Source organism: Actinomadura sp. NEAU-AAG7, assembly GCF_018603865.1.
Lineage (GTDB): Bacteria > Actinomycetota > Actinomycetes > Streptosporangiales > Streptosporangiaceae > Spirillospora > Spirillospora litoris.
Map to the genome: position 1 here is coordinate 1 of NZ_JAHFZY010000006.1, position 57422 is coordinate 57422.

Genomic DNA, 57422 nt, shown 5'->3' on the forward strand with positions numbered 1-57422 from the left:
GATGGAAGCGCGGTAACGTGTGGAGTCGACCGGTACTAATAGGCCGAGTGGCTTGACCACACAATACGTTCAAGGCATGTCGCTGTGTGGTGTTCGCGTCCCTGTGTGGTTCCCGGAAAACAAACGGGAACCTGTGTGTTGATAAGTGAATGTTTCGAGCCTGGTCTCGGACGATGAGTTTCCCGCGCCCCTGGTTGGTTGGGGTGTTGGGGTTGGTCGTTCGGTGGTTTTGGCGAGAGGGAAACACCCGGTCCCATCCCGAACCCGGAAGTTAAGCCTCTCAGCGCCGATGGTACTGCATGGGGGACTGTGTGGGAGAGTAGGACGCCGCCGGACTCATATTGGTCGAGGGTCGCACCGATTCACGGGGCGGCCCTCGACGCATGTGTTGGACCTGCCGAAGTAGGCTGCAAGTGTCCACGAACCACCTTCAAGAACAGTGACGGACGTGATGAGCGCGGAAGAGGACGGCCGCAGCGACGACAACCGCGAGCGGCGGCGGGACAACGGGGGGCGCAAGCCGCCTGTCCGTCGTGAGGGCAACGCTCGTGGCGGCCCGAGGGGATCTGGGGCGCCGCGTAAGAGCGGTGGGCCTCGCGGGGCCGCGCCGCGCGGTGGTGCGCCGCAGGGGGGCCGTGGCCGTCCCGCCGGCGGGGGCTGGAAGGACCGCGACGCGCGCGGGCCTCGGGACGACCGCCGGTCGGACCGTCCGTTCAAGCGGTCGGACGACCGCCGGAGCGACTCTTCCGGTGATCGTCGTGAGAAGCGTTTCGGTGGTCCGGGCCAGGCCGGTGAGCGTCGCGAAGGGCGCTATGGCGGCCCGCGCGGTGCGCAGGGCGGCGGCGAGCGGCGTGATGCTCGTCCCGGTGGGTTCCGGGGCGGTCAAGGCGGTCCGCGTCGCGACGGACGTCCCGGTGGTCAGGGCGGCGGAGAGCGTTCGGGTGGTTCGCGTCCAGGGCAGGGCGGCGGAGGCGAGCGGCGTGACGGTCGCTTCGGTGGGCCCCGCGCGTCTCAGGGCGGGCAGCGGCGTGACGGACGTCCGGGCGCGCCACGTGGCGGCCAGGGCGGCGCGCAGCGCCGGGACGACCGGTTCGGCGGGCCCCGGGGCGAGGGCGGTCAGGGAGAGCGGCGGTTCCAGGGGCGTGACGAGCGCCGTCCCGGTGGCCGCAAGTTCGACGACAAGCGTGAAGGCCGTCCGGGCGGTCGCAAGTTCGATGACAAGCGCGAGGGCCGTCCCGGTGGCCGGAAGTTCGACGACAAGCGTGAGGGACGTCCGGGCGGACGGAAGTTCGACGGCAAGCGTGACGGGCGTCCCGGGGGCGGGTCGTTCAAGGGGCGCGGCGGCCGGCGGCCGCAGGAGGGCGGACGGTCCTACGGGCCGCCGCGCGACCGGGCAAGGCCGGAGGAGCGTCCGGCGCCCAAGCATGACGATCCGCTGCTGCCGGACGAGGTGACGGGCGACGAGCTCGACGCGGAGGCCCGTGCCGAGCTGCGCACGCTGCCGAAGGATCTGGCCACCAAGGTGGCGCGGCACCTCGTGATGGCGGGGCAGCTGTCCGAGGACGAGCCGGAGAAGGCGTACAAGCACGCTCGGGCGGCGCGGCGGCTCGCGTCCCGGGTCGGGATCGTCCGGGAGGCGGCGGGGCTCGCGGCCTACCGTGCCGAGGAGTGGGGGGAGGCTCTCGCCGAGCTGCGGGCCGCGCGGCGGCTCAGCGCGGGCGACGAGTCCTACCTGCCGGTGATGGCCGACTGCGAACGCGGTCTCGGACGCCCCGAACGCGCGCTGGAGCTGGTCAAGGCCCCGGAGGCGGCGCGCCTTGACCCGATGGGCCGGGTGGAGCTGCGCATCGTCGAGTCGGGTGTGCGGCGCGACCTCGGCCAGTACGACGCGGCCGTGGTGACGTTGCAGATCCCCGAGCTGCGCGACCGGAGGCTGCGTCCCTGGTCGGCGCGGTTGTTCTACGCCTACGCCGACGCGCTGGTGGAGGCCGGGCGGGCCGGCGAGGCGTCCGACTGGTTCGCGCGGTCCGCGGCGGCCGACCGGGACGGCGAGACCGACGCCGCCGAGCGGTACGCGGAGCTGGAGGGCCTCCACATCCTCGACACCGAGGAGGAGGACGAGGAGGCGGAGGCCGCGCGGAGCGAGGAGGGCGGCGCCCCGGATCTGGGGGAGCCCGAGGTCGCGGAGATGGCCGAGGCCGAGGACGCCGTGACCGAGGCGCCCGAGCCCGAGCCCGAGGGCGTGATCGAGGTGGTCGCGGCCACGGCGATCGAGTTCAAGCCCGCCGACCCCGAGATCCTGGACGTTCCGGCGGAGGACGTGCCGGAGGCGCCGGCGGTCTTCCTGGAGCCCGACCACGCGGACGACGAGGAGCGGCCGCCCGCCGACTCCTGACGGGCGGAGCGCACCGCGTCACGCGTGGCGGTTGAGGGCGTGCATGATCCCGGCGACGTTGCTCTCGGTGTTGCTGATGATCTCGTAGCGGGCGGCGAGTTCGGGGTCGGCGTCCTCGCGGGCGAAGGCGTAGCGGTCCTTGGTCCGGTCGACGACCATCGCGACGGCGTGGTCGAGGTCGAGGTCCTGGTCGGCCGCGTCCCGGACGGCGTCCACCCAGATCCGCAGTTCCTCCGCGGATCGTTCCAGCGTGTCGTCCACCTCGGTGACCGGCCCGTAGTGCGCGAACAGCAGCCGCTGCGGGCCGAGCGCGCGGAACCTTTCGAGCGAGGCCAGGGCGGTGTCGAGGTCGAAGTCGGGCGGCGGGGTGGCGGGGCGGACGTCCGCGGTCTCGGGGATGTAGACGCCCGCCGCGTCGCCCACGTACAGGTCGCCGGTCGCGGAGTCGATCAGCCCGACGTGGTGCTTGGCGTGGCCGGGGGAGTAGTGCGACTCCAGCCGCCGCCCGCCGCCGAGGTCGATCACGCCGGTGTCCTGGACGGCGCGGATCCGCGCGGCGTCGGTCGGCTTCAGCTCCCCGAACAGCGTGTCGAGGCTGTCCCCGTAGATCATGCGGGCGCTGGCCATCAGCCGCTCCGGGGACGCGAGGTGCCGGGCGCCCTTCTCGTGGACGACGACCTCGGCGCCGGGGTAGGTCTCGGCGATGTCGCCGACGCCGCCCGCGTGGTCGAGGTGGATGTGGGTGACGACGACGGTGGCGAGGTCGGCGGGGCCGACGCCGAGGTCGGCCAGCGCGCGGCGGACGACCGGCGCGGACCCGGCCGTCCCGGGCTCCACGAGGCATGGCCGGTCGGACAGGATCAGGTATCCGGCGGTGATACCGCTGTGGCCCGCCATCCGGGTGTCGATCTCGTAGACGTCTCCGCCGAGCGGCGTGATCGTGGTCGTGGTGTCGTCCATGCCCCGATCATCGTCCCGGGGACGGCCCGGCGGCCAGCCGTGCCGCTCAGAGCAGGCGGCCGCCGGCGTGCAGGTCGTCGAAGATGAGCCGGTCGACGGGGGAGACGCGGGGGCGGTCGGCGTAGCCGAGCCAGACGACCTCCGCGATCTCGGCGCTGGCCGTGAGCTCGCCCGTGTAGTCGGCGGTGTAGCAGGTCATGCGGACGGTGACCCCCTCGGCGTGGCCGTGCGCCTGCGCCTCCCAGGTGCCGAGGTGCGCGATCGTGTCCGGGACGAGGTCGGCCGTCAGCTCCTCCTTGATCTCGCGGACGAGGGTCTGCGCGTCGGACTCGCCGGGCTCGCGCTTGCCGCCGGGCAGGTAGTAGGCGTCCTTGCCGTGCGAGCGCGTGCTGAGCACCCGCCCGTCCACGAGCCGGATCCAGGCGATCTTGTCGATCAACGGTCGCTCCCGGGGTCGAGGAGGCGCAGGACGAGGCCGGTGCGCGGTTTGGGGCCGAACGAGGTGGACTTGCGCGGGACCCGCTCGCCGCCGCCCGCGACGGCCAGGACGTCCTCGACCCTGAGCGGGTTGAGGATCACCGAGGTGCCGCCGGTGCGGCGGGCGCGGGCGGTCGCGGCGGACGGGTCGTCGTGGACGACCTCGATGGCGTCCTCGTTCGCGGGGATGCGCCACACGCCGCCGATCAGCAGGTGGTCCAGGACGGCGGTGTCGAGCCCCCGCCAGCGCGCGGAGTGGGCGGCGGGCATCGAGCGCGCCAGCGCGGCCGGATGGGGGTCGGTGAGCAGGTGGAACCCCTCGCCGCCGCCGAGCAGGAACGCCGGGCGGGGCGCCGCGGCGAGCGCCTCCAGCGCCGCGCGCTCACCGGCGATGGGTGTGACGTTGAACACCCGCGCGGCCTTCTCGACGGCGACGTCCGGGCGAAGGCCCGGCAGGACGCGGTGGATCGCTCCGAGGTGCGGCGGGTAGCGGGTGGAGTCGACGAGGAGCGCGAGGCCCCGGTCCCAGGGGCCGGGGCCGCTCCCCGCCGCCCGGTGGCGGGCCTGGAGGGCGCGGTAGGTGGCGTAGCGGTGGTGGCCGTCGGCGATCAGCGCCCGCCGGTCGCGCAGGTCGGCGGCCACGCGGGCGTGCAGGGCCGGGTCGGTGATCCGCCAGAGCCGGTGGGTCAGGCCGTCGTCCGAGCGGAACTCCAGCAGCGGGGCCCCGGCGGCGGCGTCGTCGGCGACCCGCGTCGCGTCGCCGCCGCCCTCGTACACCAGGAAGATCGGCTCCAGGTTGGCGCGGGCGGCCGACATCAGCGCCAGCCGGTCGCGGACCGGGCCGGGGAAGACGTTCTCGTGCGGCAGGACGACGCCGTCCGCCTCCGCGCGCAGGCCGAGCGCGCCGATGAGGCCGCGTTGCAGGACTGTCCCGTCCTTCGCGGCCTCGTAGACGTAGAGGGCGGGGAGGGGGTCGAGCGTGAGCGCGCCCTCGTCCAGCCAGCGGCGCAGCAGCACCCCCGCCTCGTCGTAGCTCTCGCCCGTCGCGCGCGGCATGTTCAGCCGGACGATGTTGTGCCCGTCGGACGCCCGCAGCCGCAGCGCCGCCGCGTCGTCGATCAGGTCGTACGGCGGTGTCGTGACGGAGGCCAGGTCACCGACCACCTCGGGGACGAAGCGGACACCTCGGAACGGGGCCAGTTCCAGGCCGCCTCCGGCCCGGGGTCCCGCCGTCCCGAAGATCTGGGCACTGAACTCGTCCGGGGCGAGCCCGGAGGGGAGGTCGTCGTCCACCGTGGGCATGGTAACCACGGACGGGTCCGTGTCCAGCCTCCGGGTACCGTCGAGGTGATCAGAGTCCGAGGGGAGGTCCACGTGAGTGTTCAAGGACCGGGACGGCCGGAGGATTCCCCCGGGGACGGCTCGGGAGATCCGGACGACCGCGACACGCCGGACGGGCAGTCCGCACAGCCCGGCGGCGGCGTCTACGAGTGGTACACGCGGGGCCTGGAGCTGCTCCGCGCGGGCAGCGCGGCGGCGGCGCTGCAACTGCTGGCGCGCGCCGCCGACGCCGAGCCGGAGTCGCACAGCATCCGGGAGGCGCTCGGCCGCGCGCAGTTCGGCGTCCGGGAGTTCGGCGCGGCGGCCGACAGCTTCCGGGAGATCGTCGAGGAGGAGCCCGCCGAGGACTACGCGCGCTTCGGGCTGGGCCTCGCGCTCAGCCGGATGGGCGACTTCGAGGGCGCCGTCCAGCATCTGGCGCTCGCGGTGGCGATGCGCCCCGACAACGAGGACTACGCGAAGGCCCTGCGGCACGCCAGGGCGACCCTCGCGTCCCGCCGCTGACCCCCGCCCCCCTTCACCCCGACCGCAGAGGAGCACGATGAAAGGCTGTGACCGCCCTCTGAGCGAGGCGTACGACGTCGCCCTGCTCGACCTGGACGGCGTCGTCTACGTCGGCCGGCGGCCGGTGCCCGGGGCGGCCGAGTCGCTCGGCAAGGCCCGCGCGGCCGGGCAGCGGCTGGCGTTCGTCACCAACAACGCGTCCCGGACGCCGTCGGCGGTCGCGGCGCTGCTGGCGGACGTCGGCGTCCCCGCGTCCGCGGAGGACGTGGTCACCTCGGCGCAGGCCGCGGCCCGGCTGATCGCCGAGCGGGTGCCGACCGGGTCGAAGGTGCTCGTGGTCGGCGGGACGGGGCTGCGCCAGGCCCTGTACGCGGAGGGTCTGCGGCCGGTGTCGACGGCGTCCGAGCGTCCCGCCGCCGTCGTCCAGGGGTTCGCCCCGGGGATCTCCTACGACCTGATCTCCGAGGGCGCGCAGGCGGTCGGCGGGGGCGCCCTGTTCGTCGGCTCGAACGCCGACCTGACGATCCCGGGCGGCGGCGCGCGGCCGAACCCGGGCAACGGGGCGCTGCTACGCGTGATCACCTCCTCGACCGGGGTCGAGCCGATCATCGCGGGCAAGCCCGAGCGTCCGCTCCACCAGGAGTCGGTGCGGCGGACCGGGGCGCGGCGCCCGCTGGTGGTCGGCGACCGGCTCGACACCGACATCGAGGGCGCCCGCAACGGCGGCGCCGACAGCCTGCTGGTCTTCACCGGCGTCACCGACCACCTTCAGGTGCTGACCGCCCCGCCGGACCGGCGGCCGAGCTTCCTCGCGCCCGACCTGACCGGCCTGCTCGTCGCGCACCCGGAGCCGGTCCGCGACGGCGAGGGGCACCACTGCCGGGGCTGGACGGCGCGCGCGGACGGCGGCGCCATCGGCCTCACCGGGTCCGGCGACCCCTACGACGGCCTTCGCGCGCTGGCGTCCGCCGCCTGGGAGAGCGATGGCCCGCGTCCGGCCGAGGCGCTCACCGCCGCCCTCGACACGCTGGGCCTCGCCTACCACTGACCTGGAGGGACATCGACCGTTCCCCTGGGGGCCACCGGCCGCACCCCTGGCGGTCGCGCGCGCACCCGACCGTGTCCGGCGGGCCGCATCGGCGGACCCGCAGGACACGGAAGGGAGCCGGTCATGAGAGGCATGCGTCGTACCGCCCTGGCGGTGGGCCTCACCGCGCTGACGCTGGGCACGGCAGGACCCGCTCTCGCGGGCGAGGCGCACGGGCGCCCGGGGCACGGGCAGCCCGGCCATGGGCAGCCCGGGCAGGGGCACCATCGGGGCGCGTTCGACCTCCAGGCCCACCGGGGCGGGATCGGCCTGGTGGTCGAGAGCACGCTCCCGGCGTTCGCGAACGCCCTGGAGCTGGGCGTGAGCACGCTGGAGCTGGACGTCCAGATCACCGAGGACGGGCAGGCCGTCGTCACCCACGACCGCCGGGTCAACCCGGCCAAGTGCCAGGACACCGGCCCGGCCACGCCCGGTGACCCCGAGTACCCCTACGCCGGGAAGTACGTCAACACGCTCACGCTGAAGCAGGTGCGGACCCTCGACTGCGGCTCGCGGACGCTGCCGGACTTCCCCGGCCAAAAGGCCGCGCCCGGCGCGCGGATGCCGCTGCTACGCGAGGTGTTCGGGCTCGTCCACCGGTACCGGGCGTCCGGGGTGAAGCTGAACGTCGAGACCAAGGTGGAGGCGGGGGCGCCCAGCGAGACGGCGCCGCGCGAGCAGTTCGTCCGGGTGACGGCGCGCGAGGTCAGGCGCGCCGGCCTGCTGCGGCAGGTGACGATCCAGAGCTTCGACTGGGGCGCGCTGATGCGGATGCGGCGGGTCGAGCCGCGGCTGCCGCTGGTCGCGCTGACCAACTACGACTTCCTCCAGACGGGCCAGCCCGGGAAGTCGCCGTGGCTGGGCGGGATCGACATCGACGACTTCGGCGGCGACCCGCTGCGGGCCGTCCGCTCGTTCGGCGCGTCGGCGTTCTCGCCGGTGCACGGCTTCCCGCAGAACGGCAAGGTCACCGACCCCGGCTACCGCCCCTACGTCACGAAGGCGATGGTCGCCGAGGCGCACCGGCTCGGGCTGAAGGTGGTCCCGTGGACGGTGGACGACGCGCCGACCATGAACAAGCTCATCGACGACGGCGTGGACGGCCTCATCACCGACTACCCCGACCGGCTCCGGACCGTCATGGCCGCGCGCGGGCTCCGGCTGCCGCGCGCCTACCACGCCCGCTGACCGGCGGGCCGCGGGTCACAGCGGCTTGCGGTTCACAGCAGTTTGCGCAGGCGCAGCAGGTCGAACAGGCTCGCCTCGATCTTGAGGCGGCCGGTGGCCCACGCCTTGGCGGGGCTCAGCTCGTCGTCGGCCAGCGCGACCAGGTCGTCGCTGGCCACGGTGAGCCTGACCTGCGCGTCCTGCGGGGCGGGATCGGAGGTGACCGCATCCAGTCCGCCGCGGTGCAGGCGCGTCCGGTAGGCCAGCCCCAGATCGGGGACGCGGCAGCTTATCGTGCGCCCCACCACTTGCGCGGCGCCGCGCTCGGCGTCCACCCCGGCGAGGCGCTCGGCCACACGGCCGAGCGCCGCCCGGCACTCCTCGTCGGTCGCCATGGTCGGGCCGTCCCCCCGTTCGGTCGGCGACGCTGTCGTGAATGGACGGTAGCGTTCTGACCGAGACCGGAGCGACCCGGCGCGTGCGCCGGGGGCCACTGGGAGGTGGAACGTGATGTCCGACGAGGTGCCCGAGCCGCGGGCCGGGGACGCCGGAGACCCCGGCGCGACCGGCGACGCCGGCACGGCGGCGCCCCCGGAGCCGGCCGCGGAGCCGGAGGTCGCGGCGGCGCCGCCGCCCGAGCCCACCGGCGACCCGCGCGTGGACGCCGCGCTGGCCCGGCTCGGCGACCTGCCCGGACGCCCCGTCCCCGAGCACGTCGAGATCTTCGAGGACGTGCACCAGCGGCTCCAGGAGCTGCTCGCCGCCGCCGACCAGGACGACGATTCCGCCCAGCCGGGGCAGCCGCCCCAGCCGCAGCGGCCCGCCTTCCCGAGCGCGCTGCGGCCCCGTCCGGGAGAACCCGTCGCCCCCGGCAACGCGGGAAGCCGCGGATGAGCAGACGGCGGCTCGACGCCGAGCTGGTCCGGCGCGGCCTGGCGCGCTCGCGCGAGCAGGCGACGCAACTGATCGCCGACGGGCGGGTGCGGGTCGGCGGGCAGCGCGCCGGGAAGGCGGCCACGCAGGTCGAGACCGGCGCGGCGATCGTCGTGGACGAGGCCGACACCGGTCCCGGCTACGTCTCGCGCGGCGGCCACAAGCTCGCGGGCGCGCTCGCCGCGTTCGCCGGGCTGGAGGTGGCGGGCCGCCACTGCCTGGACGCGGGCGCCTCGACCGGCGGGTTCACCGACGTGCTGCTGCGCGCGGGCGCCGCGCACGTGGACGCCGTGGACGTCGGGTACGGGCAGATCGCCTGGTCGCTGCGCACCGACGAGCGGGTCACCGTCCTGGAGCGGGTCAACATCCGCGACCTGGAGCCCGGCATGCTCGGCGCGGCGCCGGGCCTCGTCGTCGGCGACCTGTCGTTCATCTCGCTGAAGCTGGTCATCGGACCGGTGCGGCGCTGCGCCGCACCGGACGCCGACTACGCGCTCATGGTGAAGCCGCAGTTCGAGGTCGGCAAGGACCGCGTCGGCGCGGGCGGCGTCGTCCGCGACCCCGAGCTGCGCGCCGAGGCGGTGCGCGGGGTCGCCGCGCACGCGGGCACGCTGGGGCTCGGGGTGCTCGGGGTGACCGCGAGCCCCCTGCCGGGCCCGTCCGGCAACGTGGAGTACTTCCTCTGGCTGCGCGCCGGGGCCCCGCCGCTGGACGAGGGCGACCTCGCGAAGGCGATCGCGGAGGGCCCGCGGTGAACGTCCGGGCACCATCGCCCCTACGGCGGGCGTTGGTCCGGAGGCCGTCCCCGCACCGGGGCGTGCCAGGGAGCGGGTGGAGTGGAGGGTGGCTATGAGTGAGAGGTCGGTGCTGGTCGTCGCGCACACCGGGCGCCGCGAGGCGGTCCGCAGCGCCCAGCTGGTCATCGAGCGGCTCGGCGCCGCCGGGATCTCCGTCCGGGTGCTGGAGGGCGAGGCCGACGACATCGGCTGCGCGGGCGTCGACGTCCGGCCCGGCACGGCCGCCGCCGAGGACGCCGAGGTCGTCATGGTCCTCGGCGGGGACGGGACGCTGCTGCGCGCCGCCGACCTGACCCGCACGTCCGGTACGCCGCTGCTCGGCGTCAACCTCGGGCACGTCGGGTTCCTCGCCGAGGCCGAGCGCGACGACCTCGCCGCGACCGTCGACCGCGTCGTCGACCGCCGCTACGACGTCGAGGAGCGGATGACGGTCGATGTCACCGTCCGCCGCAACGGCTCGGTGATGGGCACGACGTGGGCGCTGAACGAGGCGAGCATCGAGAAGGCCGAGCGGGAGCGGATGCTGGAGGTCGTCGCCGAGATCGACGGCCGCCCGCTGTCGAACTGGGGCTGCGACGGGGTGGTGTGCGCCACACCGACCGGGTCCACCGCGTACGCGTTCTCCGCGGGCGGGCCGGTGGTGTGGCCGGAGGTCGAGGCGATGCTGGTCGTCCCCATCAGCGCGCACTCGCTGTTCGCGCGCCCGCTGGTGGTGTCGCCCCGCTCGCTGGTCGCGGTGGAGGTGCTGGACGGCACGCCCCGCGCCGTCCTGTGGTGCGACGGGCGCCGCACCCTCGAACTGCCGCCGGGCGCGCGGGTCGAGGTCCGCAGGGGCGCGCTGCCGGTGCGGCTCGCGCGGCTGCACCTCACCCCCTTCACCGACCGCCTGGTCACCAAGTTCGGCCTGCCCGTGACGGGGTGGCGGGGGCGGGTCAGGCAGCCCGCGCGGCCCTCGCCCGCCCAGGACGGGGAGGCGCCGGGCGGGCAGAGGGGATAATCTCCACAGGCGCCGATCGGGGATCTGTATTGCGGAGGGTTGTGACGCTGGTGCGTCCGATGGTCGATGAGGTGCGGATCCGGGGCCTCGGCGTGATCGACGAGGCCGTGCTCGATCTGTCGCCGGGGTTCAACGTCGTGACCGGCGAGACCGGCGCGGGCAAGACGATGGTGGTGACGAGCCTCGGGCTGATGTTCGGCGGCCGCGCCGACCCGCAGCGGGTCCGTCCCGGCGCGGGCCGCGCCACCGTCGAGGGCCGGATCGTCGTCGACCCGGGCGGCCGGGTCGTCGAGCGCGTCGAGGAGGCGGGCGGCGAGCTGGACGACGGCGCGCTGATCGTCACCCGCTCGGTGTCGGCGGAGGGGCGCTCGCGGGCGTTCCTCGGCGGCCGGTCCGTCCCGGTGAGCGTGCTGATCAACCTCGCGGACGACCTGGTCGCCGTGCACGGCCAGTCCGACCAGCAGCGGCTGCTGCAGTCGGCCCGGCAGCGCGGCGCCCTCGACCGGTACGCGGGCGGCGCGCTGACCAAGCCCATGCGCGCCTACACCAAGGCCTACCAGCGGCACCGGCAGGTGAGCGCGCTGCTGGAGGAGCTGACCACCCGGGCGCGCGAGCGCGAGCAGGAGGCGGAGCTGCTCCGGTTCGGGCTGGAGGAGATCGAGAAGGTCGAGCCGAAGGAGGGCGAGGACGTCGACCTCGCCGCCGAGGAGGAGCGGCTCGGGCACGCCGACGCGCTGCACGGCGCCGCCGACTCCGCGCACGAGGCGCTGCTCGGCGACCCCGCCGCCGCGTTCGAGGCCGCGAACGTCGTCGGCCTGCTCGGCGCCGCCCGCAACGCGCTGGACGCCGTCCGCGACCACGACCCGGAGCTGGCGGGGCTCGCCGACCGGCTCGCGGAGGCGGGCTACCTGGTCTCCGACGTCGGCACCGACCTCGCCTCCTACGCCGACTCGGTGGACGCCGATCCGGCGCGGCTGGCCGCCGTCCAGGAGCGGCGGGCCGAGCTGACCGCGCTGACCCGCAAGTACGGCGGCCCGGACGCGACGGTCGCGGGCGTGCTGGAGTGGTCGCGGCGCTCGGCGGCGCGGCTCACCGAGCTGGAGGGCGACGACGACCGCATCGAGGAGCTGCGCGCCGAGCACGCCGAGCTGGCCGAGCGGCTCGCCGCCGAGGCGGGCGAGCTGACCGCCGTCCGCACCCGCGCGGCCGAGCGGTTCTCCGGCGCCGTCACCGAGGAGCTGACCGCGCTGGCGATGCCGCACGCGCGGGTCGAGGTCACCGTCAGCCGCTCGCAGGACTACGGCCCGCACGGCCTCGACGAGGTCGAGGTCAGGCTCGCGCCGCACCCCGGGTCGCCGCCGCTGCCGCTGCACAAGGGCGCCTCCGGCGGCGAGCTGTCGCGGGTCATGCTGGCGATCGAGGTCGTGTTCGCGGGCGCCGACCCCGTCCCGACGTTCGTGTTCGACGAGGTGGACGCGGGCGTCGGCGGCAAGGCGGCCGTCGAGATCGGCCGCCGGCTGGCCCGGCTGGCCCGCAACGCGCAGGTGATCGTCGTCACGCACCTGCCGCAGGTCGCCGCGTTCGCCGACCAGCACCTGATGGTCGAGAAGTCCGACGACGGCACCGTCACCAGCAGCGGCGTCACCGCGCTGGACCGCGAGGGCCGCGTCCGGGAGCTGTCGCGGATGCTCGCCGGGCTGGAGGACTCCGAACTCGGCCGCGCCCACGCCGAGGAGCTGCTGGCGATGGCGGCCGAGGAGCGCTGACCGGCCGGATCCGGCGCGCCGATCGCGCTGGTCCGGCGCACCGGCCGTCCGGATCGGGCGCGCTGATCGGGCGAACGGCGCTCGGGGGCGTGAAAACTACAGAGGGTATGCGAACGGACACGCCTGGACGTCCGCCACTGCCGATGTTCACGCCCGCCCTCTGGCAGGATGGTCGGTGATGAAAGACCCGTCTCCCACCACCGAGCGGCGCGTCCGGCTGGCCCAGAAGCTGCCGAGGCGCGTGCTCGCGCTGGGCCGCGCCCGCGACGACGGCCGGACGGGCGTCACCGCCGTCGCCCGCCTCGACCGCCGCACCAAGGACCTCACCAAGCGGCTCCAGCCCGGCGAGGTCGCCGTGATCGACCATGTCGACCTCGACCGCGTCAGCGCCGAGGCGCTGGTGTCGTGCCAGGTCGGCGCCGTGGTGAACGTCGCGCCGAGCATCTCGGGCCGGTACCCGAACCTCGGCCCGCAGATCCTCATCGAGGCCGGCATCCCGCTCGTCGACGACGTCGGCCCGGAGATCTTCACCCGGCTGGCCGAGGGCGACCACGTCCGCGTCGAGGACTGCACCGTCCACCGCGGCGAGGAGGTCGTCGCCAAGGGCACCGCGCAGACCGCCGAGACCGTCGAGACGGCGCTCACCGAGGCCAAGGCGGGCCTCGCCAGCCAGCTTGAGGCGTTCGTCGCCAACACGATGGAGTACGTCAAGCGCGAGCGCGACCTGCTCATCGACGGCGTCGGCGTGCCGGAGGTGAGCACCAAGCTCGCCGGGCGGCACGCGCTGATCGTCGTCCGCGGCTACCACTACCGCGAGGACATCGCGACCCTGCGCCCCTACATCCGGGAGTACCGCCCGGTCCTGATCGGGGTGGACGGCGGCGCCGACGCGCTGCTGGAGGCGGGCTACCGCCCCGACATGATCGTCGGCGACATGGACTCGGTCTCCGACGACGCGCTCACCTGCGGCGCCGAGATCGTCGTGCACGCCTACCGGGACGGCCGTGCGCCGGGCCTGAAGCGGGTGCACGAGCTCGGCACCGAGGCGGTGGTGTTCCCCGCCACCGCGACCAGCGAGGACATCGCGATGCTGCTCGCCGACGACAAGGGCGCCACGCTGATCGTCGCCGTCGGCACCCACGCCAACATGGTCGAGTTCCTCGACAAGGGCCGCGCCGGGATGGCCAGCACGTTCCTCACCCGGCTGCGGGTCGGCAGCAAGCTCGTCGACGCCAAGGGCGTCAGCCGCCTGTACCGCAGCCGCATCTCGACCTGGTCGCTGCTGTTCCTCGTCCTCGGCGCCTTCGTCGCCATCGTCACCGCCGTCGCCATGTCACCGGCGGGGGACGTCATCAGTCCCCTGCTCGCCGACCGCTGGCACGCCTTCGTCTTCTGGCTGACCGGACTCTTCACGTGATCGATTTCCGTTACCACCTCGTCTCCATCGTCGCGATCTTCCTGGCGCTGGCGCTCGGCATCGTGCTGGGCTCCACGACGCTGTCGGACTCGGTCAGCGACACCCTGCGCCAGCAGGCCAACTCGGCGGCGCGGACCGCCCAGCAGGCCCGCCTCGACCAGCGGCGCAGCGAGCGGCAGCTGCGCGGCGAGGAGCAGTTCGCCGCCGGCCTCGCGCCCCAGATCGTCGCGGACCGGCTCAAGGGCCAGTCGCTGGTGCTGGTCGAGACGCCCGGCGCCGGCGACGACAGCATCGAGCAGCTCGGCGAGCTGGCCAAGGCCGCCGGCGCCGCCGTCACCGGCCGCGTCACGATCCAGAAGAAGCTGCTGGACGAGGACCAGCGCGGCACCGTCGACGAGCTCGCCTCCCAGCTCAAGACCGGGGGCGTGGAGTTCCCCGCCGACGCGGGCCCCTACACCAAGGCGGGCGCGGTGCTCGCGAGCGCCCTGGTCACCAGGGACGCCGCCAAGACCGGCCGCGAGGACCCCTCCGGCGGCACCGTGCTCAACAGCTTCAAGCAGGCGGGGTACATCACCACCAGCGGGAAGCCCGGCCAGCACGCGACCGTCGCGGTGATGGTCGCCCCGTCCAACGTCTACGCCTACGACGGCGGGGCCGAGGCCAACAAGGCACTGATCTCGCTGGCCGCCGCACTCGACGCCGCCGATCGCGGTACCGTCGTCGGTGGTCCGGCCACCTCGGCGCAGAAGGGCGGGCTGATCGCCGCGCTGCGCGGGTCCGACACCGATGACTCGGTGTCGACGGTCGACACCGTCGACACCTCCTCCGGGCAGGTCGTGGCGATCCTGGCGCTGCAGAACGAGCTCGGCGGCAAGTCCGGGCGGTACGGGACGGGCGACGGCGCGGGCGGCTACCTGCCCTCGCCCGCGCCCACGGCGGGGAAGAACGGGTGACCTGATGGACCGACGCATCGCCTCCGGCCCGGCACGGGCCGCGCGGCTGGCGGTCGGCGCGGCGCTCGGCGCCGCGGCGGCGCGCGCCGCCTACGCCGCGCTGACGCGCCGCCCCCCCGGCCTCAACGGGCTGCCGGGGGAGCAGGTGTGGGGCCGCACCAACCACCGCGGCGAGCCGGTGACGCTGCTGGAGGGGCCCGCGTTCGTCGCGGGCGCCGTGGCGGGCGGGCTGCTGGTGCCCGGTCCGGGCGGCCGCGCCCGCGCCGCAGCTCTGCTTGCGGGCACCGCGTGCGGGGCCCTCGGCGGCTACGACGACCTCGCCGGGTCCGGCGCGTCCCGCGGCTTCAAGGGGCATCTCGGCGCGCTCGCGCGCGGCGAGGTCACCAGCGGCGCGGTCAAGCTGCTCGGCATCGGCGCGACCGGCGTCGCCGCCGCCGCGCTCGCCGGGTCGCCCGCCCCCTCCCGGACGGGCCGCGCGTTCGACACCGTCGTGAACGGCGCGATCATCGCCGGGTCCGCGAACCTGATGAACCTGTTCGACCTGCGCCCCGGCCGCGCGATCAAGGTCGGTCTGATCACCGGCACGCCGCTGGCGCTGACCGCCTCCGGCTCCGCCGTCGTCGCCGCGCCGCTCGGCGCCGCCGCCGCCCTGCTCGGTGAGGACCTCGCCGAGCGCGCCATGCTCGGCGACACCGGCGCCAACGCGCTCGGGGCGCTGCTCGGCCTCGCCGCCACCCGGCTCGGGCGCGGGCCGCGGCTGGCCGTGCTGGCCGGGCTCGCCGGGCTGAACGCCGCCAGCGAGTACGTCAGCTTCACCAAGGTCATCGCCCGCACCCCGGCGCTGAACCGGCTCGACATGCTCGGCCGCCGCCCCGCCGAACCCGCCGGCTCCGGCTCCGGCTCCGGCGTCGGTGCCTCGGTGCCCGCGCAGGCGCACGCGCCGTCCGAGGGGCCGTCCTCGAACGCGCAGGCCCCGTCCTCCGCGTCGGCGGACGGACCGGCCTAGGCGTCCGAGCAGATCCCCCCGCGACGTCCACCGGCCGTGCCGACCCGTGAACACTCCCGCCTGCGCCGCCTCACCGGCGGCCTCGCAGGCGCGGCCGTCGTCATCGGCGTCATCACGATCCTGAGCAGGCTCGCCGGGTTCGGACGCACCTACGCCTTCTCCCAGACCGTCACCACGTCCTGCCTCAGCCAGGCCTACTTCACCTCGACGCAGTTCCCCAGCATCGTCTACGAGATCGTGGCGGGCGGCGCGCTCACCGCGATGGTCGTGCCGGTGCTCGCCGGGCCCGCCGAGCGCGGCGAGCGCGAGGAGGTCCGCCGGATCGGCTCGGCGCTGCTGACCTGGATCGTCGCGCTGATGGTGCCGCTGTCGGCGCTGATGGCGCTGGGCTCCCGGCCGATCATGGAGCTGCTGGTCGGCGGCGACCTGAAGGGCTGCCGGCGCGGCGAGATCGTCGACGTGGGCGGGACCATGCTCGCGGTCATGGCGCCGCAGATGATCATGTACGGGGTGGCGGTCGTGCTGTACGGGCTGCTCCAGTCGCACCGCCGGTTCGTCGCGCCCGCGCTCGCGCCGCTGGCCTCCAGCCTCGTGGTGATCGGCGCCTACCTGGTGTACGCGCCGCTCGGCGACGGCTACGAGAACGACCTGGCGGGGCTGCCGCGCTCCGCCGAGCTGACCCTGTCGGCCGGGACGGCGCTCGGCGGCGTCGCGATGGCCGTCACCGCCGGGATCGCGGCGTGGCGGCTGCGGCTCGGGCTGCGGCCCACGTTCCGCTTCCCGGACGGGGTGGCGCGGCGCGTGCGGCGGCTCGCGCTCGCGGGCCTGGCGACGGTCGCGGCGCAGCAGCTGTCGGCGCTGCTGGTCGTCAGGCTCAGCTACGAGGGGACGGGCGGCGCCCTCGCCAACTACCAGTACGCCTGGGCGGTCTATCTACTGCCGTGGGCGATCCTGGCGGTGCCGATCGCGACCAGCGCGTTCCCGATGCTGTCGGCGCGGATGAGCGCGGGGGAGCGGGACCGGTTCGACCAGATCACCGCCTCGACCACCCGCGCGGTGATCCTGGTGTCGTGCGCGGGCGCGGCCGTGCTGGCCGCCGTCGCGCTGCCCGTCTCGGCCGTGTTCAACCCGGGCCAGCCGGCCCAGCAGGACGTGCTGTCCCGCGCCGTCCTGGCGTTCGCGCCCGGCCTCCTCGGCTACGGGCTGGTCGCCCATCTCGGGCGGGTCCTGTTCGCCTGCCACCGGGGACGGATGGGCGCGGTCGCCGTCGTCACCGGCTGGCTCGTGGTCATGGCCGCCGACGTCGCGCTGGTCCTCGCCGCCGGACGCCAGTGGGTGGTCGCCGCGCTCGGCGCGGGCAACGCGATCGGCATGACGGTCGCGGGCGTCCTGCTGCTGGGCACGCTCGTCCGCGCCCGGGGGGCGGCGGCGGTGCACGGGGTGCCGCGCGTGCTCGCCGCCGGGCTCGCCGGGGCCGCCGGGGGCGGCGCCGCCGGATACGCGGCCGCCGCCGCGATCGGGACCGGTGGGCAGATCCGCGGCGCCGGCGCGGGCGCCCTCGCCGCCGCGGTCGCCGCCGCGGTCTTCGTCCTCATCGCGTTCGTGATCGACGGCCGGGACCTGCGGGCCGTCCTCAGCCGGAAGGTCACACGGAATGCCTGAACAAGCGAACGGGAACACCGGTGCCGACACCCCGGGCGGGGCCGCCGGCGCCGAGCGCGGGCTGGACGGGATGCGCGTGGCGCTCGTCCTCGGGACCAGCGCGGGCGGGGTCGGGCGGCACGTCCGGTCGGTCGCCGCGCGGCTGGCGGAGCGCGGCGCGCGGGTGCTGGTGTGCGGTCCCGCCTCGACCGAGGAGGCGTTCGGGTTCGCGGGCGGCGGCGTCCGGTTCGCCGAGCTCGATCTGGCCGACCGCCCGCGCCCGGTCAGCGACGCCAGGGCGCTCGCGCGGCTGCGCGGGCTGCTGCGCGGCGCGGACGTCGTGCACGCCCACGGCCTGCGCGCGGGCGCCCTCGCGGTGGGGGCGTGCGCGCGGGTCGCGCCGGGGCCGCTGCGGTTCGCGCGCGGCGGGCCGCCGCTGGTCGTCACGCTGCACAACGCCGTCATCGCGGGCGGCCGGACCGCCGCGATCCACGGCGCGCTCGAACGGGTCGTGGCGCGGGGCGCGACCCTCGTCCTCGGCGTCTCGCCCGACCTGGAGGAGCGGATGCGCGAGCTGCGCGCCCGGTCGGTGGGGCACGCGCTCGTCCCCGCCCCGGCGCCGCGCTCGCAGCCGGGGCCCGCCGCCCGCGCCGACGTCCGCGCCGAACTGGGGGTGGGCGAGCGCCCGCTGGTCGTCACGGTGGGGCGGCTCGCCGAGCAGAAGGGCCTGCCCACGCTGCTGGACGCGGCGCGCGGCTGGTCGGGCCGCACCCCGGTCCCGCTCGTGGTGATCGCCGGGGACGGGCCCCTCGCCGACGACCTGCGCGACCGGGTCGAGGCCGAGGACCTGCCCGTCCGGCTGCTCGGGCGGCGCGGCGACGTCCCGGCGCTGCTCGCCGCCGCCGACGTCGCCGTCGTGCCGAGCGTGTGGGAGGGGCAGCCGCTGATCGTCCAGGAGATCCTGCGCGCCGGGCGGCCGCTCGTCGCCACGCGGGTCGGCGGGATCCCCGGCATGGTCGGCGCCGGGGAGCGCGCCGCGTCCGGGTCCGGGCTGCTGCACGGCCCCGAGAGCGAGGCGGCGCTGCTGGTGCCGCCCGGCGACCCCGAGGTGCTCCAGCGCGCGGTGAGCCGCGTCCTGGACGACCCGGCCCTCGCCCTGCGGCTCGGCTCGGCCGCCGCGCGCCGCGCCGCGCGGCTGCCCACCGAGGACGACGCCGCCCGCCAACTCGCCGACCTGTACCGCGACCTGGTGGCCGCCCGCGCCCGCTGAGGGCGGCGGGTGACCGGACCTTAGACGCCGCGTCCGGCGGTCTGGTTCGCGGCGGATCGGGGAAAGTTCGCCGAACGGGGAACGGCCTGGTGGCGGCACGCGTTGAAGAAGGTGATGGAGGGGAGTATCCCCGCGCGCGGTTCTCGTCAGCACGGCCGGTCCGCACCGGCCCGGGAGCCGCGGCCCGCACGGCGCGGGCGGGAGAGACCTCCGGCGCCCCTACCGTGTCCGCCGGAGGAGTCACGTTGTCCGTCTCACCCTTGGTGTGGGCCCTGACCTTGGCAGGGATCCTCGCCGTCATCGCCGCCGACCTGTTCCTCATCCACCGCAACGACACGCGGGAGTTCACCACCCGGCGCGCCGCGTTCTGGTCGGTCGTCTACCTCGGCCTCGCCGTCGCGTTCGGCGCCGGGGTCTGGCTGTTCTCCGGCGGCGAGTACGCCGCCCAGTACTTCGGCGGGTTCGTCACCGAGAAGAGCCTCAGCGTCGACAACCTGTTCGTGTTCATGGTGATCCTGGCGCGGTTCGCCGTGCCCAAGCACGCCCAGCACACCGTGCTGATGGCGGGCATCGTGATCGCGCTGGTGCTGCGCGGCGCGTTCATCGCGGTCGGCGCGGCCGCGATCGCGACCTTCACCTGGGTGTTCTTCATCTTCGGCGCGTTCCTCATCTGGACGGCCTACGGCCTCGTCCGGGGCGGCGACGAGGACGAGTTCAAGGAGAACGCGCTGCTGCGGTGGGCCAAGCGGATCATCCCGACGTCGCCGGACTACGACGGCAACCGCTTCCTCGTGCGGCGGGGCGGGCGCCGGATGGTGACCCCGCTGCTGATCGTCATGATCGCCATCGGCTCCACCGACGTGATGTTCGCCCTGGACTCGATCCCGGCGATCTTCGGTCTGACCACCGAGCCGTACCTGGTGTTCACCGCCAACGCGTTCGCGCTGATGGGCCTCGTCCAGCTCTACTTCCTGCTCGGCGGGCTCGCGGAACGGCTGGTCTACCTCGGCCACGGGCTGGCGTTCATCCTGGGCTTCATCGGGGTCAAGCTGATCCTGCACGCGATGCACGAGTACGGCGTGGAGTGGGCGCCGGACGTGCCGATCTGGCTGTCCCTCGCGGTGATCGCCGGAACCCTCGTCGCGACCACGGTCGCCAGCCTCGCCGTGGGCGACCGCGCCGCAGCCCGCGCGAAGGACGGGGCGCCGGGCGCGGTGGCGGGCGGGACACGCCCGGAAGTGAAGGCGACGGACCCGAACGCATCCTGAGCGTCCCCACTCGTCTCCACGCGGGCGTCCCTGGCCAGGGGCGCCCGCGGTCCTTTTCCCTAAAGGGATGAGCGCGGCATCGCGGACGCACTGGATCAGAATCCTGTTCTAGAATGGATGTCACCACGGGCTGCGGAGGGGGACGGATGGCCATCGGGCTGACCGAGGAACACGAGGCGCTCGCCGGCGCGGTGCGCGGGTTCGCCGGGCGCCACGTCACGGCGGCGAGCGCCCGGACCGCCCTGGAGGCCGCCGCGGAGACCCGGCCCGCGTTCTGGCCCGCCCTGGCCGAGCAGGGCCTGCTCGGCCTGCACCTGGACGAGGAGCACGGCGGCCAGGGCTACGGTCTGCCGGAGCTGGCCGTGGCCGTTGAGGAGCTGGGCCGCGCGGTCGCGCCTGGACCGTTCCTCCCCACGGTGCTGGCGAGCGCCGCCGTGAACGCCTCCGGCAACGCCAAGGCCCGCGCCGAGCTGCTGCCGGGCCTGGCGGGCGGCGCGCGGACGGGCGCGGTCGCGCTGGAGGGCGGGTTCACCGGCCGCCGCGACGGCGACACGCTGGTCGTCACCGGGACGGCCGGGATCGTGCTCGGCGCCGCGCTCGCCGACGTGCTCGTCCTGCCCATCGCGGCCGAGGGCGGCGAGCGGTGGGTCGCGGTCGAGGCCGCCGACCTGGCGGTGGCGCCGGTCCGGGAGAGCCTGGACCGCGTCCGCCGGGTCGCGTCGGTCGAGGCGTCCGGGGTCCGCGTCCCGGCGGGCCGAGTGCTGGACGGGCTGACCACCGCCCACGTCCGCGACCTGGCCGCCGCGCTGTTCGGCGCGGAGGCCGCCGGGCTCGCGGGCTGGCTCGTCGCCACCGCGGCCGAGCACGCGCGGGTCCGCGTGCAGTTCGGCCGCCCGATCGGGCAGTTCCAGGGCGTCAAGCACAAGGCCGCCCGGATGCTGGTCGAGCTGGAGCAGGCCCGCGCCGCCGCCTGGGACGCCGCCCGCGCGCTGGAGGAGGGCGCGCCCGCCGCCGGGTTCGCCGCCGCCGTGTCCGCCGTCGTCGCCGTCGACGCGGGCGTGCGGACCGCGCGCGACGCCATCCAGATCCTCGGCGGCATCGGCTTCACCTGGGAGCACGACGCGCACCTCTACCTGCGCCGTGCCCTGACGCTGAGGGCGCTCCTCGGCCCCGCCGGGGACTGGGCCGCCACGCTCGCCCGGCTCGCGCTGGAGGGCGGCCGCCGCGAGGTCGTGCTGGAGCTGGACGAGGACGCCGGTCCGCTGCGCGAGGGCATCCGCGCGGGCGTCGCCGAGCTGGCGGCGATCGAGGACGAGGACGCGCGGCACGCCCGCATGGCCGACGAGGGGTGGAGCGTTCCGCACCTGCCGCGGCCGTGGGGACGCGGCGCGGGCCCGGTCGAGCAGGTGCTCATCGAGCAGGAGCTGCGGGCCGCCGGGGTCGCGCCGCCGCGCCTGAAGATCGGCGCGTGGCTGGTGCCCTCGCTCGTCCGGTACGGGACGGGCGAGCAGCAGGAGCGGTTCCTGCGCCCGACGCTGCGCGGCGCGATGGCGTGGTGCCAGCTGTTCTCCGAGCCCGGCGCGGGCTCGGACCTGGCCTCGCTGTCGACGCGCGCCGAGCGGGTCGCGGGCGGCTGGCGGCTCACCGGCCAGAAGGTCTGGACGTCGGTCGCGCGGCGCGCCGACTGGGGGTTCTGCGTCGCCCGCACCGACCCGGACGCGCCCAAGCACGAGGGCATCACCTACTTCCTCGTGGACATGCGCGCCGAGGGCGTCGACGTCCGCCCGCTCCGGGAGCTGACCGGCGAGGCCCTCTTCAACGAGGTGTTCCTCGACGGCGTGTTCGTCCCCGACGACCAGGTCGTCGGGGAGGTCGGCCGGGGCTGGCAGGTCGCCCGCGACACGCTGTCGAACGAGCGGGTCACGCTCTCGACCGGCGGCGGGCTCGGCATGGGCGTCCCCGAGCTGCTGGCCTTCCTCAAGGGCAGGTACCTGGACGCGGTCGCGCTCACCGAGGCCGGCGGGCTCATCGCGCGAGGGCACGCGATCGACCTGCTCGCGCTGCGCGGCACGCTCAAGCGGCTGGGCGGCGTGGGGCCGGGCGCGGAGTCCAGCGTCCGCAAGCTGCTCGGCGTCCAGTTCAACCAGGACGTCGCCGACCACTGCTGGGCGGCGCAGGGCACGGCCGCCGCCACCGAGATGCCGAGGACCGAGAGCGGGCTGCTCGCGCGGGCCATGCTCTTCGGCCGCGCGATGACGATCTACGGCGGGACCACCGAGGTGCAGCTCAACATCATCGGCGAGCGGCTGCTCGGACTGCCCCGCGACCCCGAGCCGGGCGCCTGAGCCCGCCGGGGCCCCGCCGGGGGCCCGGCGGGCCGGTCAGTCGCGGCGGGGCCGGAACATGTAGGTGACGTTGAGTATCACGATCATCGTCAGGACGAACATCAGGGCCGGCAGCCCGCCGTTGACCACCGAGATCGCGCTGAGCGGGATCGCGGCCAGCAGCGAGAGCACCGCGAGCGCCAGGCTGTGGTCCCGCTCGCCGGTCTCCCGGCTCGGCTTCGGGCTCGCGCGGCGCGGTGCGGGGGCCGGTGCCGGGAAGCGGGAGGCGCGGGGCGCCAGCGTCTCCTCGATGCGGTCCACCACCGAGTCGATGAAGGCCTCGTCGTAGTCGGGCCCCAGCTCGCGGCGGGCCGCCATGGCCGCACGCAGGTCGTCGCGGGCCGGGCGCGGAATCGTCATGACTCGGTTATAGGCAACGGCGGCCCCCGGCCGCGTCACCCCCCGGGACGATCCACCGCATACCCCTCAAGGGGTAGCGGTCAGAGGGGCGACGCGGAGCCGTGATCGGGGCTCAGCGCCCGGTGGCGAGGGCGGCCGCCAGGGCGGCGCCCAGCAGCGCGACCACCGCCGAGACGAGCATGGCGACGTTCGTGCCGTGCGCGAGCGCGGACGGGGCGTCGCCCGAGCCGGTGGCGATCGCGCCGACCACCGCGACGCCCACCGACGCGCCGAGGTAGCGGGCGGTGTTGTTGGCGCCCGAGCCCATGCTGGCGCGGTCGGCGGGGACGCTGTCCACCGCCACCCGGGCGAGCATCGCGTTGGCGAGGCCGCTGCCCGCGCCCGACAGGGCCAGCCCGGGGGCGAACCGCCACCAGTGCGCGTCCGGGGTGAGGCCGATCATCGCGAACTCGCCGACCGCGCTGAGCGCCAGCCCGGCGCCGAGCAGCCGCCCGGCGGGCAGCCGGGCGGGCATTCGGCGCGCTTGCAGCGCCGTCACGAACGACAGCCCCGACCAGATCGCCAGCACCAGCGCCGACGCGATCGTGGACAGCCCGAGCACCAGCGTCAGCACGGTCGCGAAGTAGCTCATGACCCCGATCACCGCGAGCCCGGTGACCAGCGCGCCCGAGATCGACAGCAGGAACGCCCGGCGGCGCAGCAGCCCGAGGTCGAGCATCGGCTCGCGGCGCCGCGCCTCGATCGCGGTGAACGCGGCCAGCAGCACGGCCGCCGCCGCGAACAGCGCGAGGACGCCCGGACGCGTCCACCCGACCCGCCCCCAGGTGATCGCCGCGACCAGCGCCGCGATCCCGAGGCTCATCGTGGCGAGGCCCGGCAGGTCGAGGCCGCGCGGGCGGTCCGCCCGCGACTCGGCCAGCGACCGGGCGGCGACGCCCAGCGCCACCGACCCGGCGGCGGCGACCCAGTACCAGGCCCGCCAGTTCCCCGCCGCGGTCAGCCCGGCCGACGCGATCGGGCCGAGCGCGATGCCGAGCCCGAGCATCGCGCCCCAGATCCCGGTGGCGCGGGCTCGGCGCGGGCCCGCCCCGAACGTGGCGGCGATGATGCCGAGCCCGGTCGCCAGCAGCGCGGCGCTCGCCGCGCCCTGCACGATCCGCCCGGCCACGAAGACGGGCGCGGTGGGGGCCACCGCGCAGACGACGCTGGAGACGGCGAGCGCGACGGCGCCGCCGGTGAACACCCGCCGCCGCCCGTGGTCGTCGGCGAGGCTCCCGATGGCCAGCAGCGCCGCCGCGAGGCCGAGGCTGATCGAGCTCATCAGCCAGATCCGGGCCGTCCCGCCCGCGGCCAGGCCGTGCGAGGTCTCGGTCAGCGTCGCCATCGGCGCGGTGTAGTTCATCAGTGCCAGCAGCGTCGCGGCCGCGGGCACGGCCAGCGCGGCGGTGGAGCCCGGAGTGCGCTGCCCGGCGCGAGGGGTCGCCAGAGTCGTCATGCGGTCTCCCGAGAGCGGTTCAGTGATTGAACTCAAGGGCCGACCGTAGCACGATTGAGTTCAGTGAACGAACCCCCGGGGCGGTAGTGTGGCGCACATGGCACTCGGCAAGGACTACGCGGCGCAGGACTGCTCGCTCGCCCGCGCGCTGGAGGTCGTGGGCGAGCGCTGGACCCTGCTGATCGTCCGGGACGCGATCTACGGCGTGCGGCGGTTCAGCGACTTCCTGGCCCGGCTCGACATCCCCCGCGCGGTGCTGTCCGGACGGCTCCAGCTGCTCGTGGAGACCGGCGTCATGGTCAAGGAGGGGCACGACTACGTCCTCACCGACATGGGCAAGGAGCTGTTCCCCGTCGTGCACACGCTCGTCCGGTGGGCCGAGGAGCACCTGTCGGCGGAGACGTACCGCACCTTCGTGCACGCGGAGTGCGGAACCAAGGTCGGGCGCGACGGCGGCTGCCCGTCCTGCGGCCGCACCGTCCCGGTCGAGGACATCGAGATCCACGCCGTCCCCGGTGCGCGCTACCGGGACGACCCGGTCAGCGTCGCGCTGCGCTCTCCGCACCGCCTGCTGGATCCCATCCGCACGTAGCCGCGCTCGGGGCGCCGGGCGCCGTCCGGCGTCACCGCACCCCGGTGAGCGTGGCGCCCTTCAGGGTCGTGTAGAGCGGCGAGCCGGCCAGCCGCGTCCCGTGCTCCTCGCCGATGTAGACGTCGGCGTGGTACTCGCCGCCGTAGCCGGGGCGGAACAGGTCGGTGACCGTCCAGCGCGCCTCGCGGAACCTCCGGCACACCTCGGCCTCGACGGGGCGCCCGCCGCCCTCCCGCCCGCATCCGGTGATCGCGAACCGCCGCCCGCGCGCGAGCACCGACCGGTCGGCGGCGGCCGACGTCCAGGCCCGCAGCGGGCGGCCCGCCGAGTCGCGGGTCGTGTCGTCCAGCCAGAACCCGACGCTGGACGACCAGTTCAGGTACCGGCCCCGCTGCCGCCCCGAGGTGAGGTGCCCGCTGCCCTCCGTCCGGACCACCTTCAGGAAGTCCTCAGGGTAGGAGCCGAGGGGGTCCTTCCCGTGCGAGCAGTGGAACCTCAGGCATCCGCGCACCGCCTTCGCCCTGCCCCGGTACAGGCTCTGCGAGGCCGTGTAGTAGGTGGTGATGCGCCACTTGCCGGGCCGCCCGAGGGGCCGCCCGTCCGGGACGCCCGCCTTCGCCGTCGGCGAGGCGGTGGGAGCGTCGGTGGAGGTGTCGGCGGGCGAGGCGGCGCCGGGCGCGGCGGGGGCCGCCGGGGCCGGGGTGGAGACGGGCGGCGGGACCTCCAGTGCGCCCGACGATCCCTCGGCGCTCTCCCCGCACCCCGCCGACGCCGTGACCAGCAGTAACGCGCACGCCGACACCGCGTAGGGGAGGGCGACCGGTGCCCTGGGCCGCATCGCACCCCTCTCGCTCGCCGTGCGCCGGCTCACAGCGGACCCTATCGCGGCCCGCGGGCCCCGGACGGCCCGATCGCTCAGTGGCCCCGGGCGATCCACTCCTCCAGGTGCGGGGCCTCCGCGCCGATCGTCGTCGCGTCGCCGTGCCCGGTGCGGACGACGGTGCCGGGCGGCAGCGTCAGCAGCCGCTCCCGGATCGAGGTGATGATCGTGGGGAAGTCGGAGAAGGACCGGCCGGTGGCGCCCGGCCCGCCGCTGAACAGGGTGTCGCCGGAGAAGACCGTCCCGAGGGCCGGGGCGTGCAGGCACACCGCGCCCGGACTGTGACCGGGCGTGTGCAGGACGTTCAGCGCGGTCCCCGCGACGGTGACGGCCTGCCCGTCGGAGAGCGCGCCGTCCGGCTCGGTGTCCGGGTGCCGCTGCCTCCACAGCATCAGGTCGTCCGGGTGCAGCAGGACGGGCGCCCCGGTGGCCGCCGCCAGCGCGGGAGCCGCGTCGATGTGGTCGTCGTGGCCGTGTGTGGACACGATCGCCACGAGCCGCCGCCCGCCCAGCGCCGCCGCGATCGCGTCCGGGTCGTGCGCGGCGTCGATGACGACGGCCTCCGCGTCGTCCCCGACGATCCAGACGTTGTTGTCGACCTCCCAGGTGCCGCCGTCCAGCGAGAACGTCCCGGAGGTGACGAGGTGGTCGACGCGCACCCCGCGATCGCCGCCCGCCACAGGACCACCGCCCGCCACAGGACCACCGCCCGTCACAGGACCACCACCGAGCGGAGCACGTCGCCGTGGTGCATCTTCTCGAACGCGGCCTCCACGCCGTCCAGCGCGATGGTCTCGGACACGAACGCGTCGAGGTCGAGCCGCCCCTGGAGGTGGAGGTCGATGAGCATGGGGAAGTCGCGGGAGGGCAGGCAGTCGCCGTACCAGGACGACTTGAGCGACCCGCCCCGCCCGAACACGTCCAGCAGCGGGAGCTCCAGCCTCATCTCCGGGGTGGGGACGCCGACGAGCACGACGGTCCCGGCGAGGTCCCGCGCGTAGAACGCCTGCTCGTAGGTCTCCGGGCGGCCGACCGCGTCGATGGCGACGTCCGCGCCGAACCCGCCGGTGAGCTCCCGCACGGCCTCCACCACGTCGGTGTCCCGCGCGTGGACGGTGTGGGTGGCGCCGAGCTTCCGCGCGGTCGTGAGCTTGCGCTCGTCCAGGTCGACCGCGATGATCCGCGCCGCGCCCGCCAGCCGCGCCCCGAGCACCGCCGCCGAGCCGACGCCGCCGCAGCCGATGACCGCGACCGAGTCGCCGCGCCCGACGCCGCCGGTGTTGATCGCGGCGCCCAGGCCCGCCATGACGCCGCAGCCGAGGAGCCCGGCCACCGCGGGCCGCGCGGCCGGGTCGACCTTGGTGCACTGCCCGGCGGCGACGAGGGTCTTGTCGGCGAACGCGCCGATGCCGAGCGCGGGGGAGAGCTCGGTGCCGTCGTCCAGGGTCATCTTCTGGGCGGCGTTGTGCGTGTCGAAGCAGTACCAGGGGCGCCCGCGCACGCACGCCCGGCACTGCCCGCACACCGCCCGCCAGTTCAGGACGACGAAGTCGCCGGGCGCGACCTCGGTCACGCCGTCGCCGACCGACTCGACGACGCCGGCGGCCTCGTGCCCGAGCAGGAACGGGAACTCGTCGTTGATGCCGCCCTCGCGGTAGTGCAGGTCGGTGTGGCAGACACCGCACGCCTGGACCGCGACGACCGCCTCGCCCGGCCCGGGGTCGGGGACCGTGATCGTCTCGATCCGCACCGGCTCGCCCCGTCCCGGCGCGATGACCCCGCGCACCCGCTGCCCCATGCTGCCGCCTCTCGTCGAAGTCTGGTGCTCCGACCCTATAGAGCGGCGTCCCGGGGATCACGGCACCGCGCACCGCCCGGCCGGCGGGTCAGCCGAAGTGGATGTGCTCCAGCTTGTCGGCGGAGTCGCGGTCCAGGACCACGACCCCGGCGGCGGGACGGAGCGTCCCGCCGCGCGCGCGTTCGACGAGCGGCCCCCAGCGGCGGCGGTGGCGGGCGAACGCGGCGCCGGTCACGACGCGGCCGCGGGCGAACTGCCCGGCGCGGGCCGTCTCGGGATCGACGTCGAGGAGGACGAGGTGGACCTCCGCGCCGCGCAGCCGCGCCAGCCAGGCGAAGCAGTACAGGATGTGCGGCCAGGTGCCGCGCGTGTGGGCGACGGCGCCGCGGCCGCCGACGACCGCGCGGCCGATGCGCCACACGTGCGTCGCGTGGACGATCGGCGTGCGCAGCCGCGGGGGGAGCGGGCCCAGGTAGCGGGCCCACCAGTTGCGGGACTGCCGCGAGTCGATCACCTGGACGCCGCCCGCGGCGACCACCGGGCCGGTCTCGTCGCCGCGCAGCCCGTAGATCCGGTTCAGCAGGGTGCTCTTGCCGGCCCCCGGGAGCCCCGCGACGAGCACCAGCGAGCCGGAGGGAAAGCGCAGGGCGGGCTCCCGGCCCACGTCAGCGGGTTCGTGGATGATCCATCTCCTGAGTCGGCCCCGAGGTCTGCGGAAGTGTGGTTGGACAAACGAACACTTCCGACCGGTTGTTCCTCGGTCCTCCCGGCGACCCGCCGTTCCGGCCGACCGGCCGTGCGCGCTACCGGCGCGCTACCGGCGCGCCTACCAGCCGCGCGAGCGCCACTCGGGCAGCGAGGGGCGCTCGCGGCCGAGCGTGGAGTCCTTGCCGTGGCCCGGGTAGAACCAGGTGGCGTCGGGGAGCCGGTCGAAGACGCGCTCCTCGACGTCCGACAGCAGCCGCTTGAACAGGGTGGGGTCGCCCCAGGTCTTGCCCACGCCGCCGGGGAACAGGCTGTCGCCGGTGAACAGGTGCGGGCTGGCGGCCAGCTCGCCGTCGGCGTCGTACAGCAGGGCGATCGAACCGGGCGTGTGCCCGCGCAGGTGGATGACCTCCAGCGTCGCCCGCCCCACGCGGACGGTGGCGCCGTGCTCGACGGGCTCGGTCACCGGCTCGGGCAGCGCCTCGGCGTCGCGCGGGTGCGCCACCACCGGCGCCCCGGTGGCCCGGGCGACCTCGCTGAGCGCGCCCCAGTGGTCCTGGTGGCGGTGGGTGGTGACGATGCGGGCCAGCGGCCGGTCGCCGAGCAGCTCCAGCAGGCGGGGCGCCTCGTTGGCGGCGTCGACCAGGAGCTGTTCCCCGGTGGCGGCGCAGCGCAGGATGTAGGCGTTGTTGTCGTAGGGGCCCACCGCCACCTTGGTGACGGTCAGACCCGGCAGCTCCCGGACGTCGGGGCGGCCGCCGGCCTCGACCGTGCCCGTGTAGCTCATGCGTCCTCCCGGCGGGTGGTCCGGTCGCCCATCATTCCCCATCGGCCCCCGCGGACACGGGCACCCGGTCCACTCAGTGGAATGCGTCACCAGACGCAGCCGAATCGTGCGCCCGCGGACGGAAGCCGCGCCCTTGCTGGCGCACGATGGTTTGTGGAAGATCGGAAAACATCCGGGAGGACGGTGGCGCTTTGGCAACGGCATTCCGCCCCGGACGGAGCGGGGAGACGCCGGAGGACATCCTCGGGCACGCCTGCGCGCTGGTCCGGCTGTGCGGCCAGGACGCCGCGATCGCCCTCGTGCTGCTCGCCGTGGTCGCGGTCGGGACCGTGACACGGATCGCGGCGGGGGCGCCCGGCGCCGTCGCGCTGGCGCTGCTGCCGGTGCTCGCGGGGGCCTGCGCGGTGTCGGCGGCGTTCGCGGTCCGGTCGCGGCTGACGCTGGTCTCGGTCCTGGAGGAGGTCCGGCGCCGCACCTCCTCGCCCCTCGACCCCGGGCTGCCGTGGGCGCCCCACGGCGCGACCGACGTGCTGGACACGCGGATCCGCGACACGGAGCTGCGCAGGCTGCTGTCGGCGGCGCACCGCTGCGGCGAACTGGCGTGGCAGGCGCTCGCCTGGGCGGTGGCGACCTCGGTGCTGTTCCTGTTCTGGACGCTGGCGGCGGCGATGACGGGCGGCGGGTGAACGGGTGATCGACCACGACGTGCGGCCGGGCAGCTTCTGGGGGCTGCTGTCCGCGACGGACCGGCAGGCGCTGCGGGCGATGGGGCGGCGCACCGACGTCCCGCCGGGCGGGATGCTGTGCCACCAGGGGGTCACCGCCCCCGCCGTCTACGTGGTGTTCAAGTCGGCGCCGCGGGTGGCGAGCAACGCGGTCGCCAAGGAGTTCGTGGACTCCAGCGAGGGCGACGAGTCGATCATCGACCTGTTCGGGTCGGGGGACCTGGTCGGCGTGCTCGGCCCGTGGGGGCACCCGCAGCGCGGCACGGTCGCCGTCCTGGACCATGTCGCGGCGCTGCGCGTGGACCGCCGCAAGTTCCGCAGCCTGCTGGCGGCCAACCCACAGGTCGCCGAGGCGATGATGCACACGGTGTCGGAGGCGGTGACCTACGGCGGGCGGCGGCACGCGGTCCGGGCGGCCGACCATCCGCAGCGGCTCGCCTACCACCTGCTGGAGCTGGCCCACCGGTTCGGGGAGCGCACGTCGCGGGGGACGGAGATCCCGCTGCGGCTCAGCCAGGCCGAGCTGGCCAACTGGGCGGGGATCTCCCGCGAGACGCTGGTGCGCTGGTTTCGGCTGTGGCGCGAGAAGGGGATCCTGGACCGCAGGCCGCGGCCGCTGACCGTCCTGGACACCGAGAAGCTGCGGCGGGCGGCGAGCCCGTGGGGCGACGAGTGGCCGGCCGGCGCGTCCGACCAGACCGTCCGGCCTCAGGCGGTGCCGCCCCCCGCCGAGGAGGCCGAAGAGATCGCGGGGGTGGCGGCCGGGATCGCCGCGCGGGCGCCGGTGCGCCTGGAGGCCCACGGCGAGACATCGGGCGAGACCTCCGGTGGACGCCCGCCGAAGACGCGCCTCCCGGCGGACAACCCGTTCTTCGCCGGGCGCAACGTCAGCCTCGGCAAGCTGGACATGCTCGTCGCGCAGTCGGAGTGGCCGCGCGCGGTGCTCGTGGAGGGGATGGCGGGGGTCGGCAAGACGACGCTGGCGCTGCACTGGGCGCACCGGGCCGTCGACCGGTTCCCCGACGGGATCGTGTTCGCCGACCTGCGGGGGACGACGCGCAGCCCGGTGACCCCTGCTGAGGCGATGGGGCAGGTGCTGCGTGCGGTGGGTGTGCCCGGCCATCAGCTGCCGCGCACCGAGCCGGAGTTGGCGGCGCAGTGCCGGTCGCTGCTGGGTGAGCGGCGGATGCTGCTGATTCTCGACAATGTCGCGCAGCCCGAGCAGATCAGGCCGCTGCTGGCGGCGGTGGCGTCGGGGCTGGTGGTGGTGACGAGCCGGCGGCGGCTGCCGACGCTGCTGGAGGGCGCCGACATCCGGACGCTGGAGTTGCGCGAGATGGTCACGCAGGAGGCCGTCGATCTGATCGCGGGCGTGCTGGGGCCGGGCGACGCGCGGGTCCGGGACGAGGCGCGCGCGATCGAGCGGCTCGCCCGCGAGTGCGGGCACCTGCCGCTGGCGCTCGCCGTCATGGCCGGACGGCTCGCGGAGAACCCGGCGGAGTCCATCACCGAGACCGTCCGGGAGCTGGCCGACCAGGACGGGCAGTCCGTCCCGCCGTACCGGACCGGCGTGCCCGGCGGGGGCCTGCACGCGAGCCACGCCGCCGCCGGGCCCGAGCTGCACAGCGTCCTCAGCCCCACCTTCGACGCCGCCTACCGGGGGTTGCGGCGTGATCAGCGGGAGGCGTTCCGGCGGCTCGGTCTGGTCGCGGGTCCTGATTTCACGCCGTCGGCTCTGGCGGCGTTGCAGGACCGTCCGGTGGAGGAGGCCCGCGAGTGCCTGGAGGGGTTGCGGCAGACCTACCTGATCCAGGACGTGGGGCCGGGCCGGTACCGGATGCACGACCTGCTGCGCGACTTCGCGCGCGAGCGCGGTCTGCGGGAGGACGACGACAACGATCTGCTGGCCGCGCAGCGCCGCCTGCTCGCCGGGTACCTGGCCGAGGCGTGGGCGGCGGGGGAGGCGCTCGGCGGGCGGCGGCGCCCGGCCGTCCACGACGGCCGGGAGGAGGGGACGCGCGGGCCCCGGCCCTCGGAGACCGCGCGGTCGGCGGCGCTGGCCTGGTTCGAGGCCGAGCGCCGCAACCTGGTCGCCGCGGTGCACCAGGCGGCGCGGCTGGGTCTGCACCGCACGTGCTGGGAGCTGGTCGACGCCCTGTTCGACTTCCTGGAGTTCCGCCGCTACAGCGAGGACAACATCGCCGTCCACCAGGCCGGGCTGCACGCCGCCCGCACCGAGGAGGACTGGGCCGCGGCGGCCGTCATGCTCCACAACCTGGCCGTCGCGCACTTCGAGCTGGGGCGCTCGGTCCCCGCGATCGGCTACGGCGAGGACGCCCGCCGCGGCTTCCGCGCCGTCGACCCGCCCGACCGGTACGGGGAGGCCGCCGCGCACGCCACGCTCGCCGACGTCCACGCCGCCCTGGGCCGCTACCTGACGGCGATCCAGCACGCCTACCGGTCCCTCGCGATCCACCGGCAGCTCGGCGACGAGGGCGGCGTCGCCAAGGCCCACGACACGCTCGCCCGCGCCGGGCTCGGCCTGGGCGACTACGAGTCCGCGCTGCGCCACGCGACCGACGCGCTGGACGCGCGGCGCCGCATCGGCGACCGGCCGGGCGTCGCGGAGACGCTGCTGACCCTGGCGCAGGTGCACCGCAAGCGCGGGCACGTCCACGAGGCGGTGCTGCATGCCTTGGAGGCCCTCTACATCCGGCAGGAGCAGGCCGACCGGCACGGCGCCGCCCAGGCCCTGACGGAACTGGCGCGGATGAACGCCTCCCTGGGCCTGCGGGAGATGGCCCAGCGCGACGCCGACCAGGCCCTGCGCGCCTACCGGGCCCTGGGCGCACGCCACGGCGAGGCCCGCGCGCTCACCACGCTCGGCATGCTGATGTGCGACGCCACCCGCTTCGCCGAGGCCTTCACCTACTGCGGCCAGGCGCTGCACCTGCACCGCGACATCAGCGACCGGCACGGCGAGGCCGAGACCCTCGCCCAGATCGGCATCGTCCACTGGCGCCTGGGCCGCTACCGCGAGGCCCGCGAACACCTGCTGCGCGCCCTGGAGATCCGCCGCGAGATCGGCGACCAGCACGGCGAGGCCCACGACCTGGAACACCTCTCGGTCGTCATGCGCCGCCTGGAACGCCCCCAGGAAGCCTTCGTCCTCGGCCTGGAGGCCCTGGACCTGTGGCACAGCCTCGGCGCCCAGACCGGCCTGGCCGGCACCCTGGGCAGCCTCGCCCGCACCTACCTGCGCCTGGACCTGCCCGAAGACGCCGAACGCGCCGCCCGCCAAGCCTTGGCGATCCGCCGCGACACCGGCGACTCCTACGGCATGGGCGTCGGCATGGACACCTTCGCCGCCGTCCTGCGCCGCAGCGGCCGCCCCGAAGAGGCCCTGGAGATGGAGCTGGAAGCACTACGCCTGCTCGGCGAGGTCGGCGACCGCCACAGCGAGGGCACCGCACTGGCCCACCTCGCCGACATCTACCTCGACCTCGGCCGCGCCGACGACGCCTCCGAGACCGGCCGGCACGCCCTCGACCTCGCCACCGAACTCGGCGACAACCGTGAGCAGGCCTACGCGCTGCACACCATGGCCTGCGCGTCCCAGACCCTCGGCAAGCACGCCCTGGCCGTCGAGCACTTCGACGCCGAGATCGCCATCCGCCGCGACATGGACGACCACCGCGGCCAACGCCACGCGCTGGACCTGCTGCGCGCCTCCCACCTCGCCCTCGGCGACCAGCCCGCCGCCGCCGACTGCGCCCGCCGCGCCCGCGCCCTCGACAAGTGGCTGGAGGACACGCCCCTGGACGTGTGAGGGGACCGAGCCGACTGCGAGGCGAGATTGTGACGAAAGACGCAGTCCGGCCGCGTGCCCGCGCGTTCACTGGAGTCGGGGCACCCTGTTCCCGCCCGGATCCGGCCCGGCCCGATCCGGCGAGGAGGCGAGATGGAGACCACCCGGTTCTGGGACGCGCTGCCCGTGCGCGCGCGGGAGGCGCTGCGGCAGGCGGGCGTCACGGCGATGATCAGACCCGGCGCGTTCCTCACCCGCGAGCACACCCGCTCCTCCCAGGTCTTCGTGCTGCGCTCGGGGGCGGTGAAGGTGTGGGTGTCGCGGGACGGCGAGATCGTGATCCTGGACGTCCTCGGCGCCGGTGACGTGGTCGGCGAGCTGGAGGCCGTGGACGGCGGGACCCGGCACGCCAACGTCGAGGCCCTCACGCCCGTCGAGGCGATCGTGCTGCCCGCCGCCCGGTTCCGCGCCGTCCTGGACGCCCACCCCGGCGCGGTGTGGGCGGTCGCCGCCGTCCTGGCCGAGCGGCTCCGCGACGCCAACGACCTGCGCACCGCCCACTTCCCCGACGACCCCGAGCGGCGGCTGGCGAGCCGCCTGCTCCGCCTCGTCGGCCGCTTCGGCACCCCGCTCAAGGAGGAGCGGCCCAACGGCGCCGCCCGCGCGCCCGAGGACGCCTACCAGGTGCAGGTCCCCGTCACCCAGCAGGACCTCGGCCGCTGGTCGGGGATGGGCCGGCGCAAGGTCGCGCAGATCCTCTCCGCCGCCCCCGTCCGGGGCCGCCTCACCGTCGCCCGCAACATGATCGTCGTCCACTCGCTGGACGCCCTGCACACCCTCGCCCGCGAGGACGACTGACACGGCCGCGCGGAGCGGTCAGGACGAGTCGGAGCGGTCAGAACGAGTCGGCGGGGGCGTGCGGCCAGGGCGGCGGCTCGGGCAGCGGGCCGTCGGGGCGCAGCGCGACGCCCACGCCGTCGGAGCGTCCGCTCAGCCAGCCCAGCAGTGCCCGGCCCGACCCGGACGCCTCGGGCCCGCCGGGCGCCCAGCCGAGATCGGCGCTCTCCCCGGAGTCGGTCGCGGTGATCCGGTACCCCGCCAGGCCCGCGCGCTGCGTCTCCGGCAGCGCCGCCATGTCGGTGAGCGTGCTGGTCAGCGCCCACCGGACGTAGGGCTCGGGCCAGTCGGCGGGGCCGTAGCCGGCGGCGAGGTCCACGTGGTGGGCCTCCACCTCGTGCCAGCGGCGCATGACGCCGTACCAGGCGGGGTGGTACCAGCCTTGCAGCGCCCGGACAGGAGCGTTCCACACCTCCTCCGGCAACGTCCGCGCCTGCTCGGCGAAACGCTCCGCCGAGGCCCGCACGTCATCGACCAGCTCGTCCCGCTTGCGCCCGGCGCCCTCGGCCAGCGCCGCGTTGCGCGCCTCCAGGCTCGCGTACTGCGGGATCTCCACGCCCGTCCGCGCCCACTCGAGCAGGTTCCACAGGGAGTCGGCGTTGCGGGCGATGTGCGTCGCGACATGGGCGCGGCTCCATCCCGGCAGCGCGGAAGGCGCGCGCACGTCCTCCTCGCTCAGCGCGGTCAGCGACGCGATGACGCGCTCCGTGCCCAGGTCCAGCTCGCCGATGACGCTCCGCCACTCCATAGGGCCCCCTCGTCCGCAAGAGCCCCCATCCTTTCGCACCCGCCTATGCGGTGCCAGGGCGCGGGGGGTGCTTCAGGACGCCTGCGCCTCCATGATCGCCGCGCGGTCCTGGTACTCGCGCCAGTGGACGACCCGCCCGTCCCTGGCCCGCAGCACCACGACGAACGAGGCGGCCGCGCGCCGCCCCGTCCCGGGCACCGAGGCGACCATCTCGTACTCGGCGACGATCACCTCGGGATCGGCGGTCTCGTGCACCACGACGTTCCGGAACTCCTCGAACGCGACGGGCAGCGCCGCGCGCCCCTCCCGCGCCATCGCCAGGACGCCGGCGCGCCCCTCGACCCGCCGCCGCCCGGACGGCGCGAACGGGCTCTCGACCACGATGTCCTCGGCGCACATCGCCTCGTCCAGGGCGGGCTCGCCGGCGAGGGCGTTGCGCCGGAACCGGTCGAACAGCTCACGCGGACCCTGCTGGGACATGGCCTCTCCTCCGCCGCCACTAAGATGAGTGGAAACTCATGATAGGAAAATAATGAGTCGAGACTCATGTTGTCAACGGCGGGCCGGGCGTCGACGGGCGGCACGGTGACGCCCGAAAGGCCCCTGCGCGCCGACGCCCGGCGCAACCGCGCGCGCATCCTGGCCGCCGCCGAGGAGGTCTTCGCCGAGCGCGGCGCCTCCGCGTCCACCGAGGAGGTCGCCGCCCGCGCGGGCGTGGCGATCGGCACCGTCTTCCGCCACTTCCCGACCAAGCGGGACCTGCTCGCGGCGATCATGAAGGAGCTGCGCGGGCGGCTGGTCGGGAAGGCGGACGCCCTGGCGGCCGAGGGCGACCCGGCCACCGCGTTCTTCGACTACTTCGGCTACCTCGTCGAGAGCTCCGCGCGGATCGGCACCGTCGTCGGCCTGCTCGCCGAGGAGGGCACGGCCATCGAGCCCGGCGCGCAGATCACCGCGCTGACCGGGGCGTTCGGCTCGCTGCTGGACGCGGCGCGCCGCGCCGGGGCGGTCCGCGGCGACGTCCGGCTGGACGAGGTCATGGCCCTGGTCACCGCGACCACGCACGGCGCCCTGGCGGGCGGATGGTCCGATGACCTGCGCCGCCGCACCCTGGCCCGGATCCTGGACGCCCTCCGGCCCGCCGGAAGGTGACGCCGGGGTTACCCGGTGGGTGAGTCGTGTGGCGGGCGGTGTTCGAACACGTGTACGGTGCGAGGGTGCCGTCCGGTCCCGCGAAATGCGGCGGCGTGCATCGCTGTTAACGACTCGGGGGATTCTGTCGGACCCCTTGGCTAGCCTTGAGGCCCCCGTCACCGCTCCCCAGAACCCATCACCCGTGCCCAGAAGAGGAACCGGAAGTACGCCGTGCATGACCGACTCATCGTGCGTGGAGCACGCGAGCACAACCTGAAGGACGTCTCGCTCGACCTGCCGCGGGACTCCATGATCGTGTTCACCGGTCTGTCGGGGTCGGGGAAGTCCAGCCTGGCGTTCGACACGATCTTCGCCGAGGGCCAGCGCCGGTACGTGGAGTCGCTGTCGGCCTACGCCCGGCAGTTCCTCGGCCAGATGGACAAGCCCGACGTCGACTTCATCGAGGGCCTGTCGCCCGCGGTCTCCATCGACCAGAAGTCGACCAGCAAGAACCCCCGGTCCACGGTCGGCACGATCACCGAGGTCTACGACTACCTGCGGCTGCTGTACGCGCGCATCGGGCACCCGCACTGCCCCGAGTGCGGCCGGCCGATCAGCCGCCAGGCGCCGCAGCAGATCGTCGACCGCGTGCTGGAGCTGGAGGAGGGCACCCGCTTCCAGGTGCTCGCGCCGGTGATCCGCGGGCGCAAGGGCGAGTACCTGGAGCTGTTCCGCGAACTCCAGTCCAAGGGCTACTCGCGCGCGCTCGTCGACGGCGCCATGATCCGGCTGGACGAGCCGCCGAAGCTGAAGAAGCAGGAGAAGCACGACATCTCCGTGGTCGTCGACCGCCTCGCGGTGAAGGACTCCGCGCGCCAGCGGCTCGCCGACTCCGTCGAGACCGCGCTCGGCCTCGCGGGCGGCACCATCGTGCTGGACTTCGTCGACCTCGACGAGGGCGACGAGGACCGCACCCGGATGTTCTCCGAGCACCTCTACTGCCCCTACGACGACCTGTCGTTCGAGGAGATGGAACCCCGGTCGTTCTCGTTCAACTCGCCCTACGGCGCCTGCCCCGACTGCACCGGCCTCGGCACGCGCATGGAGGTCGACCCCGAGCTCGTCGTCCCCGACGGGGAGCAGACGCTCGGCGAGGGCGCCATCCAGCCGTGGTCCGGCGGGCACGTGAGCGACTACTTCCTGCGGCTGCTGTCCGCCCTCGGCGACGCGATGGGCTTCGACCTCAACACCCCGTGGGACCGCCTCCCGGCCAAGGCGCGCAAGGCGATCCTGAACGGGCACGAGACCCAGGTCCACGTCAGCTACAAGAACCGGTACGGGCGCACCCGCTCCTACTACACCGCCTACGAGGGCGTGATCCCCTACATCCAGCGGCGGCACGCCGAGTCCGAGAGCGACTCCAGCCGGGAGAAGTTCGAGGGCTACATGCGGGAGATCCCCTGCCCGACCTGCCAGGGGGCCCGGCTGAAGCCGGTCGTCCTCGCGGTCACCATGGGCGGGATGTCGATCGCCGAGGTCGCCTCGATGCCGATCGGCGAGGCCGCCAAGTTCCTGCTCGCGATGGAGCTGAACGAGCGCGAGACCCACATCGCCGAGCGGGTGCTGAAGGAGATCAACGCCCGGCTCGGGTTCCTGCTGGACGTCGGTCTCGACTACCTCACGCTCGACCGCGCCTCGGCGACGCTCGCGGGCGGCGAGGCGCAGCGGATCCGGCTGGCCACCCAGATCGGGTCCGGGCTCGTCGGCGTCCTGTACGTGCTGGACGAGCCGTCCATCGGCCTGCACCAGCGCGACAACCACCGGCTGCTGGAGACCCTGATCCGGCTGCGCGACATGGGCAACACCCTGATCGTCGTCGAGCACGACGAGGACACCATCGCCGCCGCCGACTGGGTCGTCGACATCGGCCCGCGCGCGGGCGAGCACGGCGGCGAGATCGTGGTGTCGGGGACCGTCGACGACCTGCTCGCCTCCGAGGACTCGCTCACCGGCGCCTACCTGTCCAAGCGCCGCGAGATCGCCGTCCCGGAGATCCGCCGCCCCCGGGCGCGCGGCCGCGAGGTCACCGTCAAGGGCGCCCAGCAGAACAACCTCCGCGACGTGGACGTGGCGTTCCCGCTGGGCGTGCTCACCGCCGTCACGGGCGTGTCGGGGTCGGGCAAGTCGACGCTGGTCAACGACATCCTCTACAACTCGCTCGCCAAGCAGCTCAACGGCGCGCGGACGGTCCCGGGCAAGCACCGCCGGGTCAACGGCGTCGACCAGCTCGACAAGGTCGTCCACGTCGACCAGTCGCCGATCGGGCGGACGCCCCGCTCCAACCCGGCGACCTACACCGGCGTGTTCGACCACATCCGCAAGCTGTTCGCGCAGACCACCGAGGCGAAGGTGCGCGGCTACCAGCCGGGCCGGTTCTCCTTCAACGTCAAGGGCGGCCGCTGCGAGAACTGCTCCGGCGACGGCACCATCAAGATCGAGATGAACTTCCTGCCGGACGTCTACGTCCCGTGCGAGGTCTGCCACGGCGCCCGCTACAACCGGGAGACCCTGGAGGTCCACTACAAGGGCAAGACGATCTCCGAGGTGCTCGACATGCCGATCGAGCAGGCCACCGAGTTCTTCGAGCCGATCAACGCGATCCACCGGCACCTGCGGACGCTCAACGACGTCGGGCTCGGCTACGTCCGGCTCGGCCAGCCCGCGCCGACCCTGTCGGGCGGCGAGGCGCAGCGCGTCAAGCTGGCCTCCGAGCTCCAGAAGCGCTCCACCGGCCGGACGATCTACGTGCTGGACGAGCCGACCACCGGCCTGCACTTCGAGGACATCCGCAGGCTCCTCGGCGTGCTGAACGGCCTGGTCGACAAGGGCAACACCGTGATCGTCATCGAGCACAACCTGGACGTGATCAAGACCGCCGACTGGATCATCGACATGGGCCCCGAGGGCGGCTCGCGCGGCGGCACCGTCGTCGCCACCGGCACCCCCGAGGACATCGTGAAGGTCGAGGCCAGCCACACCGGCCAGTTCCTGTCCAAGATCCTCGCCTGACCGTTCGCGCCACCGGCGGGCGCCGGGTCGGGTCCGGACGGCGGGTCGGCGCCCCATGCCGCGACGCGTCGGAGATCATTGGGCTCGGTTCGGATTGAACCCTCGGTGGCGCGCGTCCGTGCTCCCGGTGACAGCAGGCGACCAGAGTGACGGACCGGAGGGCGAACAGGCATGGCACACGACCCCGCAACGACCACGGACACCGGACGTCCGCCGCACGAGTCACCGGCGGCGTCGGCGGACCTCGCGGCGGGCGGCGCGGCGGGCGCGGCGGGCCCGGCCGGGAACTCCCGCCGGGGGCTGCTCCTCGGCGTCGGCCTCGCGGGCGTCGCCGGGCTGGCGGCGGCGTGCGGCGGCTCGGACGACAAGTCCGACGACGAGGGCTCCGAGGGCGGCTCCGGCGGCGGCTCCGGCGGCGGGGCGGGCAAGGCCCTGGCCTCGACGTCGGAGATCCCCGTGGGCGGCGGGAAGGTCTTCAAGGACGAGAAGGTCGTGGTGTGCCAGCCCACCGCGGGCCAGTTCAAGGCGTTCACGGCGGTCTGCCCGCACCGCAGGTGCACGGTCGGGTCGGTGTCGGGCGGCACGATCAACTGCCCCTGCCACGGCAGCAAGTTCAAGATCGCCGACGGCTCGGTCGCGAACCCGCCCGCGCAGGAGCCGCTGAAGGAGAAGACGATCACCGTGCAGGGCGGCAAGGTCATCCTCTCCTGACCGCCGCCCCACCGGCGCGGGCGCCCGCACCCTCGCGGCGCCCGTGCTCAGGGGCGGGCCCCGCGGGGTCCCGCGACGCCCGGCCGCGCGGGCCGCGCGGGCTCGGCGGCGACCGGTGTGTCGGTGGCGGCCACTAGGCTTTTCAGCGTGGCAGATCCGGCGACCTACCGACCCGCTCCGGGCTCCATCCCGGAGTCGCCCGGCGTGTACCGATTCCGTGACGAGCACGGCCGGGTCATCTACGTGGGGAAGGCCAAGAGCCTGCGCTCGCGGCTGAACTCCTACTTCGCCGACTTCTCCTCGCTGCACCCCCGCACCCAGACGATGGTGCGGACGGCGGCCAAGGTCGACTGGACGGTGGTCGGCACCGAGGTCGAGGCGCTCCAGCTGGAGTACTCCTGGATCAAGGAGTTCGACCCCCGGTTCAACGTCCGTTACCGCGACGACAAGTCGTATCCGTATCTCGCGGTCACCCTCAACGAGGAGTTCCCGAGGGTGATGGTGATGCGCGGAGCCAAGAAGAAGGGCGTGCGCTACTTCGGCCCGTACTCCCACGCGTGGGCGATCCGGGAGACGGTCGACCAGCTGCTGCGCGTGTTCCCCGTCCGGACGTGCAGCGCCGGGGTGTTCAAGCGGCAGCACCAGCTCGACCGGCCCTGCCTGCTCGGCTACATCGGCAAGTGCTCGGCGCCGTGCGTGGGCCGCGTCTCGCCCGCCGAGCACCGCATGCTCGCCGAGGACTTCGGCGACTTCATGGCGGGCCACACCGCCCGCTTCATCCGGCGCCTCGAACGCGACATGCGGGAGGCGGCCGCGTCGCAGGAGTACGAGCGCGCCGCCCGGCTCCGCGACGACATCCGCGCGCTGGAGCGCGCCCTGGAGCGGCAGGCGGTCGTCCTCGCCGACTCCACCGACTGCGACATGATCGCCTTCGCCGAGGACGAGCTGGAGGCGGCCGTCCAGGTCTTCTACGTGCGCGGCGGCCGGATCCGCGGCCAGCGCGGCTGGGTCGTCGACAAGGTCGAGGACGTCACCACCGCCGACCTCGTCGAGCACTTCCTGATCCAGGTCTACAGCGAGAGCGACTCGGTGCCGCGCGAGGTCCTCGTCCCCGCGCAGCCGCCTGAGGAGGCCGCGATGACCGAGCTGCTCAGCGAGCAGCGCGGCGGGCCGGTCCGGCTGCGCGTCCCGCAGCGCGGCGACAAGAAGACCCTGCTGGAGACCGTCGCCCGCAACGCGCACGAGGCGCTCAAGCAGCACAAGACCCGCCGCGCGTCCGACCTGACCACCCGCAGCCGCGCGCTCCAGGAGATCCAGGAGGCGCTGGAGCTGGACGACGCCCCGCTGCGCGTCGAGTGCTACGACGTCTCCAACCTCCAGGGCACCAACGTGGTCGCCTCGATGGTCGTGTTCGAGGACGGCCTGGCCCGCAAGAGCGAGTACCGCCGGTTCACGATCAAGGCGGTCGAGGGGCAGGACGACGTCCGCTCGATCCACGAGGTGATCACCCGCCGGTTCCGCCGCTACCTCGCCGAGAGCGAGCGGACCGGCGAGCTGGACAGCCTCGGCGACCCCGACGACGAGGGCGCCCACCAGCCGATCGACCCCGAGACCGGGCGCCCCCGCAAGTTCGCCTACCCGCCGAACCTGGTGATCGTGGACGGCGGCCCGCCGCAGGTCGCCGCCGCGCAGCGTGCCCTGGACGAGCTCGGCGTCGACGACATCGCCGTCTGCGGGATCGCCAAGCGGCTGGAGGAGCTGTGGCTGCCCGGCGACGCCGACCCGGTGATCCTGCCGCGCAACAGCGAGGGCATGTTCCTCGTCCAGCGGATCCGCGACGAGGCGCACCGGTTCGCGATCACCTTCCACCGGCAGCGGCGCTCCAAGGCCATGACCGTGAGCGAACTCGATAACGTTCCGGGTCTGGGCCCTGCGCGCAGGGCGGCGCTGCTGAAACACTTCGGATCGCTGAAGCGTCTGAAGGAGGCCACGCCCGAGCAGGTGGCCGAGGTCCCGGGCATCGGCCCGCGCAGCGCGGAGGGCATCGTCGCCGCGCTGAACGGCGGGCCCGGAGCCGGCGGGGGCGGCACGAGCGGCCGATCCGGCGGCGGCCCGGGCGGGGCCGGCGCGGACGGCGACGGGGAACACAGGGGGAAGCGGCATGACGAGTGAGACGAACGTCCCGGACATCGTGATCGTGACCGGGATGTCGGGGGCGGGCCGGAGCACGGCGGCGAAGTCGCTGGAGGACCTCGACTGGTTCGTGGTCGACAACCTGCCGCCGGGGCTGCTGGCCACGATGGCCGACCTCGGCGGCCGGGTGCGCGACGCGGTGCCCCGCATCGCGGTCGTCGTGGACGTGCGGAGCCGCGCGTTCACCGAGGACCTGCACTCCTCGATCGCCGAGCTGGAGGCGCGCGGCGTCCACCCGCGCGTGGTGTTCCTGGAGGCGGGCGACGCCGACCTGGTGCGCCGGTTCGAGAGCGTCCGCCGCCCGCACCCGCTCCAGGGCGACGGCCGCCTGGTCGAGGGGATCGCCCGCGAGCGCGAGCTGGTCCGCGAGGTCCGCGCCGAGGCCGACCTGGTGATCGACACCAGCGGGCTGAACGTGCACGAGCTGCGCAACAAGATCATCGGTTTCTTCGGCAACGACACCGGCGAGTCCAGCCTGCGCGCGACCGTGGTGTCGTTCGGCTACAAGTACGGCCTGCCCGTCGACGCCGACCTCGTCGTCGACTGCCGCTTCCTGCCGAACCCGCACTGGGTGCCGGAGCTGCGCCCGAAGACCGGCCGCGACGCCGCCGTCCGCGACTACGTGCTGGGCCAGCGCGGCGCCAAGGAGTTCCTGGACGCCTACTCCGAGGTGCTGCGGCTGCTCGCCGACGGCTACGAGCGTGAGGGCAAGCACTACGTGACGCTGGCCGTGGGCTGTACCGGGGGCAAACACCGTAGTGTGGCCATGGCGGAACAGATCACCGCCCGGCTGCGGGACGAGGGCATCGAGGTGCAGGTCGCCCATCGTGACCTCGGCCGCGAGTGAGACCCCCGCCGGGGAGCCCGTCCGGGAACCGGCCCGGGTCGCGGACGGAGAGAGAAACGGCACGGTGAAGCCCCTCGGCCCGAAGGTCGTCGCGCTCGGCGGCGGCCACGGCCTGTACGCCTCGTTGTCGGCGCTGCGCCGCGTCACCGACCGGCTGACCGCGGTGGTCACGGTCGCCGACGACGGCGGCTCCAGCGGACGGCTGCGCCGCGAGCTCGGCGTCCTGCCGCCCGGCGACCTGCGCATGGCGCTGGCCGCGCTGTGCGGCGACGACGAATGGGGCCAGACCTGGCGGGACGTGGTCCAGCACCGCTTCCGCAGCGAGGGCGACCTCCAGGGCCACGCCGTCGGCAACCTGCTGATCGTCGCCCTGTGGGAACTCCTGGGCGGCGCCTCGACCGGAGCGGCCGCCGACCTCCTGCTCGGCGCCCTGCCCGGCGGCGCCGCCGGCGCCCCGTCCGGCACCGCGCCGCAGGGCGCGCCCGGCGGTGCCCCGAACAGCGCTCCGACCAGCGCGCCGACCAGCGCGCACGGCGGCCTGGCGGAGGGGCCGTCCAGCGGTGAGGCGGGCGATTCACCCGGCGGCTCACCCGGGGGCGTGCCCGGCGCCGTGGCGGGCGGCCCGCGCGGCGGCGAGCCCGCCGGCGCCGGGGTGCCAGGGGGGCCCGCCTGGGGGGCGCCCTCCGGGTCCACGGTCGCGGGGCTGGACTGGGTGGGGCGGCTGCTCGGCGCGCACGGCCGGGTGCTGCCGATGGCGGCGGTCCCGATGGACATCGTCGCCGAGGTGCGGGGGGCCGACCCGTCCCGTCCGGACGAGGTGACGCGGGTGAAGGGGCAGGTGGCGTGCGCGAAGACGCCGGGCAGCGTGCTCGGGGTGTCGCTGGTGCCCGCCGACCCGCCCGCCTGCCCCGAGGCGCTCGCCGCCGTCGAGGACGCCGACTGGATCGTGTTCGGGCCCGGTTCGTGGTTCACCAGCGTCCTGCCGCATCTGAAGGTGCCCGCGCTCGCCCGCGCGCTCACCTCCTCCCGCGCCCGCCGCGTCGTCGCCCTGAACCTGGCGCCGCAGCCCGGCGAGACCGACGACTTCTCCCCGCAGGCCCACCTGGAGGTCCTCCAGGCGCACGCGCCCGATCTGAGCGTCGACGTCGTGATCGCCGACGAGGGCGTCGTGGAGGACCCGGGCGCCCTGGAGAAGGCCGTCCGGCGGCTCGGCGGGCGGCTGGTGCTCGCCGGGGTCGCCGCCGACGACGGTTCCCCACGTCATGATCCGGCCCGTCTGGCCCAAGCCTTCGTACAGATATTCAGTGAGTGACGTCCGGTCGGGCCGTCATCGGCGAGACTGCTGGAAGTCAGATAGGGGGAGGGTTCATCTATGGCGATGACCGGTGTGGTCAAGGACGAGCTGAGCCGGCTCACGGTGCTCAAGCCGTGCTGCCGCAAGGCCGAGGTCTCGACGCTGCTGCGGTTCGCGGGGGGTCTGCACCTGGTCAGCGGGCGCATCGTGATCGAGGCCGAGATCGACACCGGGGTGGCGGCGCGGCGGCTGATCAAGGACGTCGCCGAGGTGTTCGGGCACACCTCGGAGGTGGTGGTGCTCGCGCCGAGCGGGCTGCGCAAGGGCAACCGGTACGTGGTCCGGGTGTTCCGCGACGGTGAGTCCCTCGCGCGGCAGACCGGGCTCATCGACAACAACGGGCGGCCCGTCCGGGGCCTGCCCCGGCACGTGGTCGCGGGCGCCGCGTGCGACGCCGAGTCGGCCTGGCGGGGGGCCTTCCTCGCGCACGGGTCGCTCACCGAGCCGGGCCGGTCGATGTCGCTGGAGGTGACCTGCCCCGGCCCGGAGGCGGCGCTGGCGCTGGTCGGCGCCGCCCGCCGGCTGAAGATCCACGCCAAGGCGCGCGAGGTCCGCGGCGTCGACCGGGTCGTCGTCCGCGACGGCGACGCGATCAGCGCGCTGCTCACCCGGCTCGGCGCCCACGACAGCGTGCTGGCGTGGGAGGAGCGGCGGATGCGCCGCGAGGTGCGGGCCACCGCCAACCGGCTCGCCAACTTCGACGACGCCAACCTGCGCCGCTCGGCGCGCGCCGCCGTCGCGGCCGGCGCCCGGGTCGCCCGCGCGCTGGAGATCCTCGGCGACGACGCGCCCGAGCACCTGGTGAACGCCGGACGGCTGCGGCTGGAGCACAAGCAGGCGTCGCTGGAGGAGCTCGGCCAGCTCGCCGACCCGCCGCTCACCAAGGACGCCATCGCCGGCCGGATCAGGCGGCTGCTCGCGATGGCCGACAAGCGGGCCGGTGACCAGGGCATCCCCGGCACCGAGGCGAACCTCACCGCCGACATGCTCGCCCCCTGAGCCGCGCGGCGGCCGCCGGGGTCAGGGGAGCCGGCGCAGCGTCCCGTCCGGGGCGGCCTCGGCGGTGAGCCGGCGGCCGGAGAACCGCGCCTCGACGCGCAGCCCGCCGCCGGGCAGCGCGGCGGTCCGCACCTGCGGGCGCTCCTCGCCGCGGACGGGCGCGATCAGCGTCAGCATCCGCACCTTCAGCCCCTCCGCGGGGAAGGACACCACCGGCGCGGGGAGGGTCTTGCGCGGGGCCGGGACCATCCACCCCTGGGGGGGCTTGAGGCTGCCCCGGGTGATCCGGGCGGGCAGCGGCGCCGTCCCGGGCAGCGGGATCTGCAAAAAGTGCACGCGGACCTTGCCCGCCGCCGCGACCGCGCCCGTCCCGTCCGGGACGGCGGTGAACCCGGCCGGCAGGTGCCAGAGCTGCTCCACGGGGACGGACGCGGCGGACGCGGCGTCGTCCAGCACCAGCAGGGCGTCGGGGTCGGAGGCGGCGAGCACCGAGCGGGACCGGGTCGTCCCGGCGAAGGCGGTGTCGGTGAACCGGAACGTGTCGGCGCCGCGCAGGAACCGGTGCGCGGTCAGCTCCGTCGCGGCCTTCGGGTCGAACTCCGCGCCCCGCACGACGAGCGCGCTGTGCGCGTCGGGCGAGCGCAGCCAGGTGTTCCACTGCGGGTCGCTGTAGCCGATGTGCCCGCTCGGGACGATGATGTCGCGGCCGAGCGCGTGGAAGGTCAGCGCCATGTGGTCGTTCTGGCCGTGCGCGTACCGGCCGGGCCCGAACCGCGCGGTGTAGGACATCTCGTCGGCGAACCTCCGGCCCTGCCTGCCCCACCCGGAGCGTCCCATGACGTATCCGGCCTGGTAGACGCGGGCCCGCTCGCGCGGCGGCGTGCCCTTGGCGCCGCCGGTGGCGACGTACCTGAGCGGGCCGTTCCCCAGCGCGCTGATGTCGGACGCCCTGGCCGCGTAGGACTCGCCGATCTGGAGCTGGTCCCCGGCGGGCGTCGTCTGGAACGCGATGAACTCGTCCATCCTGCGGTGCCGGTCGAGCAGCTCGCGCGGGGCGGGGCGCCCGCACTGGCGCATCACCGCGAACGCCAGCCGCCACCGGCCCCGGTTGTAGACGGAGTAGTGCGTGGACTGCTCGTTGTTGGCGCCCTCCTCGTCGATGGCGGGGCGCGCTCCGCCGGGCGGGGCGAGCATCGAGTCCAGCAGTCGGCGCTGACCGGTGTCGATGAGGTCGGTGCGCCCGATCCCGCAGCCCGCCGTCATCAAGATCATGGACTCGTCGGTGCCGTGGTTCCAGGGGCCGGAGTAGTGCCTCGGGTCGGCGAGCCACTCGGCGTGCCTGGCGATCGCCTCGTCCAGCCAGCGCCCGGACCGGTACCGGCGCAGGCAGACCAGCGTCGCCAGCCGGAACTTGGTGCCCTCGGAGATCGACTCGCGCCGGTGCTCGTCGAAGCGCTCCGGTCCGGCGTTGTCGGCGAGCCAGTCCCGGGCGATCCCGGCGGCGAGGTCCAGGTCGGACGGGTCGCGCGTCCGCTCGTACTCCTTGATCGCGCCGCCGAGCCATTCGAGGGAGTGCAGCCAGAGCTGCCACGTCCGGTCGTTGAAGGGGTCCAGGCCCCAGTCGACGTCGGTGCCGGTGGCGACCCGCGTCGCGGCCGACCCGGGGATCCTGAACCGGCCGGCGCGGACCTCAGCCGCCGGATTCAGCCCGTCCAGGCCGTTGAAGCCGAGGCACTTCGCCCTGCTCCCGCTGCCCGCGTGGGCGCTCACGCCGCCCTCGGGGCCGCCCGGTGAGGCCGGCCCGAACGGCGCCGACCCGGTCGACCCGCTGCACGCCGTGACCAGCGCCGACAGCGCCACCGCCGCCGCGAACCCGCCCGCGGCCCTGCCCGCGGCGGTGCCCCCGGCGCGGCGCGACTTTCCTGAAGATCGTTTGTGCACGGGTCAGAGACACATCACTTCCGGCGGTGGTTGACGGCCGCCGGTGACGGGATGGTGAACGCTGGGCGACGTTACGGAACGTGCGGCGTCCCCTGTCATCCGTACCCCCGTCCGGGTGTCCTAACGGTGTGATGTCCGTTGAAGATCTTGGCCACCGCGAGGCGGTGACCCTGTCCGGTTCCGTGCTGGAGGAGCTGTTCGCGGCCCACTACCCGCGGCTCGTGGGGCTCGCCGGCCTGCTGGGCGCGGACGACCCGGAGGACGTGGCGCAGGAGGCCTTCGCCCGCCTCCAGGGGCGCGGCGGGGCGCTGCGGCGTCCCGAGACCGCCCCCGCCTACCTGCGCGCCACCGTCTGCAACCTGACCCGCAACCGGCGGCGGCACCTGCGCCTGGTCCGGCTCCGGCAGCCCCCGCCGCCCGAGCCGGCCGCCGCCGCCGAGCTGGTGGTGCTCGACCGGGAGGGCCACCGCGAGCTGATCGTCGCGCTGGACGGCCTGTCGCGCAGGCAGCGCGAGGCCCTCGTCCTGCGGTACTGGCTCGACCTCACCGACCAGGAGGTGGCCGAGGCGATGGACGTCTCGGCCGGCTCCGCCAAGACCCACATCAGGCGCGGCATCGCCGCCCTGCAACGCGCCCTGGGAGGTGCACCGGAATGACGGAAGGCGGGAAGAGGGACATCGAGGAGGCGCTGCGGGAGGCGCTGCGCGTCCAGGGCGAGTCGTACTCGGTGAGCCCCGACGCATGGGAGCGCGTGCGAAACCGCGCCGGCCGCGGCGCGGGCGGGAGCCGCCGGGGCGGTAGGCGCCGGCTGGCCGGACCCGTCCTCGCCGCGTCCGCCGTCGCCTGCACGGCCGTCGCCGTCACGCTGGTGCCCTCGCACCTGCCCGGCGGCGGTGGCGGGAGCGGCCGGGACCACCGCGCCGGCCCGCTCGCCCCGGGGAGCGCGAACCCGCCCCCGCGGCTGCCCGCCCAACCGGAGGCCGCCGCGACGCTGGCCGAACTGTGCGCCGGCGCCACCCCTCCGCAGGAGCGGGGGCGGGCGCTGCGGAAGCTCGGCGCGCTGCGTGATCCCGGTAGGCCGAACCGGTGGTTCGTCGTGGCGGAGCAGGCATCGGGGAACATCCAGATCCAGGCCCTGAGCGAGGCCGGGCGCCGGATGACCTGCGTTCCCTACACCCGGGTCGCTCCCCGGGGCTGGAACTCCTTCGTCGGCTACTCCGGCGAACGCGGGGCCGGAGAGGCGTCCTGGGTGGGGTTCGCCAGGGTGCCGGTCGCCTCCTTCGAGGCCGTCTACGACGACGGCACCCGCATGCGGTTCGCGTGCGGAGGCGGCGGCCAGGGCGAGGCCGCCTGCGGCCGGGTCGCGGTGGGCCGCCGCGGAGCCGTGACGATCTTCGCGACCGCGCCGCGCGTGTACCGCCCGCGGCGCGAGGGGGAGCGGGTCACCGGTGTGTTCAACCTTCTGAACTCCGCCGGAAAGGTGGTCGGGCGCTACCAGTTCGCCCGCTGACCCGGCCACGGGCCGGCCCGCCCCTCCGGCGGGGGCGGGCCCGGCCGTGACCGCCCACGTGAGCCGGGCCGCCGCCCCCCGTGACTTCCTTCTCGACCGGTGTCGGGCTACTCGCGGGTCATTGGATAGGGTCGAGAGCACGGGGGAAGGCCCCGGTCCGACGCTGGAGGACGGCCCGGTCACACCGGGTGAGACGACGTATGAGGAGAGCCGTTCCGTGACCATCCGAGTAGGCATCAACGGGTTCGGCCGGATCGGCCGCAACTTCTACCGCGCCGTGAAGGCGAGCGGAGCCGACATCGAGATCGTGGCGGTCAACGACCTGACCGACAACGCCACCCTCGCGCAGCTGCTCAAGTACGACAGCATCCTCGGCCGCTTCCCCGAGGACGTGCACGCCACCGAGGACGAGATCGTCGTCGGCGGCAAGTCGATCAAGGCGTTCGAGGAGCGCGACCCGGCCAACCTCAAGTGGGGCGACGTCGGCGTCGACATCGTGGTGGAGTCCACCGGGTTCTTCACCGACGCCGCCAAGGCCAAGGTGCACGCCGACAACGGCGCCAAGAAGGTGATCATCTCCGCCCCGGCCAAGAACGAGGACCTCACCGTCGTGCTCGGCGTCAACGAGGACCGCTATGACCCGGCCGCGCACACGGTGATCTCCAACGCGTCCTGCACGACCAACTGCCTGGCGCCGCTGGCCAAGGTGCTGCACGACAGCTTCGTCATCGAGAAGGGCCTGATGACGACGATCCACGCCTACACCCAGGACCAGAACCTCCAGGACGCCCCGCACAAGGACCTGCGCCGCGCCCGCGCCGCCGCGATCAACGTCGTGCCCGCCTCCAGCGGCGCCGCCGTCGCCATCGGCCTGGTGCTGCCCGAGCTGAACGGCAAGCTCGACGGCTTCGCGATGCGCGTCCCGGTGCCGACCGGCTCGGCGACCGACCTCACCGCCACCCTGTCCCGCGAGGTCACGGTGGACGAGGTCAACGCCGCGTTCAAGGCCGCCGCCGAGGGCCCGCTCAAGGGCTACCTGACCTACACCGAGGACCCGATCGTCTCCAGCGACATCGTCACCGACCCGTCGTCGTGCATCTACGACTCCGGGCTGACCCGGGTCATCGGCGACCAGGTCAAGGTCGTCGGCTGGTACGACAACGAGTGGGGCTACTCCAACCGCCTCGTCGACCTCGTCAAGCTCGTCGGCTCGCAGCTCTGACCCGCCGCCGGCGCCGTGCCATCTGACCGCGCCGTGGCCGCGCCCCCCCGGGCGGCAGGCCACGGCGCGGCCGTATCCGGAAGGACAACGCATCCCGATGCGCACCATTGACGATCTCGACGTCGCCGGACGGCGGGTGCTCGTCCGCTCGGACCTGAACGTCCCGCTGGAGGACGGCCGGATCACCGACGACGGGCGGATCAGGGCGAGCCTGCCGACGATCGAGGCGCTGCGGGCCAGGGGCGCCAGGGTCGTCGTCTGCGCCCACCTCGGCCGTCCCAAGGGACAGGTGAGGCCCGAGCTGTCGCTGGCGCCCGTCGCGGCCAGGCTCGGCGAGCTGCTCGGCGCGGACGTGGCGTTCGCCGCCGACGTCGCCGGGGAGTCCGCCGCCGCCACCGTCGCCGGCCTCGCCGACGGCGGCGTCGCGCTGCTGGAGAACCTGCGCTTCGAGCCGGGCGAGACCAGCAAGGACGACACCGAGCGCGGCGCGTTCGCCGACCGCCTCGCGGGCCTCGCCGACCTCTACGTCGGTGACGGGTTCGGGGCCGTGCACCGCAAGCACGCCAGTGTCTACGACGTCCCGGCGCGGCTCCCGCACGCCGCCGGCGGGCTGATCGCCACCGAGGTCGGGGTGCTGCGGCGGCTCACCGAGGACGTCGAGCGCCCCTACGCGGTCGTCCTCGGCGGCTCGAAGGTGTCCGACAAGCTCGGCGTGATCGACAACCTGCTCGGCAAGGCCGACCGCATCCTGATCGGCGGCGGGATGGTGTTCACCTTCCTCAAGGCGCAGGGCCACGAGGTCGGCAGGAGCCTGCTGGAGGAGGAGCAGCTCGACACGGTCCGCGAATACCTGCGGCGCGCCGAGGAGACGGGCGTGGAGTTCGTCCTGCCCGTCGACATCGTGGCCGCGACCGCGTTCGCGGCCGACGCCGAGCACGCGGTGGTCCCGGCCGACGCGATCCCCGCCGACCGGCTCGGCCTCGACATCGGCCCCGAGTCCGGCAAGCTGTTCGCGTCCCGCCTCGCCGGCACGCGGACCGTGTTCTGGAACGGCCCCATGGGCGTGTTCGAGATGGAGCCCTACGCGCACGGCACCCGCGCCGTCGCCCAGGGCCTCATCGACTCCGCCGCGGACCCTGGTGGGGGGACGACCCCCCACACCCCCCGGAACGGCGCGTTCACCGTGGTCGGCGGCGGCGACTCCGCCGCCGCCGTCCGGCGCCTCGGCTTCGACGAGGGCGCCTTCTCCCACATCTCGACCGGCGGCGGCGCCAGCCTCGAATACCTCGAAGGCAGGACGCTGCCCGGCCTGCAGGCCCTGGAGGACTGACCGATGGCCCCCGTGACCCCTTCCCGCAAGCCGCTGATGGCCGGCAACTGGAAGATGAACAAGAACCACCTGGACGCGATCCTGCTCGTCCAGAAGATGGCGTTCGCGCTCAAGGAGGCCGACCACGACGCCGTGGACGTCGTCGTGCTCCCGCCGTTCACCGACCTGCGCTCGGTCCAGACGCTGATCGAGGCCGACCGCCTCGCGATCGGGTACGGCGCGCAGGACGTCTCCCAGCACGCCTCCGGCGCCTACACCGGCGAGATCGCCGCGTCGATGCTGGCCAAGCTCGGCTGCTCCTACGTCACCGTCGGGCACTCCGAGCGCCGCCAGTACCACGGCGAGGACGACGCGCTCGTCAACGCCAAGGCCAGGGCCGCCCTCGCCGCCGACATCACGCCGATCGTGTGCGTGGGGGAGGGGCTGGAAGTCCGCAAGGCCGGCGAGCACGTCCCGCACGTCCTGACGCAGGTGGACGGCGCGCTCGACAAGCTCACCGCCGAGCAGGTGCGGCGCAGCGTGATCGCCTACGAGCCCGTCTGGGCGATCGGCACCGGCGAGACCGCCACCCCGAAGGACGCGCAGGAGGTCTGCGGCGCCATCAGGACGCGAATCGCCGAACTCTACGAGGGCGGAGTGGCCGATCAGGCGCGTATCCTGTACGGCGGCTCGGTGAAGGGCGGGAACATCGCCGGGATCATGGCGCAGCCGGACGTCGACGGCGCTTTGGTCGGTGGTGCCAGCCTGGACCCGGGGGAGTTCGTCAAGATCTGCCGGTACCGTGATCTCCCCGTCTGATCAAACTGATCAATTCGGTATCACATGGGGGTTCTTGCCGTACCAGGGGAGACTTCGTCGTACCCTTCGTACCGGACGGGTAAACCGTCCGGCTCGACCCTCCGCCCGCCAGCACCGAACGTGAACACGAGCACGACCGAACGACAGGTAGAACCTGAACCACAGGCAAGGTCCTGAACGACAGACGAGCCCGCTCCCGGCGGGACCGGCCAGAGAAGGCGTTGAAGAACTGTGATCATCGCATCGTCCATCGTGCTCATCGTCACGAGCCTGCTGATGGTGGTCCTCGTCCTGATGCACAAGGGCAAGGGTGGTGGCCTGTCCGACATGTTCGGCGGCGGGATCAACTCGTCCCTGGGCGGGTCGTCGGTCGTGGAGCGCAACCTCGACCGCCTGACCGTCGGCGTCGGTGTGCTCTGGTTCGCCTCGATCGTGGTGCTCGGGCTGCTGTTCAAGCACAAGGGCGTCGGCTGAGCCGCCTGAACCATACGTACGAGCGCCGCGCCGCCCTCGGAGGTCACGGGCGGCATCGGCAGAATGAGCGAGGAGTAGTCCGTGGGTAGTGGCAACGCGATTCGGGGCAGCCGTGTCGGGGCCGGTCCGATGGGAGAGGCGGAGCGCGGCGACGCCGCCCCCCGCGTCTGGGTGACCTTCTACTGCGCCAACCGGCACGAGACCCGCCCCAGTTTCGCGACCGACGTCGCGGTCCCCGAGACCTGGGACTGCCCGCGCTGCGGGTTCCCCGCCGGCCAGGACTCGGAGAACCCGCCTGCGCCGCCGAAGACCGAGCCGTACAAGACGCACCTGGCCTACGTGAAGGAGCGGCGCAGCGACGAGGACGGCGAGGCCATCCTTGAGGAGGCGCTCGCCAAGCTCCGCCAGAAGCGCGCCGCCGTCAAGCGGGCGCTGGAGGCCGCGGGCCGCAGTTGATCCGTGTTCATGAAGTCCCGGCCCACGCCCCTCGCCTGACGGCTCGGGGCGTGACCGTTCCTTCGGCGAGTGCGGCACCGCTTCGCGATCTTCCCGGTGGGGCCCGCCTTCGGCGTCGCCCCACCGGTCGGCCACCGCACTCGCGCGACGGCTGAGGCCGCCGCGGAACGACCCAGGCGCATGGCCCCCTCCCGGGGTCATGCGCTTTCTCATGCCCGCACCTTCTCCGCGCCCCGGGTGGGCCTGCTTCGCCATGGGCGAATAATCTTCGGAGGACGGGGTGCCGGGGCGCGTTCCCCGCGCGGGAGTTCGGCGCCCCCCGACCGGGAGGGATTCTCGATGGACGCGGTGGACCAGGCGATCCTGCGGCGGCTGCAGCGCGACGGGCGCCAGACGAACCGCGAGCTGGCCGAGGCGGTCGGGATCGCCCCCTCGACCGCGCTGGAGCGCACGCGGGCGCTGCGGGCCCGGGGGGTCATCACCGGCTTCCACGCGGTGGCCGACCTGGAGCGGCTCGACCGCAGCGTCCAGGCGCTGATCTCGATCCGGATCCGGCCGCAGTCGCGGGAGGCGATCGAGTCGGCCCGCGACACCATGGCCTCGCTGCCCGAGTCGGTCGGGGTGTACGTGGTGACGGGCAACGAGGACCTGCTGGTGCACGTGGCGGTCCCGAGCACCGCGTACCTGCGCGATTTCGTCCTCGACCGGCTGGCGCGCCGCAAGGAGTTCGTGGACGTCCGCACGACGGTGGTGTTCGAGTACGTCCAGCCCGTCGAGCAGTCCGAACTTCCGCGCTCCGAGCGCCGGGACCGCCGAACGTCCTACAGTTGATCTTCATGCCCGGGTCGCCCGAGCGAACGGATGACGGCCCCGGGGAGGCCGGCCGAAGGAATGGCGGCTAAAGGACCGAGGCGCCGCACGTCCTCCTAGCGTCGAGGGCATGAACCGACGGAACAACTCGTCCGGGGTGCTGCTGGTGCTCGCCGCGGGCGTCCTCTGGGGAACGGTGGGTCCCGCGCAGGTGCTCGCGGAGCCGTCCGCGAGCCCCGTCGCCGTCGGAGGAGCGCGGATCATCACGGGCGGGCTCGTCCTCGCCGCCGTGGTGCTCGCGACGAACCCGCGGTCGTTCCTGACGCTGCGCCGCCCGGCGTGGCCGCCGATCCTCGCCGCCGCGACCGCGACCGGCACCTTCCAGGCGTCGTTCTTCGGCGCGGTCGACCGCACCGGCGCCGCCGTCGCGACCGCCGTCGTGTTCGGGCTGGCGCCCGTCTCGACCGGGCTGTGCGAGCGGCTCGTCCTCGGCACGGGGCTCAGCCGCCGCTGGTGGGCCGGGACGGCCTGCGCCGTCGGCGGCGTCGGCCTGCTGACGGTCCCCGGGTCGTCCGCAGACGCCGATCTGGGAGGCATCGCGCTCGGGCTGGCCGGCGGGACGTGCTTCGGCGTCTACACCGTCTCGGCCAAGACGCTGACCGGGCGGGACGTGGGCATGACCGCGGCGGTCTCGGTCACTTTGCTCGCCGGCGGCTCGGCCCTGCTGCCCTGGACGCTCGCCGGGCTGCCCGCGCTCGCCGACCCCCGCCCGCTGGCCCTGGTCGGCTGGCTCGGGATCGCCACCACCGCCGCCGCGTACATGTTCTTCGTCACCGGCCTCGTCCGGGTGAGCGCCGCGACCGCCGGGACGCTCAGCCTGGCCGAGCCGCTGGTCGCCACCGGCCTCGCGATCGCGGTGCTCGGCGAGCGGATGGCGGCGCCGGTCGCGGCGGGCTCGCTGCTCCTGCTCGGCGGCCTGATCGTCGTCTCCTGGCCCGACCGCGCGCCTCCCGGCGAGGAGCACGGGGAGCCCTCCGGGCGGGACGGGTCCGCCGAGCGCGACGGGATCGGGGCGCGTTGACGGTCTGGGACGGCGGCGGGCCGGCGGCTATGATGGCGCCCACGCGACTGGCGCAGTCAAGGTGGAGACGACCACCGGGGAGCGAAAGCGGTCCGCACACCGCGCGCCTGGGTGTACGGGTCCCCGTTCGTCGGGGCCGTACGACGCGTCCCGGCGTGAGCAGCGCGGAGGCTGTCATGCACGAACCCGCCATCCCCCACCTGCGCGACGGCGATCCGGAGATCGCCGGACTGGTCGAGGCGGAGGCCCGCCGCCAGTTCGAGAAGATCCGGCTGATCGCCTCGGAGAACTACGTCTCGCCCGCCGTGCTGGAGGCCACCGGCTCCGTCCTGACCAACAAGTACTCCGAGGGGTACGCCGGGCGGCGCTACTACGAGGGCCAGCAGAACATCGACCCGGTCGAGCTGCTGGCGATCGACCGGGCGAAGGCGCTGTTCGGCGCCGAGCACGCCAACGTCCAGCCGTACTCGGGCTCGCCCGCCAACCTCGCCGTGTACCTGGCGTTCCTGGAGCCGGGCGACACGGTGATGGGGCTGTCGCTGCCGATGGGCGGCCACCTCACCCACGGGTGGACGGTGTCGGCGACCGGCAAGTGGTTCCGTCCGGTCCGCTACGAGGTCCGCGCCGACACCGGGCGGGTCGACATGGACCAGGTACGCGACCTCGCCCTCCATGAGCGCCCGAAGGTCATCTGGTGCGGCGGCACCGCGATCCCGCGCACGATCGACTTCCCGGCCTTCGCCGAGATCGCGCGCGAGGTCGGCGCGGTGCTGGTCGCCGACGTCGCCCACATCGCCGGGCTGATCGCGGGCGGCGCGCACCCGTCCCCGGTGGGCCACGCCGAGGTGGTCACCACGACCACGCACAAGACCCTGCGCGGCCCGCGCGGCGCGATGATCCTGTCGACCGGCGAGCACGCCAAAGCGATCGACCGGGCCGTCTTCCCCGGATTGCAGGGCGGCCCGCACGACCACACCACCGCCGCGATCGCCGTGGCCCTGAAGGAGGCCGCGGCACCGGAGTTCGCCCGCTACGCCCGGCAGATCGTCGCGAACGCCAGGGCGCTGGCCGCGGCGCTGCTGGAACGCGGCTACGACCTGGTCTCCGGCGGCACCGACAACCACCTCGTCCTGATCGACCTCACGAACAAGGGCGTCCCCGGCAAGCCCGCCGCGCAGGCGCTCGACCGGGCCGGCATCGAGCTGAACTACAACGCCGTCCCGTTCGACCCGCGCACGCCGTTCGACCCGTCCGGGCTGCGGCTCGGCACCGCGGCGATCACCACCCGCGGGCTGACCGAGGAGCGGATGCCGCAGATCGCGGGCTGGATCGACGAGGCCGTCCAGGCCGCCGCCAAGCAGGACGAGGCGGCCCTCGGACGGGTCGCGGGCCAGGTCCGCGACATGCTCGCCGCCCACCCGATGCCCGGCTGGGCGCCCACCCCCTGATCGAGCGGCGGGGCCCCGCCGCTCGATCAGGCGGGGCGCAGGACGGTCAGCATGCGCCACGCGTCGGGGCCGGTGAGGGGAACGGCGTCCTCACCGGCCCCGAAGTCGCCGTACTGGGCCGCGACGGCGAGCCCGCCCGCCAGGCGGACCGCCGCGTCCACCTCGGTGGCCGTCCAGAACCGGTAGGGGACGACGTCGCGGATCACGCGCGGCTCCCGCCCGCCGGACCCGTCGCCGTCGATCGTCATCGTGACCTGGTCGTCGGAGACCTGGGTGATCGGGTCGAGCCGGTCCGAGGGCTCGCCCCAGCGCACGGTGGCGCGGACGCCGCCGCGTTCGACAGTCCAGCCCGTGCTCACGCTCGGCTCGTCGCCGCCGAGCCGGTCGCGCGGGTGCGACATCTCCACCACGTAGAGGCCGTCCGGGGCCAGGTGCGCGGCGACGCGGCGCAGGTGCGCGACGAACGCGTCCAGCGTCATCAGGTGGGACGTGGAGTCCAGCATGGTCACGACCAGGTCGAACCGCCGGCCGAGGTCGAACCGGGTCATGTCGTCCTGGACGACCTCCAGCGCGACCCCGGCGCGCCCGGCCTCGGCGGCGGCGTGGGCGCACATCGCCGGGTTCAGGTCGAGCGCGGTGGCGGTCAGGCCGCGGCGGGCCATCTCGCGGGCGTGCTCGGCGGGCCCGGCGGCCAGCTCCAGCACCGTCCGGACGGGGCCCGCGCCTTCAGGGCGGTGCTCGGCGCACCACGCGAGCAACACCTCCACCTCGGCGGGCACCTCGCGGAACGAGCACGCCAACTCGTACGCCCAGGGATCGTCATAGATGCCGGTCACCGGCCCATCCTGCCAGGGGGGAGAGCCGTTCCGGGGGGCGTGGGGGGCATC

The 57422-nt window shown here is 74.5% G+C and carries 51 protein-coding genes, 1 rRNA gene and 1 riboswitch; of the genes, 37 read left to right on the forward strand and 15 right to left on the reverse strand.

Annotation, left to right across the window (positions count from 1 at the left end):
* The first annotated feature begins 219 nt into the window (after positions 1–219).
* Together rrf and KLI87_RS26340 are read left to right on the forward strand one after the other, a co-directional pair.
* Positions 220–336, forward strand: a 5S ribosomal RNA gene (gene rrf / locus KLI87_RS26335).
* A 1114-nt stretch (positions 337–1450) separates the two neighbouring features.
* Positions 1451–2395 carry a hypothetical protein gene (locus KLI87_RS26340; protein ID WP_308166180.1) on the forward strand — a complete coding sequence of 315 codons (945 nt, stop codon included), beginning with the start codon at positions 1451–1453 and terminating at the stop codon, positions 2393–2395.
* A gap of 18 nt (positions 2396–2413) precedes the next feature.
* Here KLI87_RS26340 and KLI87_RS26345 read toward each other — a convergent pair whose 3' ends face one another.
* Genes KLI87_RS26345 through KLI87_RS26355 form a run of 3 tightly spaced genes read right to left on the reverse strand, consistent with a single transcriptional unit; the run spans position 2414 to position 5134 of the window.
* The gene (locus KLI87_RS26345) at positions 2414–3355 is read right to left on the reverse strand and encodes an MBL fold metallo-hydrolase (protein WP_214619134.1); all 942 of its coding nucleotides are present in this window, start codon (positions 3353–3355) and stop codon (positions 2414–2416) included.
* A gap of 46 nt (positions 3356–3401) precedes the next feature.
* Positions 3402–3794 carry an NUDIX domain-containing protein gene (locus tag KLI87_RS26350; RefSeq protein WP_156216912.1) on the reverse strand — a complete coding sequence of 131 codons (393 nt, stop codon included), beginning with the start codon at positions 3792–3794 and terminating at the stop codon, positions 3402–3404.
* Positions 3791–5134, reverse strand: a complete 1344-nt coding sequence (locus tag KLI87_RS26355; protein WP_214619606.1) for a DUF1015 family protein — start codon at positions 5132–5134, stop codon at positions 3791–3793. Before KLI87_RS26355 ends, KLI87_RS26350 begins: the two co-directional genes overlap by 4 nt.
* Positions 5135–5206: 72 nt before the next feature.
* On the opposite strand from KLI87_RS26355, the gene KLI87_RS40375 reads away from it, so the two are divergent.
* The 3 genes from KLI87_RS40375 to KLI87_RS26370 all read left to right on the forward strand — a co-directional run bounded on the left by KLI87_RS40375 (position 5207) and on the right by KLI87_RS26370 (position 7952).
* Entirely contained in the window at positions 5207–5677 is a 471-nt protein-coding gene (locus KLI87_RS40375; protein ID WP_214619135.1) for a tetratricopeptide repeat protein, read from the forward strand.
* 37 nt (positions 5678–5714) lie between these two features.
* Positions 5715–6725, forward strand: a complete 1011-nt coding sequence (locus tag KLI87_RS26365; RefSeq protein WP_214619136.1) for an HAD-IIA family hydrolase — start codon at positions 5715–5717, stop codon at positions 6723–6725.
* 123 nt (positions 6726–6848) lie between these two features.
* Positions 6849–7952 (forward strand): glycerophosphodiester phosphodiesterase, encoded by a 1104-nt coding sequence (locus tag KLI87_RS26370; protein WP_250904285.1) that lies wholly within the window; start codon positions 6849–6851, stop codon positions 7950–7952.
* A 32-nt stretch (positions 7953–7984) separates the two neighbouring features.
* Here the strand turns inward: KLI87_RS26370 and KLI87_RS26375 are convergent, their stop codons facing one another.
* Positions 7985–8326: an SCP2 sterol-binding domain-containing protein gene (locus KLI87_RS26375; protein ID WP_214619137.1), complete on the reverse strand. Its 342-nt coding sequence runs from the start codon at positions 8324–8326 to the stop codon at positions 7985–7987.
* Between the two features lie 115 nt (positions 8327–8441).
* Between KLI87_RS26375 and KLI87_RS26380 the strand changes: the two genes are divergently transcribed.
* From KLI87_RS26380 to KLI87_RS26430, 11 genes are all read left to right on the forward strand, one after another.
* Positions 8442–8825 (forward strand): hypothetical protein, encoded by a 384-nt coding sequence (locus tag KLI87_RS26380; protein WP_214619138.1) that lies wholly within the window; start codon positions 8442–8444, stop codon positions 8823–8825.
* The gene (locus KLI87_RS26385; protein WP_156216908.1) at positions 8822–9619 is read left to right on the forward strand and encodes a TlyA family RNA methyltransferase; all 798 of its coding nucleotides are present in this window, start codon (positions 8822–8824) and stop codon (positions 9617–9619) included. The genes KLI87_RS26380 and KLI87_RS26385 overlap by 4 nt, the downstream gene beginning before the upstream one ends.
* A gap of 94 nt (positions 9620–9713) precedes the next feature.
* Entirely contained in the window at positions 9714–10658 is a 945-nt protein-coding gene (locus KLI87_RS26390; protein ID WP_156216907.1) for an NAD kinase, read from the forward strand.
* A gap of 59 nt (positions 10659–10717) precedes the next feature.
* Positions 10718–12424, forward strand: coding sequence for a DNA repair protein RecN (gene recN / locus KLI87_RS26395; RefSeq protein WP_156216906.1), 1707 nt, complete (start codon positions 10718–10720; stop codon positions 12422–12424).
* A 178-nt stretch (positions 12425–12602) separates the two neighbouring features.
* A complete protein-coding gene (gene steA, locus KLI87_RS26400) occupies positions 12603–13841 on the forward strand; it encodes a putative cytokinetic ring protein SteA (RefSeq protein ID WP_156216905.1) in 1239 nt (412 codons plus the stop codon).
* Positions 13838–14794: a copper transporter gene (locus KLI87_RS26405; RefSeq protein ID WP_214619139.1), complete on the forward strand. Its 957-nt coding sequence runs from the start codon at positions 13838–13840 to the stop codon at positions 14792–14794. The genes steA and KLI87_RS26405 overlap by 4 nt, the downstream gene beginning before the upstream one ends.
* A gap of 4 nt (positions 14795–14798) precedes the next feature.
* Positions 14799–15800 (forward strand): hypothetical protein, encoded by a 1002-nt coding sequence (locus KLI87_RS26410; RefSeq protein ID WP_250904286.1) that lies wholly within the window; start codon positions 14799–14801, stop codon positions 15798–15800.
* Between the two features lie 36 nt (positions 15801–15836).
* Positions 15837–17462 (forward strand): lipid II flippase MurJ, encoded by a 1626-nt coding sequence (murJ, locus tag KLI87_RS26415; RefSeq protein WP_308166182.1) that lies wholly within the window; start codon positions 15837–15839, stop codon positions 17460–17462.
* Between the two features lie 70 nt (positions 17463–17532).
* Complete coding sequence (locus tag KLI87_RS26420) at positions 17533–18711, forward strand: glycosyltransferase family 4 protein (protein WP_214619616.1); 1179 nt, start codon at positions 17533–17535, stop codon at positions 18709–18711.
* Positions 18712–18956: 245 nt separating this feature from the next.
* Positions 18957–19979 (forward strand): TerC family protein, encoded by a 1023-nt coding sequence (locus KLI87_RS26425; protein ID WP_214619140.1) that lies wholly within the window; start codon positions 18957–18959, stop codon positions 19977–19979.
* 146 nt (positions 19980–20125) lie between these two features.
* A complete protein-coding gene (locus KLI87_RS26430; protein WP_214619141.1) occupies positions 20126–22324 on the forward strand; it encodes an acyl-CoA dehydrogenase in 2199 nt (732 codons plus the stop codon).
* A gap of 36 nt (positions 22325–22360) precedes the next feature.
* Here KLI87_RS26430 and KLI87_RS26435 read toward each other — a convergent pair whose 3' ends face one another.
* Both KLI87_RS26435 and KLI87_RS26440 read right to left on the reverse strand, forming a co-directional pair.
* A complete protein-coding gene (locus tag KLI87_RS26435; RefSeq protein ID WP_214619142.1) occupies positions 22361–22723 on the reverse strand; it encodes a hypothetical protein in 363 nt (120 codons plus the stop codon).
* A 112-nt stretch (positions 22724–22835) separates the two neighbouring features.
* On the reverse strand, positions 22836–24218 hold the full coding sequence (locus KLI87_RS26440) for an MFS transporter (protein WP_156216900.1): 1383 nt from the start codon (positions 24216–24218) through the stop codon (positions 22836–22838).
* 97 nt (positions 24219–24315) lie between these two features.
* Here KLI87_RS26440 and KLI87_RS26445 point away from each other — a divergent pair, with 97 nt between their 5' ends.
* On the forward strand, positions 24316–24810 hold the full coding sequence (locus KLI87_RS26445) for a helix-turn-helix domain-containing protein (protein WP_156216899.1): 495 nt from the start codon (positions 24316–24318) through the stop codon (positions 24808–24810).
* 31 nt (positions 24811–24841) lie between these two features.
* Here KLI87_RS26445 and KLI87_RS26450 read toward each other — a convergent pair whose 3' ends face one another.
* From KLI87_RS26450 to KLI87_RS26470, 5 genes are all read right to left on the reverse strand, one after another.
* A complete protein-coding gene (locus KLI87_RS26450) occupies positions 24842–25648 on the reverse strand; it encodes a hypothetical protein (RefSeq protein ID WP_250904287.1) in 807 nt (268 codons plus the stop codon).
* 77 nt (positions 25649–25725) lie between these two features.
* A complete protein-coding gene (locus KLI87_RS26455; protein ID WP_308166184.1) occupies positions 25726–26370 on the reverse strand; it encodes an MBL fold metallo-hydrolase in 645 nt (214 codons plus the stop codon).
* Positions 26371–26402: 32 nt separating this feature from the next.
* Positions 26403–27488, reverse strand: coding sequence for an S-(hydroxymethyl)mycothiol dehydrogenase (locus KLI87_RS26460; protein ID WP_156216898.1), 1086 nt, complete (start codon positions 27486–27488; stop codon positions 26403–26405).
* Between the two features lie 88 nt (positions 27489–27576).
* Positions 27577–28152 carry an ATP-binding protein gene (locus KLI87_RS26465; protein ID WP_214619143.1) on the reverse strand — a complete coding sequence of 192 codons (576 nt, stop codon included), beginning with the start codon at positions 28150–28152 and terminating at the stop codon, positions 27577–27579.
* A gap of 162 nt (positions 28153–28314) precedes the next feature.
* On the reverse strand, positions 28315–28980 hold the full coding sequence (locus tag KLI87_RS26470) for an MBL fold metallo-hydrolase (RefSeq protein ID WP_214619144.1): 666 nt from the start codon (positions 28978–28980) through the stop codon (positions 28315–28317).
* A 191-nt stretch (positions 28981–29171) separates the two neighbouring features.
* Here KLI87_RS26470 and KLI87_RS26475 point away from each other — a divergent pair, with 191 nt between their 5' ends.
* The 3 genes from KLI87_RS26475 to KLI87_RS26485 all read left to right on the forward strand — a co-directional run bounded on the left by KLI87_RS26475 (position 29172) and on the right by KLI87_RS26485 (position 34371).
* Positions 29172–29666 (forward strand): hypothetical protein, encoded by a 495-nt coding sequence (locus KLI87_RS26475; RefSeq protein WP_214619145.1) that lies wholly within the window; start codon positions 29172–29174, stop codon positions 29664–29666.
* A gap of 4 nt (positions 29667–29670) precedes the next feature.
* Positions 29671–33534: a tetratricopeptide repeat protein gene (locus tag KLI87_RS26480; RefSeq protein WP_214619146.1), complete on the forward strand. Its 3864-nt coding sequence runs from the start codon at positions 29671–29673 to the stop codon at positions 33532–33534.
* Positions 33535–33666: 132 nt separating this feature from the next.
* The gene (locus KLI87_RS26485) at positions 33667–34371 is read left to right on the forward strand and encodes a Crp/Fnr family transcriptional regulator (RefSeq protein ID WP_156216894.1); all 705 of its coding nucleotides are present in this window, start codon (positions 33667–33669) and stop codon (positions 34369–34371) included.
* 37 nt (positions 34372–34408) lie between these two features.
* On the opposite strand, the gene KLI87_RS26490 is transcribed toward KLI87_RS26485, so the two are convergent.
* Positions 34409–35158, reverse strand: coding sequence for a maleylpyruvate isomerase family mycothiol-dependent enzyme (locus KLI87_RS26490; RefSeq protein ID WP_156216893.1), 750 nt, complete (start codon positions 35156–35158; stop codon positions 34409–34411).
* A 72-nt stretch (positions 35159–35230) separates the two neighbouring features.
* Positions 35231–35638, reverse strand: a complete 408-nt coding sequence (locus KLI87_RS26495; RefSeq protein ID WP_214619147.1) for a nuclear transport factor 2 family protein — start codon at positions 35636–35638, stop codon at positions 35231–35233.
* 66 nt (positions 35639–35704) lie between these two features.
* On the opposite strand from KLI87_RS26495, the gene KLI87_RS26500 reads away from it, so the two are divergent.
* From KLI87_RS26500 to whiA, 7 genes are all read left to right on the forward strand, one after another.
* Complete coding sequence (locus KLI87_RS26500; RefSeq protein ID WP_156216891.1) at positions 35705–36310, forward strand: TetR/AcrR family transcriptional regulator; 606 nt, start codon at positions 35705–35707, stop codon at positions 36308–36310.
* A gap of 213 nt (positions 36311–36523) precedes the next feature.
* The gene (gene uvrA / locus KLI87_RS26505) at positions 36524–39361 is read left to right on the forward strand and encodes an excinuclease ABC subunit UvrA (protein ID WP_214619148.1); all 2838 of its coding nucleotides are present in this window, start codon (positions 36524–36526) and stop codon (positions 39359–39361) included.
* A 171-nt stretch (positions 39362–39532) separates the two neighbouring features.
* The gene (locus KLI87_RS26510) at positions 39533–40072 is read left to right on the forward strand and encodes a Rieske (2Fe-2S) protein (protein ID WP_156216890.1); all 540 of its coding nucleotides are present in this window, start codon (positions 39533–39535) and stop codon (positions 40070–40072) included.
* 147 nt (positions 40073–40219) lie between these two features.
* Positions 40220–42244: an excinuclease ABC subunit UvrC gene (gene uvrC / locus KLI87_RS26515; RefSeq protein WP_214619149.1), complete on the forward strand. Its 2025-nt coding sequence runs from the start codon at positions 40220–40222 to the stop codon at positions 42242–42244.
* Complete coding sequence (gene rapZ, locus KLI87_RS26520) at positions 42234–43112, forward strand: RNase adapter RapZ (protein WP_156216889.1); 879 nt, start codon at positions 42234–42236, stop codon at positions 43110–43112. Before uvrC ends, rapZ begins: the two co-directional genes overlap by 11 nt.
* Positions 43093–44424 (forward strand): 2-phospho-L-lactate transferase CofD family protein, encoded by a 1332-nt coding sequence (locus KLI87_RS41905; protein WP_374225479.1) that lies wholly within the window; start codon positions 43093–43095, stop codon positions 44422–44424. Before rapZ ends, KLI87_RS41905 begins: the two co-directional genes overlap by 20 nt.
* 60 nt (positions 44425–44484) lie before the next feature.
* Entirely contained in the window at positions 44485–45465 is a 981-nt protein-coding gene (whiA, locus tag KLI87_RS26535; protein WP_156216888.1) for a DNA-binding protein WhiA, read from the forward strand.
* A gap of 21 nt (positions 45466–45486) precedes the next feature.
* Here whiA and KLI87_RS41640 read toward each other — a convergent pair whose 3' ends face one another.
* On the reverse strand, positions 45487–47406 hold the full coding sequence (locus KLI87_RS41640; protein ID WP_214619150.1) for a heparinase II/III family protein: 1920 nt from the start codon (positions 47404–47406) through the stop codon (positions 45487–45489).
* Between the two features lie 131 nt (positions 47407–47537).
* Here KLI87_RS41640 and KLI87_RS26545 point away from each other — a divergent pair, with 131 nt between their 5' ends.
* From KLI87_RS26545 to glyA, 10 genes are all read left to right on the forward strand, one after another.
* Positions 47538–48062 (forward strand): sigma-70 family RNA polymerase sigma factor, encoded by a 525-nt coding sequence (locus KLI87_RS26545; RefSeq protein ID WP_156216886.1) that lies wholly within the window; start codon positions 47538–47540, stop codon positions 48060–48062.
* Complete coding sequence (locus KLI87_RS26550) at positions 48059–48916, forward strand: hypothetical protein (RefSeq protein ID WP_214619151.1); 858 nt, start codon at positions 48059–48061, stop codon at positions 48914–48916. Before KLI87_RS26545 ends, KLI87_RS26550 begins: the two co-directional genes overlap by 4 nt.
* A gap of 217 nt (positions 48917–49133) precedes the next feature.
* The gene (gap, locus tag KLI87_RS26555) at positions 49134–50138 is read left to right on the forward strand and encodes a type I glyceraldehyde-3-phosphate dehydrogenase (protein WP_214619152.1); all 1005 of its coding nucleotides are present in this window, start codon (positions 49134–49136) and stop codon (positions 50136–50138) included.
* A 97-nt stretch (positions 50139–50235) separates the two neighbouring features.
* On the forward strand, positions 50236–51468 hold the full coding sequence (gene pgk / locus KLI87_RS26560) for a phosphoglycerate kinase (RefSeq protein WP_250904288.1): 1233 nt from the start codon (positions 50236–50238) through the stop codon (positions 51466–51468).
* Between the two features lie 3 nt (positions 51469–51471).
* Positions 51472–52266 carry a triose-phosphate isomerase gene (tpiA, locus tag KLI87_RS26565; protein WP_214619153.1) on the forward strand — a complete coding sequence of 265 codons (795 nt, stop codon included), beginning with the start codon at positions 51472–51474 and terminating at the stop codon, positions 52264–52266.
* 231 nt (positions 52267–52497) lie between these two features.
* Positions 52498–52740 carry a preprotein translocase subunit SecG gene (secG, locus tag KLI87_RS26570; RefSeq protein ID WP_214619154.1) on the forward strand — a complete coding sequence of 81 codons (243 nt, stop codon included), beginning with the start codon at positions 52498–52500 and terminating at the stop codon, positions 52738–52740.
* Positions 52741–52821: 81 nt separating this feature from the next.
* Complete coding sequence (locus KLI87_RS26575) at positions 52822–53196, forward strand: RNA polymerase-binding protein RbpA (RefSeq protein ID WP_214619155.1); 375 nt, start codon at positions 52822–52824, stop codon at positions 53194–53196.
* Between the two features lie 339 nt (positions 53197–53535).
* The gene (locus KLI87_RS26580; RefSeq protein WP_156216882.1) at positions 53536–54027 is read left to right on the forward strand and encodes an Lrp/AsnC family transcriptional regulator; all 492 of its coding nucleotides are present in this window, start codon (positions 53536–53538) and stop codon (positions 54025–54027) included.
* 109 nt (positions 54028–54136) lie between these two features.
* Positions 54137–55087 (forward strand): DMT family transporter, encoded by a 951-nt coding sequence (locus KLI87_RS26585; RefSeq protein WP_214619156.1) that lies wholly within the window; start codon positions 54137–54139, stop codon positions 55085–55087.
* A 33-nt stretch (positions 55088–55120) separates the two neighbouring features.
* A riboswitch (ZMP/ZTP riboswitch) is annotated at positions 55121–55207 on the forward strand.
* Between the two features lie 56 nt (positions 55208–55263).
* Positions 55264–56535 carry a serine hydroxymethyltransferase gene (gene glyA / locus KLI87_RS26590; protein WP_214619157.1) on the forward strand — a complete coding sequence of 424 codons (1272 nt, stop codon included), beginning with the start codon at positions 55264–55266 and terminating at the stop codon, positions 56533–56535.
* Positions 56536–56561: 26 nt separating this feature from the next.
* Here glyA and KLI87_RS26595 read toward each other — a convergent pair whose 3' ends face one another.
* The gene (locus KLI87_RS26595) at positions 56562–57371 is read right to left on the reverse strand and encodes a bifunctional 2-polyprenyl-6-hydroxyphenol methylase/3-demethylubiquinol 3-O-methyltransferase UbiG (protein ID WP_214619158.1); all 810 of its coding nucleotides are present in this window, start codon (positions 57369–57371) and stop codon (positions 56562–56564) included.
* Positions 57372–57422: the final 51 nt, after the last annotated feature.

Coding starts and splice junctions, on each gene's coding strand:
- KLI87_RS26345 (WP_214619134.1), bottom strand. CDS start 3,355: ATGGACGACACCACGACCACGATCACGCCGCTCGGCGGAGACGTCTAC.
- KLI87_RS26355 (WP_214619606.1), bottom strand. CDS start 5,134: ATGCCCACGGTGGACGACGACCTCCCCTCCGGGCTCGCCCCGGACGAG.
- KLI87_RS26365 (WP_214619136.1), top strand. CDS start 5,715: ATGAAAGGCTGTGACCGCCCTCTGAGCGAGGCGTACGACGTCGCCCTG.
- KLI87_RS26370 (WP_250904285.1), top strand. CDS start 6,849: ATGAGAGGCATGCGTCGTACCGCCCTGGCGGTGGGCCTCACCGCGCTG.
- KLI87_RS26375 (WP_214619137.1), bottom strand. CDS start 8,326: ATGGCGACCGACGAGGAGTGCCGGGCGGCGCTCGGCCGTGTGGCCGAG.
- KLI87_RS26380 (WP_214619138.1), top strand. CDS start 8,442: ATGTCCGACGAGGTGCCCGAGCCGCGGGCCGGGGACGCCGGAGACCCC.
- KLI87_RS26385 (WP_156216908.1), top strand. CDS start 8,822: ATGAGCAGACGGCGGCTCGACGCCGAGCTGGTCCGGCGCGGCCTGGCG.
- KLI87_RS26390 (WP_156216907.1), top strand. CDS start 9,714: ATGAGTGAGAGGTCGGTGCTGGTCGTCGCGCACACCGGGCGCCGCGAG.
- recN (WP_156216906.1), top strand. CDS start 10,718: ATGGTCGATGAGGTGCGGATCCGGGGCCTCGGCGTGATCGACGAGGCC.
- steA (WP_156216905.1), top strand. CDS start 12,603: ATGAAAGACCCGTCTCCCACCACCGAGCGGCGCGTCCGGCTGGCCCAG.
- KLI87_RS26410 (WP_250904286.1), top strand. CDS start 14,799: ATGGACCGACGCATCGCCTCCGGCCCGGCACGGGCCGCGCGGCTGGCG.
- KLI87_RS26420 (WP_214619616.1), top strand. CDS start 17,533: ATGCGCGTGGCGCTCGTCCTCGGGACCAGCGCGGGCGGGGTCGGGCGG.
- KLI87_RS26430 (WP_214619141.1), top strand. CDS start 20,126: ATGGCCATCGGGCTGACCGAGGAACACGAGGCGCTCGCCGGCGCGGTG.
- KLI87_RS26435 (WP_214619142.1), bottom strand. CDS start 22,723: ATGACGATTCCGCGCCCGGCCCGCGACGACCTGCGTGCGGCCATGGCG.
- KLI87_RS26440 (WP_156216900.1), bottom strand. CDS start 24,218: ATGACGACTCTGGCGACCCCTCGCGCCGGGCAGCGCACTCCGGGCTCC.
- KLI87_RS26445 (WP_156216899.1), top strand. CDS start 24,316: ATGGCACTCGGCAAGGACTACGCGGCGCAGGACTGCTCGCTCGCCCGC.
- KLI87_RS26450 (WP_250904287.1), bottom strand. CDS start 25,648: ATGCGGCCCAGGGCACCGGTCGCCCTCCCCTACGCGGTGTCGGCGTGC.
- KLI87_RS26460 (WP_156216898.1), bottom strand. CDS start 27,488: ATGGGGCAGCGGGTGCGCGGGGTCATCGCGCCGGGACGGGGCGAGCCG.
- KLI87_RS26470 (WP_214619144.1), bottom strand. CDS start 28,980: ATGAGCTACACGGGCACGGTCGAGGCCGGCGGCCGCCCCGACGTCCGG.
- KLI87_RS26485 (WP_156216894.1), top strand. CDS start 33,667: ATGGAGACCACCCGGTTCTGGGACGCGCTGCCCGTGCGCGCGCGGGAG.
- KLI87_RS26490 (WP_156216893.1), bottom strand. CDS start 35,158: ATGGAGTGGCGGAGCGTCATCGGCGAGCTGGACCTGGGCACGGAGCGC.
- KLI87_RS26495 (WP_214619147.1), bottom strand. CDS start 35,638: ATGTCCCAGCAGGGTCCGCGTGAGCTGTTCGACCGGTTCCGGCGCAAC.
- KLI87_RS26500 (WP_156216891.1), top strand. CDS start 35,705: ATGTTGTCAACGGCGGGCCGGGCGTCGACGGGCGGCACGGTGACGCCC.
- KLI87_RS26510 (WP_156216890.1), top strand. CDS start 39,533: ATGGCACACGACCCCGCAACGACCACGGACACCGGACGTCCGCCGCAC.
- rapZ (WP_156216889.1), top strand. CDS start 42,234: ATGACGAGTGAGACGAACGTCCCGGACATCGTGATCGTGACCGGGATG.
- whiA (WP_156216888.1), top strand. CDS start 44,485: ATGGCGATGACCGGTGTGGTCAAGGACGAGCTGAGCCGGCTCACGGTG.
- KLI87_RS26545 (WP_156216886.1), top strand. CDS start 47,538: ATGTCCGTTGAAGATCTTGGCCACCGCGAGGCGGTGACCCTGTCCGGT.
- KLI87_RS26550 (WP_214619151.1), top strand. CDS start 48,059: ATGACGGAAGGCGGGAAGAGGGACATCGAGGAGGCGCTGCGGGAGGCG.
- pgk (WP_250904288.1), top strand. CDS start 50,236: ATGCGCACCATTGACGATCTCGACGTCGCCGGACGGCGGGTGCTCGTC.
- tpiA (WP_214619153.1), top strand. CDS start 51,472: ATGGCCCCCGTGACCCCTTCCCGCAAGCCGCTGATGGCCGGCAACTGG.
- KLI87_RS26580 (WP_156216882.1), top strand. CDS start 53,536: ATGGACGCGGTGGACCAGGCGATCCTGCGGCGGCTGCAGCGCGACGGG.
- KLI87_RS26585 (WP_214619156.1), top strand. CDS start 54,137: ATGAACCGACGGAACAACTCGTCCGGGGTGCTGCTGGTGCTCGCCGCG.
- glyA (WP_214619157.1), top strand. CDS start 55,264: ATGCACGAACCCGCCATCCCCCACCTGCGCGACGGCGATCCGGAGATC.